Consider the following 56220-nt stretch of genomic DNA (forward strand, 5'->3'; position numbering starts at 1 on the left):
CGGGCCCCGCCGGTCTGGACGTGGAGCTCGCCGCGGACGACACGGCCAGCGGCCGCACCGCCCGCCTGCGCGCCCTGGCGGCGCGGCCCGACGCGGGGGTGAAGCGGGACGCGCGCCGGCGGATCCTCGACGACGCGTCGCTCACCAACGACCAGGTCGACGCGCTCATCGCCGGATTCCGCGCGGGCCGGCGACGCGACCTGATCGCCGAGTACGACGACGCCTACTTCGCGGAGCTGACGAGGGTGTGGCGCGGGCGCAGCATCGAGATCGCGCGGCGCATCGTGCTGGGCCTGTTCCCGGCGGGCGAGTCGACGGACGCCGTCGACGGGTGGCTCGCCGCGCATCCCGACGCGCCCGGCGCCCTGCGCAGGCTCGTGATCGAGCAGGGCGACCACCTGGCGCGCGCGATCCGCGTGCGGGGGATCTGGGGGTAGCCGCCGGCCGGGTGGAGTTGTCGGACCCCGGTGATATCACTGTGCTGAATAAGGGGCGAGCGCAGGGATCGGAGGTCCGGCGATGAGTAGGCGCGGCTCGAGCGGTTCCGGCGGGGGCTGGATCCTCGTCTTCCTGGTGCTGGCCGTCATCAGCCTCATCATCAAGTACATCGTGGCCATTGCGATCGCGGTGGGCGTCATCGCGGTGTGCTGGTTCGCGATCTGGGTCATCGACCGGCAGGTGAAGGCGCGCCGCGTGCGGCAGGTTGGCGCACTGGCGGCGCAGAACGCGCTGGTGTCGCGCGCGATGCGCCAGCACGAGGCGGTGCTGCGCGGCGATCCGCACGGCATTTATGGCGCCTACCTGCCCGTGGTGTTCCCGGAGTTCGGCCCGGGGGCGATGAAAGTCGAGCGGCGCTTGGCACGCGGGTTTGCGGTGCACCCGCCGGTGGAGGGCCGTTCGGCGGATGGCAGGTCGGCGGATGGCAGGTCGGCGGGCTTCGCGCCTGCGCGGCCGTTGCGGCGGGCCGTCGAACCGAAAGGCCTGCCCGTTCAGCGTACTGCGCGACCTCCCGGCAGGCGGCCCGCGCCCGACCGCCGAGCTCAGTGACGCGAACTGCGATGGGGTTCGACGGGCTTGTCGGCGCCGGGGCCGCTGTCCGACTGGGGCGCGTCGGCATCGGGCGGCGAGTCCGTCCGGCCGTCGGCCGTGCCGGTCTCCGGCTGCGCGTCGTCGGTCGCAGCACCCGGCGCGCCTGACGCGTCGGGTGCGGGGTCGGCCGAGTCGGCCGCGGCGGGCGGCGGCGCGGTCGGGCGCTGCGCCTCGAACCGGCGCAGGATCGGGATCTCGCCGGTGATCGCCTGTGCGAACTCGGCCAGTCGGCGCCTCTTGGTGAACCTGGCCCGGAGGCTCCAGCCTCCGGATGGCGGCTCGAGTTCGCCCAGGTGGTCGGCTTCGGTGGAGCTGTACAGCGCCACCAGCACGGCGCCCACGACGGCGCCGATGAACCCGATGAAGGCGACGATCGCCATGCCGGGCTTCGCGTCGTCGTTGAGGAAGACGACGCCGATGATGCCGGGGGCGGCCGTCTCCCCGACGACAAGCACGGCGGTGACCCCGTTGACGTGGCCGACCTGCAGCGCCACCGTCTGCACATAGAAGCCCACGACGCCGGCCAGTGCGATGGTCCACGCGGCCGGATCCATGATGATGCGCAGCGGGTCGAATGGGTTCACGCCGTCGAGCACGCGCACGCCGACGGCGATGATGCCGAACATGACGCCCGCCAGCGCCCCGTCCAGGATGGCGCCGCGGCTGCCGAGCTTGTAGGCGGCCAGGCAGCCGATGACGCTGAGAATCGCCGTGGCGAGGAACAGGTACCAGTGGAAGCTGCGCTGCTCGCCGCCGCCCGCGTGGTGATCGGCCGACATGGCGAGCATGAGCAGCGAGGCGACGACGGTGATCATGGCGACCCAGTCGCGCGTGTGCAGCCTGTTCTCCAGCATCACCGCGCCGAGCAGGGCCGTGACGATGAGGTTGGCGGACACGATCGTCTGCGACAGGAACAGCGGGAGGAACCGGGCGGCGATCGCGCCCCCCGCGAAGCCGACCAGCAGGAAGATGGTGCCGAGCACGAACTCCCTGCTGCGGAACGTGTCCACGGTGGACGCCAGCGTGGGTCCGTCGTGCTCGGTGACGGTGCCCGGGGTCTTGGTCTTGCGCTCCTCGATCGCCGCGGACCGTGCCCCCAGCGCACGCAGCACCGTGGACACGCCGTATGCCACCGCCGCGCCGCTGGCGAAGAACACGCCGATCAGGAACAACAGGCAACCTCCGATCCCGTGTCATCCGCCGCGGCTCCCGGCGGGTCCCCCGGATCCGGTTCCCGCGCGGAGGCTGTTGCCGGCCGCTCTCCGTCATGCGTCAGTGTGGTCATGCGTCAGTGTGGTCGTGCGTGCAGTCGTGCTGTCGTGCGGGCTAGCCGGGTGTCTCCACCCACGTACCCTATGTGTCAACAGCCGGTGAGGTCCGTACATTCCGGACATGATGGTCACCCGGATCACGTCGTCCGGCCGGGCGGATCGGGGCCGTCCGCGCCTGCTGCACCCGTGCCCCGCCGGCCCTGCGCTACCGCGCGGCCCCGCCTGGGCCCCGTCGCGCAGACTTCCGGGCTGGGAGGGAATTGTACGGAACACGGCGATTCTCAGCCAGTTGACATATTCGGCAGTGGGACGGGGCCCCGACCGCGCCGGGGATCAGTGAAGCGCGCAATGCGCATGGAGTACCGGATTGCGCATGGAGTACCGGATAGCGTGGGCACAGGGCGGCTCCGCCGGCGAGATGGCGCGCTGTGGCAGAGTCGGAGCTCGAAGAGGACGATGACCGCAGTCGGCCTGTGGACGACAGTGGAAGTCCGCCGAATGCAGGGGACTGTCGGCGCCCCCGAGAGACCGGAGGTCTAATGTCCGCATCCGACCATGCCAGCGCCGCAGGATCCGCGGAGACGCCGAAGCGTGTGCTGGTCACCTTCGGCCGCTCGTTCCTATCGTTGTCCATCGCACGGCTCCTCGGCTCGGCGGGTCATACTGTGCATGTGGCGGACGCTGTGCCGTTCGCAGTGAGCCGCTTCTCCAACCGCGTCGCCAAGATGCACCGCACTCCGCGGCCAAAGTACGAGCCGCTCGAGTGGGCGTTCGCGATCGCGGGGATCGTGCGGGAGCAGAAGATCGACCTGCTCGTCACGGTGCACGAAGAGACGGACATCCTCGCCCAGGTGATCATGCGCTACCCCGACCTGTTCCCGGATTCGTGCCGTCTGCTGCTGTCGGACTTCGAGCTCGAGCACGCCATGCACAACAAGTACGAGTACCAGCAGCTGTTGGACTCGATCGGCGTGCCCACGCTGCGCTACGCGCTGGTGCGCAGCCAGGAGGACCTCGACGCGCTCGACTTCGACTTCACCTTCGCGCTCAAGCAGGTGTTCTCCCGCGGCGCGCAGGACATCCACAAGGTCCACCCGGACGCCAAGCCGCGCGATCTCAGCTTCAACCCGGCCAACCCGTGGATCGCGCAGGAGTGGCTCAGCGGCGACAAGTACTGCTCGTACTCGATCTGCCACAACGGCAAGGTGTACGCAGACGCGCTCTACCCGGTGCACTACGCGATCGACGGGCACTCGTGCCTGAGCTACGAGCAGGTGGAGCACGAGGGCATCGCCGAGTGGATCCGCCAGCGGGTCAAGGAGCTCAACTTCACCGGCCAGGTGGGATTCGACTTCATCGACAACCCCGAGCGCGGGCTGTTCACCATCGAATGCAACCCGCGCGCCACCAGCGGGGTGATGCTCTTCGAGCCGGAAGACCGCGTGGACCGCGCCTTCCTCGGGACGAACGACGAGGTCATCAGGCCACGGCAGGGGGTGGCGAAGATGATCGGACCGGGGATGGCCATGTACGGCTGGCGGAAGACGTCGCTCGAGGGGAACACGCTGCGCGGCTTCCTGCGCGACTTCCGGCGCACCGACGAGGTGATCGTCCAGCGCGACGACCTGGGCCCGGCGTTCGGCGTGCCGTTGGCGGTGGGCAACATCCTGGCCCAGGCTGTGCGCTACCGCGTCAATGTGCCCGAGGCGTTCATGTATGAGAACGAGTGGGACGGCCGGCCGCTGCCGACGTGACGGGGGCCCGCCTCAGCCCGCGTGGTACCCGTCGGCCCCGTCCCGGTGGGCGGTGCAGAACGCGGTGATCCGCTCGGCGCTGTCGCCCGGCCCGGTGAACAGGCCGCCGTGCCCGGCGCCGTCGATCTGCACGAATTTCGCGCCCGGGATGAGACTCGCCGTGGCCTGGCACTGCGCGGGCGGGAAGAACAGGTCGAACTCGAACGCCAACACCAGGGTGGGCACCGAGATGGCGGCGAGGTGCTCCGGCCTGGGCTCGTGGGAGGTGATCCACTGCTGCGATGCCGTCAACTGACCGCGGAAGCCTTCCGGATCCGCCCAGCCGCCGTCGCCGTGCGCCAGCACGTCGCGCCAGCCGCCGACGGCCGCCGGCTCCTGCAGCAGACTGGGGTGCAGCGTGGTCATGAGCTGCTCGAACACGAGCACCTCGCGCGGTACCTCCCCGTATTTGTCGATCAACCCCAGTTCCATCTCGCCGACGATCTCGCCGACGGGGGTGGGCTGGAGGCCGGCGAACAGCACGGCCGCCGAGAAGCGCCCGGGGTGCGAACGCAGCAGCATCTGCGTGGTGTAGCAGCCCATGGAGTAGCCGACGAGGATGGCGTGGTCGATGCCGTAGTGGTCGAGCACGGCTACCGCGTCCACCGCCATGTCGTCCATCGAATACGGCGCGGGCGGGGCCATCGACGGGGCCAGTCCACGGGCGTTGTAGCGGATGACCCGGAAACCGGCGTCGACCAATGCGGGTGCGAGGCCGCAGATCTCCCACACCATCGACGGCATGCCGAGCCCGCCGATGAGCAGAACCGTGGGACCCTCGCCGCGGCTCCACGAGCCCAGGGCGATGCCGTCGGGGGTGATCACGGTGTCATGCGGAGCGAGCGTGAGCGGGGAATCGTCGGCCATGCGGGTGTTCTCCTTGGGGCGCGTGGCCGAGCGCGGCGGGGCGGGCTGCGCTCGGTTGCTGCGGGCGTTCCTGCCGATTCTGCCACCGCCCGAACCTCGGGCGTCGGCCCCCGGCGGTCCGTCACGGTGATGTCCGGCACGGCGTGGCTCCACCTGGGCAGGACTGCCTAGACTGGGCCGCGTGGACGGACACGGCGGCGCCGGGGACGGCGGGTTCGGTATCGGGGAGGCCCCCGACCCGCGCACACTACTGGGACGCTGGGCCTTCTCGCGCACCATCGACGACCGCCTCGTCGGGGACACCAAGACCGTCGACGGAGCCATCACGCTCAGCGCCGACGGCGAGCGGGTGCGCTGGCACGAGGAAGGAACCCTGCACCTGGGCGCCCAGAACCTGCCGGTGACGCGCACGATGTTCGTCGAGCCCCGCGGCGACGGCTGGTTCGTCGTGTTCGAGGACGGGCACGACTTCCACCCGTGGGCCACTGGTACGCAGGTGCAGCACCTGTGCGGGGCGGACCTTTACAGCGGTCGAATCGCACTCGGCGAGGTGGGACCGGACGGGCAACAACACGACGGGCGGGCGCCGCGTCCCGAAAGCTGGACCGTGCGCTGGGACGTGGCCGGACCGTCGAAGGACTACACGATGACGACGAGGCTCACCCGCGGCCGCTGAGCGGCGCACTATCCGCGGGGGTCGGCCAGCGGAGCCTCCGCCGCCGCGTCCTCGATGATGACGACGTCGAGTTCGCGCGGCCCGTGCACGCCGTCGACCCGGCTCAGCTCGATGTCGACGGTGGCGGACGGTCCGGAGACGACGGTGAGCGGCCGGGCGGGGTCCATGCGCGCGACGGCGGCCGGGAAGTCGGCCACCACCTGCTCGGCGCGCAGGACGACGATCATCGCGTCGGGCAGCAGCGACAGCACCCGCCGGCCCTGGCCGGGGCCGCCGTCGAGCACCAGCGTGCCCGAGTCGGCGGCTGCGACCGTCGCGGCGGTGAGCACGGCGTCGGCCCCCTCGACCCGCCCGGTGGTCAGCGGCGGGTCGTCGGCAAGCCACTCGACGCCCGCCTCCGGCAGCCACCGCCGGTCGAGTCCGGGCGGCGTGATGATGCGGCGCAGCCCGCGTCGCCCGGCGATGTCGGCGACAGCGGCGGCCACCTCGGCACCGTGCACGCGGCGGACCGTCGCGTGCGTGCCCTCCATCCGCTCGGCGAACAGGGTGATGAGCTCCGGGGTCCCGACCTCGACCGCCGCCGGGGCGTAATCACGGGGGACGGGCGGGGCGTCGCGGTCCGGGCCCAGCGCCCGCCGGATGCGGTCGAGGATTACCCCCCTTCCATCGGGAGCCTGGCCGTCGGCGTTCATCGGCCGTCCCCGCTCCCGCGCGTGCCGCCGTCGGTGCGGGACCACCAGTTGCTGAAGCTCTCGGACGGCGGCACGGCCACGTCGCGGGAGCCGAACCAACCGGCGAGGCCGGGCACGGACGGGACGGTGGCATCGGGCCCGCCGCGGATCACCTTGTGCGCCAGGCCGGCCAGGCGCTCGCCGAGCCCCATCGCGGCGGGGCGGTCGAACATCGCCGACGCAGCCTTCATCGCCACCCGCTCCGGCGACGGCGGGAACGCCGGTTCGTCGTCGACCACCTTGGCCCGCAGGTGCGTGAGCAGGTGCGGGATGGGGATGCGCACGGGGCAGGCGTCGAAGCACGCCCCGCACAGCGACGACGCGTACGGCAGGTTGCGGTCCTGCTCGCTGTGCAGCCCGCGCAGCTGCGGGGTGAGCACCGCGCCGATGGGACCCGGATACACCGACCCGTAGGCGTGCCCGCCCGTCCGCGAATACACCGGGCACACGTTCAGGCAGGCGGCGCACCGGATGCAGCGCAGCGCTGAGCGCCCCTCGGGGTCTGTGAGGACGTCGGTGCGGCCCTCGTCGAGCAGCACGATGTGCACCTGCTCGGGGCCGTCGATGACGGACGCCCCGGATCCGCTGCCGGCGCGGTGCACCCCCGTCCACATCGAGGTGTAGGGATTCATCCGCTCGCCGGTGGCCGACCGGGCCAGCAGCTGCAGGAACACCTCGGTGTCGCGCCAGGTGGGGATGATCTTCTCGATCCCCACAACGCTGATGAGCGTCTTCGGCATGGTCACGCACATGCGCCCGTTGCCCTCGGATTCGACGAGCATGAGCGTGCCGGTCTCGGCGACGGCGAAGTTCGCGCCCGTCACGGCGAGGTCGGACCGCAGGAACTTCTCGCGCAGATGGGCGCGGGCGGCGGCGGTCAGCGATGCGGGGTCGTCGGTCATCCCGTCCGGGGCGGGCCTGCCGAACGCGCCCATGTTCTGCTCGAAGATCTGCCGGATCTCCGCGCGGTTGCGGTGGATGGCGGGCACGACGATGTGCGAGGGGACGTCGCCCGCGAGCTGCACGATCAGCGCCGCCAGGTCGGTCTCGAACGCGTCGATGCCGGCGGCGGCGAGGGCCCGGTCCAGGCCGATCTCCTCGGTGGCCATCGACTTGGCCTTGACCACCTCGTCGGCGCCCGCGTCGATGGCCAGGCCGGCCACGATACGGTTGGCGGTCTCCGCGTCCGGTGCCCAGTGCACGGTGGCCCCGGCGGCGCTGGCGGCCTCCTCGAACTGCAGCAGGTACTCGTCCAAATGGGCGAGCGTGCGGTTCTTGATCGCCTCGGCGGACAGGCGCAGCTGCTCCCAGTCGTCACGCTCGGCCACGAGCGCATCGCGTTTGGCCCGGATGGTGCGCGTGGCCTTGTGCAAGTTGTGGCGCTGCTGCGAGTTGCGCAGCTCGTGCGCGGCGGCCTCGGGGAAAGGCGGCATGCCCAGGTGCTCGCGCTGCGGCGGGACGACGGCGCCGGCGGCGGCGATGCGGTCAGCGGCGGGACGCTCTGCCGCGGCGTGCTCCCCGGCGGTGTGCCGGTCGGCGGCGGTCCCGGGGCTCACGGCGCGAACTCCCGCGTCGGCCGGTCCACCGCGCGCACCGGGCCGCCGGTCCCCAGCGGGTCCGCGCGGGTGGAGGCGAGGATCTCGGCGTAATGCAGCGGGCGGATGGGCGCGCGGCCGCGCGAAAGCATGCCGCCGATGTGCATGAGGCAGGAGTTGTCGGCCGCGGTGATCACCTCCGCGCCGGTCCGCATCGCGTTGGCCACCTTGTCCGAGCCCATCGCCGTGGACGTGTCGGCGTTCTTGATCGCGAACGTGCCGCCGAACCCGCAGCACTCGTCGGCCTCCGGCAGCTCCGCCAGCTCGATTCCCTCGACGTTGCGCAGCAGCTCCGTCGGTTTGTCGCCGATCCGCAGCATGCGCAGCGTGTGGCAGGTGGGATGGTAGGTGACGCGGTGCGGGAAGTACGAGCCCGTGTCCGTCACACCCAGCACGTCCACCAGCAGCTCGGACAGCTCGTAGAGCCGGGAGCCCACTGAATCGACACGGCGGTGCAGGCGCTGCGAGCCCGCCCGTTCCGCCAGCGTCGGGTAGTACTCCTTGACCATCGACGCGCACGAGCCCGACGCGGCGAGCACCACGTCGTAGTCGTCGAACACGTCGCAGAAATGCTCGGCCAGCGGGACGCAATCGTCCTGGTAGCCGGTGTTGAAGTGCATCTGCCCGCAGCACGTCTGACCGCGGGGGAAGACCACCTCGTGGCCCAGGCGGCGCAGCAGGCGCACCATCGCCTTGCCCGTCCGTGGGTACATCACGTCGTTGAAACAGGCGATGAACAGTGCGATCCGCATTCGCGCCTCCGTGTTGCGAGCGTGCCGCCCTCCAGCGTCGCAGAGCCGGGAGCAGTGTGCGGGCGGTTCGGGGACGCGGGTGCGGCGGCGTCCTGCCGGCGGGCCGCCGGTAGTCGGTGACGACTTCGTACCAGGGACGTCGTTCGAGTAGGTCATTGCGCTCTACACCTTTGACCGCCGACTCAAGCGGCTGGCTCTCGACGCGGTCAGGTTTCTTGAGGGGATGCTCCTATTGGTGTCAAGCGGCTATCGGTTACACCTCGCCAACCCAGAACGAGGAGCGCTACCGTCAGAAGGTCCCCTCGCGCCCGAGGCGGCCTAACCCAGGTCTCCGACCGGACCAGGACGGTTCACGTAGCTCTCATCCGGCGTACCACCGAGGGACGGGCCAGCTGGGGGCTGCTGATTCATCGACGGTCCACCGGGTGTGGGGAGTGGCCGCCTGTAGCAGGTACTGCAGTGCCTCTGTATCTCCGAGGTTGTGAACTTGCATGTCGTCAAGTTCGGCCACGACTGCACGCGTGGGTACAACGATGTTTACGGCGATGTCGTCACCTGGGCGTTCGAACACTGTCTTGGTTGCTGCTGCAACGATTTCAGTGTTGATGCTCAAGGTCTCGGCTGTATCGAGCTTGTACGGGCCCTTGTGTTGAAGCCCGGGCCGGAGCATGGCGAGGAGGCAGTGCGGTCCTACGGAGTACAGCACTACGGCGCTGCCCATCGCGCCGACCGAGGTCGATCGCGGTAGGGGTGACCCGGCCAGGAAGACAACCGGGTCGTCACCGGTAACGAGAGGCGATTCAGTCCGGTAGACAGCCCATTCGCGCTGGTAGAGTGCATCCGCAACGACGTTGCGGACATCACTAATCATGAGATCCAGGGCCTCGTGCTTCGGATCGTCCTGCCGCCGATTCATCGACTCCTCGATCTGTGCCGAGCTCCACTGCGGGTTCGCCTTTTTCAGGAACAAGCGCTTGGCGCGGTCGGGTCCTTTGACCAGGACAAGCGTCCGTTGTCGATTGCTCACTGTCCGGGTAACCTGTAGACCTAGGAAAATCGACAGATCTCGTTTCAGTGCGGTATCTGATACAACGCCAGCACCCCAAGCGGCGAGTGCGTCCAGGTGGTGGGCACATTCGGATTCGATTCTGCCCAAGTGGGTTTCGATCCATTTCAGCGGTAGATCCATGGTGCCGTCGACAGCAGGGAGACTGTAGAAGTTTTTCTGATGTGCGACCTCTTTCGGAGACTGCGGTTGGTGAGCCTGCTGTGCATCGACCTGCACCGGCTGCACCTTCCCGTCAACATTCCAGCGCTGTATATACATCCGCGGAACATGATGATGCTTCTTCCCAGGATCAGTGTGAGCGATGCGCTGGGACTCTTCGATAAAATCGTCCTCCAGCCAGGGGTGTTCGAACTTCATCGTCCCAATCAGTGCTATGAGGTCAGTAAGCATGTACGGCAGTCTAATCCAACGGTCCGACAACCCGACGGGACTACTGCACCGATAGGTGACACCCGATCTGGCTTGCCGTGGGTCAAGTCATTTTCAGCGGTGTATGAAGGCTTTGTTGGATTCCTCGTGGTTGGGTAGGAGTCCGAGTCGTTGTGGTCGGCGTCGCATCCGCCCACGCCGGAATGACCGCAGTGCTGCCGGCATCGCGCGCGGTTCAGTCGACCACTCGGCGGCGGGACACCGTAAAGGGTCGGTAGACTGGGCCCGCCTATGCTGGGGCGATCGTGAACAGTTCCGGCCCGCGGCGCCTCGGCCCCAGCGTCGCCGCGCTGTGCCTGGGTACGGTGCTCAACCCGCTCAACTCGTCGATGATCGCGGTGGCGCTCGTCGACTTCCAGCGGCACTTCGCCCTCGACATCGCCACTGTCACCTGGGTGATCACGTCGTTCTACCTGTGCTCGGCGGCGATGCAACCGGTGATGGGGCGCTTCGCCGACCGCTTCGGGGCCAAGCGCCTGTTCACCGTCGGCATGGTGCTGGTGGTGGTCACCTGCGCACTGGCGACGTTCGCGCCGAGCTTCGCGCTGGTGTGCGTGGCGCGGGTGTTCATGGCGCTCGGCACCGCGACCGCCTATCCCAGCGCCGTCGCCATGATCGGCACGCTCACTGCACGGGCACAGGTGAGTTCCACCCGCCCGCTGGGCATGATCCAGATGGCCAACACGGCGGGCGCGGCGGTGGGACCGGTGCTCGGCGGGGTGCTGGTGGGAGTTTTCGGCTGGCCCGCGCTGTTCTTCGTCAACGTGCCGCTGGGTCTGGCCGCGGCGGCCGGAGTGCTGTGGCTGACGCCCGCCGACCCGCCCCGGGAGCGCAAGCCGCTCCGGGCCATCGTCATCGAATCCGACGTCCCGGGCATCGCGCTGTTCACGGCCATGCTGGTGTGCGCGCTCATCGCGGTGCTCGGCGCGATACCCGGGGCCACCTGGTGGCTGGGGGCCGGTGCGCTGGTGTCGATGGCGGCGTTCGGGTGGCGCGAGCTGCGGTGCCCCACACCGTTCCTGGACCTGCGGATGCTCGGCCGCAACCGGCCCCTGATCCTCGTGTACGCGGCGTTCGCGGTGTTCAACGGGGTGTACTATTGCGCGTTCTACGGGCTGCCCGAACTTCTGCAGCAGTCCGGCGGCTACGACCCCGAGATCGTCGGCCTGCTCATGCTTCCGCTTGCGGCCGTGTCCGTGGCCGGAACTCCGCTGGCGGCGCGGGCCATCGACCGGTGGGGAGTGCGGACCGTGATGCTCGTCGGGTCGGCGGCGCTGGTGGTGGCGGCCGGGCTGCTGTGGCTGCTCACGCTGTCCATCGCGGCGGCCGTCGTCGCGGTGCTCCTAGCTCTCACCGGCATCCCGTACTGCATCGTCAGCATCGCCGCCAACCAGGGCATGTACGCCTCGGCGCGGCCGGAGGACAGCGGGGTGGCCGCCGGGATCCTGCAGACCTCGCGGTACCTGGGCGCGATCTCGGCGACAGCGGTGATCGGCGTGGCGTTCGAGTCCGGCGCCACGCAGGAGCACTGGGGCGTGATGGTGCCGGTGATGGTGGGGCTCGCGGTGGCCACCTTGGGGCTGGCGGCGGCGTGGCGGCCGCAATCGCGCATGCACCCGGCGGCGAAGGGGTAGACAGGGGTCGAGGCATCCACACGAGGAGGCTGACCATGAGCGAAACCACGGCACGCACGGCGGGGAACACCGGAGACAGCACGCCGACGGTCTCCGCGGAGGAGGCGCGCGAGGTTGCCGAGCAGGCCCGCGAGAGCGGCTGGGACAAGCCCTCGTTCGCCAAGGAGATGTTCCTCGGCCGGTTCCCGCTGGAGCTTGTGCATCCGTTCCCGCGCCCGCCCGCGGAGGACATCGCCCGCACCGACGAGTACCTGCGTACTTTGCGCGGGGTGTGCGAGAAGATGGACGGGCATCGCATCGAGGCCGACGCGCAGATCCCCGACGAGTACGTGCGGATGCTCGCGGACGCCGGCGCGTTCGGGCTCAAGATCGACCGCGCCTACGGCGGCATGGGACTGTCCCAGGTGGCCTACAACCGGGTGTTGAGCCTCGTGGCCTCCGTGCACCCGAGCATCGGCGCGCTGTTGTCCGCGCACCAGTCCATCGGCGTGCCCGAGCCGCTCAAGCTGGCCGGCAGCGACGCGCAGAAGGACGAGTACCTGCCCCGCTGCGCCCGCGGTGAGGTGTCGGCATTCCTGCTCACCGAGCCGGACGTGGGCTCCGACCCGGCGCGGCTGGCCTCCACGGCCACACCCGTCGAAGACGGCGCCGCCTACGAGCTCGACGGTGTGAAGCTGTGGACCACCAACGGGGTGATCGCCGACCTGCTCGTAGTGATGGCGCGGGTGCCGAAGTGGGATGACGCTTCCGGTGAGCACCACCGGGGCGGGGTGTCGGCGTTCGTCGTCGAGGCCGCGTCGGAGGGGATCACCGTCGAACGCCGCAACAGGTTCATGGGGCTGCGCGGCATCGAAAACGGCGTCACCCGGATGCACAAGGTGCGGGTGCCGCGCGAGAATCTCATCGGGCGCGAGGGCGACGGTCTCAAGATCGCGCTGACCACGCTCAACGCCGGGCGGTTGGCCATTCCCGCCATGGCGGCCGGCAGTGGCAAGTGGTGCCTGAAGATCGCGCGCGAATGGTCGCGCGAGCGCGTGCAATGGGGCAAGCCGGTGGGCGAGCACGAGGCCGTCGCGAAAATGCTCGCCCGCATCGCCGCCACCACCTACGCCCTCGAGGCGGTGGTGGAGTTGTCCGGCCAGATGGCCGACGAAGGGCGCAACGACATCCGCATCGAGGCGGCACTGGGCAAGCTCTGGTCCAGCGAGCAGGCCTGCGAGCTGGCGGATCTTCTCCTGCAGATCCGGGGCGGGCGCGGATACGAGACGGCGGCGTCGCTGCGCGACCGCGGCGAGCGCGCAGTGCCCGTCGAACAGCTCGTGCGTGACCTGCGCATCAACCGCATCTTCGAGGGCTCCAGCGAGATCATGCGACTGCTCATCGCCCGCGAGGCGGTGGACGCGCACCTGACGGCGGCGGGCGCGCTGGCCGATCCGAAATCCGACCTGCAGGAGAAGGCCAAGGCGGCGGCCGGGGCGAGCGAGTTCTACGCCCGGTGGCTTCCTACGCTGGTGGCCGGCCGCGGCGACGTGCCCGGCGGCTACTCCGATTTCGGCGACCTGGCCGGACACCTGCGCTTCATCGAACGCTCGGCGCGCAAGCTCGCCCGCAACACCTTCTACGGGATGGCCCGCTGGCAGGCGGGCATGGAGAGCAGGCAGGCGTTCCTGGGACGCGTCGTCGACATCGGCGCCGAGCTGTTCGCCATGTCCGCGGCGTGCGTGCGCGCCGAGGCGCAGCGCCAGGACGACCCGGTGCAGGGGGAGGGCGCCTACGAGCTGGCCGACGCGTTCTGCCACCAGTCCGCCGGGCGGGTCGAATCGCTCATGCACGCGCTGTGGCACAACACCGACGCATCGGACCAGGCGCTCGCGCACAAGGTCCTGGACGACCGCTACACCTGGCTCGAAGCCGGCATCCTCGACCAGAGCGAGGGCACCGGACCGTGGATCGCGCACTGGGAACCCGGGCCGTCGACGGAGTCCGACGTGGCGCGCAGGTCCGCCCGCGCCGAGTGACGGACGCGTGCCCGCGGTGCGTATCCTGAGACGCGTATGCGGACGGCCGTGAGCGCGCCGCGCGTACCCGGGGCGCACGTCGGCGCCTGCCGATCACAGTGCGGACGGAGGAAGCGGGATGAGTCGCGGAGACATCTGCATCGCGTTGGTGTGCCGTCGCCACATCGACCAGTGCCGCTCCGCCTCCGCCCTCTGTCCGGCCTGACCCCGACGCCCGCGCACCAGCCGCCGGCCTGACGGCCCGGCGCCCGAGGGCCGCCCGTCGCTCGCCCCGCCTCGTTCCTCGCGCATCGCGGGGTATTGCCCCCTGCGTACGCACCCTCTCTTTTCTCCGGGCCGTTTCGGGTCCGGCCCCGGAAGGATCGACACCCGTCATGACCGATCAGGACAGCCTGTCGGAACATCCCGGCCCGGTACCGCAGGATGCTCCGCCCGGGCACGTGCCCACGCTGCACCGCCGGATCAGCTTCTTCCAGCTGGTCGTCTACGGCCTGGTGTTCATCGGGCCCGCCGCGGCCGTGAGCATCTTCGGCCCGCTCGACGCGCAGAGCCACGGCGCGGTTCCGCTGGTGTACCTGGTGGCGACGGTGGCCATGGCGTTCACCGCCTACTCGTACGCGCTGATGTCCCGCCGGGTTCCGCGCGCGGGGTCCGTGTTCGCGTACGCGAGCGCCGGGATCGGGCCGCGCACCGGCTTCATGGGCGGCTGGATGGTGATGCTGGACTACCTGCTGATCCCGTCGGTGGCCTACCTGTTCACCGGCATCGCGATGCACTCGTTCCTGCCGGCGGTGCCCACGTGGGGCTGGACGGCGATGGCCGTGGTGCTCACGACCGGGCTCAACCTGGCCGGCGTGCGGATCGCCGCGCGCGTGGCCACTCTGGTCGTGGCCGCCGAGTGCGTCGTGCTGGCCATGGTGCTCGCCGGCGGCGTATGGGTCATCGCCCAGCACGGCACCGTCCGCGACCCGCTCTCGCCGCTCACCGGCGTGGGCGGGCTGTCGCTGACGGCGGTGCTGGGCGCGGTGTCGGTGGCGATGCTGTCCTACCTGGGGTTCGACGCCATCGCGACCTTCGCCGAGGAGACCATCGGCACGTCGCGGATGGTGGCCCGCGCACTGGTCATCTGCCTGGTGGCCGCCGGCTTGCTGTTCGCGGCACAGACGTACGTGGCCGCGCTGATCACCACCGAGACCCCGCAGTACCTCGCGGCGAACCCGGACCTGCAGGGCGACGCCTACTACCGGCTCGTCGGCGACAGGATGGCTGAGTGGCTGTCCACGGCCCTGGCGGTGTCGAAGGCGGCGGGCGCAGCGTTCTCCGCGATGGTCGGCCAGGCGGCGGCGTCGCGGATCCTCATGGACATGGGGCGCGCGAAGCGGCTGCCGGCGTTCCTGGCGAAGGTGGACGGGCGCACCGGGGTGCCGGCCGTGGGGGTGCTCATCGCGGCGGCGTTCAACGTGGTCATCGCGGTGTGGGCGGCGTCGGAGGACGACGGGCTCGACATCCTGGTCTCGGTGGTGAGCGTCGGCGCCCTGTGCGCCTTCCTGCTGCTGCACGCGTCGGTGATCGGCTTCTACTGGGTGCGGCGCCTCGGCGGCCCGCGCCGCGCTGCTTCACACCTGATCGCGCCGGTGGTGGGCGCTGCGGTCCTCGTGGTCGTGCTCGTGGAGGCCAACGGGGTCGCGCAGGTGGTGGGCGCGCTATGGCTGGTAGTCGGGCTGACGGTGGTGGCCGTGCAGCAGCGGCGGGGCGGGTACGTGGAAGTTGAGTGACCGGGTGGCGGGGTGACGCAGTCGCCGGGTTCCACTAACCGGGATCGGCGGACGGGGCATATGTCCAGGTGGATATGTTCTGCGTCACGTTTCCAACCGACGGAAGGCGAGCATTGCGTACTCGACACATCATCGCGGCCCTGGCCGCTTCTTCGGCGCTGGTGGCGGCCGCCGGCTGTTCGGCGTCGCCGGAGCAGGCGGCCGGGCCCTACGAGATCGACACCTCCTTGGCCGCGGACTCCGCCCCGGCCCCTATGCGGATCCTGCTCACCAACGATGACGGTTGGAACGCCGACGGGATCCAGGCCACCTATGCGGCGCTCAAGGATGCCGGATACGACGTGACCATGGTGGCCCCGCTGGAGAACCAGAGCGGCAAGAGCGCCGGGTTCGAGTTCACCGGCAGCATCGAGGTCACGCATCCGAGCGGCGACCCCGACGTGTACGCGGTGAGCGCGACGCCGGTGGGTGCGCTGATGTTCGGCCTCAACGAGGTGTTCCAGGGAAAACCGCCGGACCTCGTGGTCTCCGGCACCAACGTGGGCACCAATACCGGCGCGGACACCAATTACTCGGGCACGGTGGGTGCGGCGGTCGTCGCCGCCGGCGTGTACCGCATCCCGGCCATCGCCGTGAGCACCGCGACGAACCGGGACGGCACCGGCGCGTTCGAGGAGACGTCGGACCTGGTCACCGGCATTCTGGCCGACGGTATTCCGCAGTTCCCCGCGGGCACGGTGCTCAACATCAACTATCCGCTCCTGGCGGAGGGCGCCGCGCAGCCGAACGGCTACGTGTACGCGCCGATGTCGGACGTGTCCCAGGCGGAGATCGGCTACGAGAAGATCGGCGACACCACCTACAAGCTGCGGCCGGCGCGGTCCGACGCGGTGCCCGAGCCTGGTTCCGATCTGGCCGAGCTCAAGGCCGGCAACGTGACGTTCACCGTCCTGGAGGCCAACCGGACGGCGCCCGCCGCGGATGCCGCGGCCGTCAAGGAGCTTGTCGCGGGCCTGAACGGCGACACGTCGACACCGACAGGGCCCGCCGTGCCCGCCGGTAGCCTGGGGTCGGTCTTCGGTTCCTGACCCGCCGCCGAGTGGGTGGTTTTCCGGTGCTCCGACCGCCGTCGGTCACCGGAGAACCGCCCACTCGGTGCGGCATGTCATACCGCCCGGCCACAACGGCCCGCATTGACCGAACGCGTCTATACTCGCGCGGCAATCGCCCTTGCCGGGCTGTCGTTGAGGTGCGAGGGCAGGACTCGGCGACCGCGCGCGACGTGGTCGCGTCGGCGCTTCGGAGACTGGTCGGATGATCGGTGCGATACCGGCGGGCCGACGATTTCTGCACCGACCGGCACTCAGGGGAGGGAATCATGACGAACACTCCGGTGGCCGCATCCATGCCTGCGGCCCGTATCGAGGCGATGCTGGTGCTCCCGGACGGGGCGACGCCGACGGATCGCGGCTACCTGGACACGCTCGGTCCGGGCCCGGCCCCGCAGCGCCGGACGGTGGCCTCGGTCGCTATGAACAGCGGCTTCGTCTCGCGGATCTACGAGGGCCCGTGGCGTCAGGGGGCGCTTCCTCTGCTGGCCGCCGGCATGACGATGCGCAGCGAGATCGACAAGGCGGTGCGCGACCTGCGGGTGGGCGGGTCGCAGACGGTCCTGGACGTCGCCTGCGGGCCCGGCAACTTCAGCGGACGGTTCGCCGATCTGCTGGGCGACGATGGGCTCGTGGTGGGCATCGACATGTCGGCGGCGATGCTCGAGCAGGCGGTCGACCAGAATGCGGGCCCGCGTGTGGGCTACGTGCGCGGCGACGCGGCCCGGCTGCCGTTCGCGGACGCGGAATTCGACGCGGTGTGCTGCTACGCGGCGCTGTACCTGGTGGACGAGCCGGAGCGGGTGCTTGCGGAGATGGTGCGCGTGCTCGCACCGGGAGGGCGCTTGTGCGTGATGACTTCTTGCGCCCGGCTGCCGGGGGCGGTGCAGCGCGCCTGGGGCGGGCGTCGCGTGGGCGGGGTGCGGCTTTTCGGCCGTGATGAGATCACCGGTCTGCTGCGCGATGCCGGCTGCACGCGGATCACACTGCAGATGCGCGGATTCGCCCAGTTCGTGCAGGCTTACCGCGGCTGATCCCGGCCCGCCGCCGGCTTGGGGTCGGTCTTTGGTTCCTGACTCGACGCCGAGTGGGGTGTTCTTCGGTGCTCAAGTGCCGGTGGAGCACCGAAGACCACCCCACTCGGCGAGGGCCGCCGCCGCGACAACCCCACCGCCGCGACACCGCCCGCTACAGCAACCCCGCGTCGTGCATGGTGATGGCCACCTGCACCCGGTTGGTGGCCTCCAGCTTGGTGAAGCAGTGCGCGATGTGCGCCTTCACCGTGGCCAGGCTCATGTGCAGGTTCTCGGCGATCTCCGCGTTGGAGTGCCCGTGTCCCACGGCGACCGCGACGTCGCGTTCCCGGCCGGTCAGCGCGGCGGTCCGTTCACGGGCGGCCAGTGCGCGGCCGTCGGGTGCGGAGTCGGCGACCTGTCGGATCAGCCGCGCGGTGACGGCGGGCGAGAGCATCGGCTCGCCGGCGTGCACCTTGCGTACCGCGTCGACGATGGCGGGCGGCGCAGTGTCCTTGAGCAGGAACCCGTGCGCGCCGGCGCCGAGGGCCCGCACCACGTAGTCGTCGGCGTCGAAGGTGGTCAGCACGATCACCTTCGGCGGATGCGGCATCGACCCTATGCGCGCGGTGGCGGAGATGCCGTCGAGCACCGGCATGCGGATGTCCATGAGCACCAGGTCCACCGGCTCCGGGCCCGCCGCGGACTTCTCGATGATCCGGCAGGCGTGGGCGCCGTCGTCGGCCTCGCCCACCACGGCCAGGTCGTCCATGCCTCCCAGGATCATCGCCAGCCCGGCCCGCACCAGGGCGTCGTCGTCGGCGATGAGCACGCGGATTGTCATGACGGCCACGGTAGCCAGGCGTCCAGGACGAAGCGGCGTTCGGGGGTGACCGAGTGCGTCAGGCGTCCGCCGGCGAGCTCGACGCGCTCGGCGATGCCCACCAGGCCCAGCCCCGACTCGGGCGCCCGGTGCGGATCGGTGCCGACGCGCAGCGGGTTGTCCAGCCGTAGGGTGAGCCCCTCGCGCGGGGAGCCGGTGAGTACGACGGTGACGAGGGTGTCGCGGGCGTGCTTGCGGGCGTTGGTGATCCCCTCCTGGGCGATCCGGTAGAGCGTGCGTCCGGTCGCGATCGGGATGGCGCTGGGCCAGTGGGTGTCCTCGTAGTGGATGCGCAGCCCGGCGCCGCGTGCCTCCGCGATGAGCTCCGGCAGGTCGTCGGCGTCGGGCTGCGGCAGCTCGGGCAGCGCGTCGCCCGGGCCCTCCCGCAGCACGCCCAGCACCTCGCGCAGCTCGACGAGCGCCTGGTGCGAGGTGTCCTGGATGATGCCCGCCGCCTTGCGCACCTCGTGCGAGTCGAGGTCTTCCCGGTAGGCCAGCGCGCCCGCGTGCAGGGTGAGCAGGGAGATCCGGTGGGCCAGAACGTCGTGCATCTCGCGGGCGATCCGCGCCCGCTCGGCGATGCGGGCCTGGCGCACGCGCAGCGACTGCTCCGTCTCGGCGCGTTCGGCGCGCTCGCGGAGGGTGGCGAGCAGTTCGCGGCGCGAGCCGATGTACAGACCGAAGGCCACGGTGATGCCGACGAAGGCGACCGCCAGGGGGACGATGACGCGCCAGTCGTCCACCGAGGTGGGATCCGCGTATTCCACGATGGTCGCGGCGGCGAGCGACAGCGCGGCGACGGGCAGGATCTCGCGCCACCGGCGGCGGGTGGACAAGGATGCGAGCGTGAGCGTCGCCGCCCCGCCGGCGGACGCGGAGGCGGCGGAGAGCACGGCGGTCACCGCGGCGACGGTGACCGGAAACCGGCGGCGGGCGAAACTGAGGACGATCAACGCCAATCCCAGGCCCAGGTCGAGGAAGAACCACCACCGCGCGTGTTCCCACTGCCATCCGGCCATCCCCGACCAGGCGGCCGCGGCGATCGCCAACGCCAGCAGTGTCCGCCAGACGTGTCCCCACAGGGTGAGCGGCGGCTGGTAGTCGGCGGGGTCCACGAGGCAAGACTAGGCGGTGGCGCCCGGCGCGGGGGCGATCCGTCAGCCGGTCTTCGCCGCCAGCAGCGTGGTGAGCTGCGAATGAACGTGGTCGAGCGGGGCGGTGTCGTTGCGCAGGGCCAGCATGGTCGCGGCGGGTGCGGCGATGAGCACGGCCGCCGCGAACGGCAGCGAGCGGATGCCGAACTCCAGCGGCGAGTACTCCTGGATGCCCTGGAAGTACTGGGTGATCAGGAACAGGAACCCGAACATGGAGAAGTAGGCGACGGTGATCGACAGCGCGGGAAGGGAGAAGCGCCGGTTCCGGAACAGCGTGACGTCGAAGACCGGGTTCTCGGCCCGGATCTCGCGCCACACGAACGCCGTGAGCAGCGCCAGCGCGCCGGCGAAGGCGCACAGGGTGACCGGGGACAACCACCCGTTGCGGGGGCCCTCGATGATCGACCACACCAGGGTGACGATGCCCGCGAGCGACAGGACGAGTCCGAGCACGTCCACCTCGCGGCCGAGAAGCTCACGCGCTGCCGCCAACGGGTCCAGCAGGACACCTGCGGCCACCGTGGCCCGGCCGGTGAGCCGCTCTGCGGCGTCCGGCGAGTGCTGCTGACCAGGGCCACGCTGTTGACCGGCCGTCAAGACTCGAAGCCGCACGCCGTCTTCCACAACGACGCGCACGCCGCCGTCGAGGTCACCCACGCGGTCTACCTAGCGCTCATCGCTGCCTACGGCGAGCCGGACACGAAGACCGCGAAAAAGATGATGGACCAGGTGCTACGCGGCATTCGAACCGGCATGCCGAAAGGGCTCGGCGAACTGGCACAGCTGGGCCGGAATCTGTGGAAACGGCGCCGGGAGATCCTCGCCTACTTCGATACGAGCGCCTCCAAGGGGCCGTTCGAGGCCATCAACGGACACCTCGAGCACTTGCGCGGTACGGCACTGGGGTTCCAGAACCCGGGCCAGTACATCTTGCGGTCACTGCTGCACTCCGGCCAACTCGCCGAACGCATCAACGCACTCCAAAAGTTGAAGAGCCACATAAATGACTGTCCTGGCCGATTACGTGGTCGTCAGCCCGCATTCGGCGGCCAAGGTCTTCAGCCCGTTCGGGGTGAGCGCGGTCAGCGGGCCGTGCACACCGGAGGGGCGGTCGCCGCCGTCGGCGAAGTGGGCGGCGCCGCGGGCGAGCAGGTCGGCAGTCAGCGTGTAGGGGTCAGGGCCGTCAACGGCCGCCTCGGCCAGGACGGCGCCGCTGCGGTCCCTCGCGCGTGCCACCGCGGTGATACGGATAGGGATGCTGGGCACGCTGTTTCGGTAGGGCAGATGCGCGGCGAGCATCCCGGCGGCGCGCCGGGCGATCGGGTTCGTGGTGAGTGGCCCGGCGAGACGGGTCATACGGTGGATCGCCGGTGCGGCGGAGCCGAACCAGCCGAGGCCGACGTCGACGCTGCGCAGCGAAGGCAGGACTTCGGGCAGTCCGAAGTGCTCGGATCCGCCGACCGTGATCAGCGGCCGCTCCTTGCCGGCTGCGGAGAAGTGCAGCAGATGGTCGGCGGTCCGTTCGGTTTCCAGGCCGAATCGGTCGCACGCTGCCGCGCGGTAGGCATAGGACGGCGTACCGAGGACTTTGACCAGTGATGCGCGCGTGCCGGGGCTGGTGGCTGTCGACATCATCGCGGCTAGGTTCGGCTGGCTGCGTGCGCCGGTGACGGTGTCGTAGCTCCACATGAAGTAGCCGACCTCGATCGCGGACGTCCGCTCGCCGGCCTGAACGGCGGCGAGCCAGCCGGCGAGGTTGCCGGGGACGTAGTCGTAGCCGAAACCGGGCACGAGCAGCGCACCACTGGACTCAGCCGCCTCGCCGAGGTTGCGGAACATCCATTCGACGAAAGGCGGCTCCCCGGTCGAATCCAGGTATACCGCGCCCGCACGGGCCGCGCTGCGGGCGACCTCGCGGCCCAGGTCCACGAACGGTCCGACGGTGGTCACGAGGACGTCGCCCTCGCGCAGTATGCGGTCGAGCGCGCCGGGCACGCTGGTGTCGGCTTCGACGGTGTCGCACTCGAGGCCGGCGCAGCGGGCCTGTGCGCGCAAGCGATCGGCGCTGCGGCCGACGAGGATGATTTCGCCGGAGTCGGCCTGTTTGCCGGCGAGGTTCGCCAGTACGCGCGAGCCGGTGTATCCGGTCGCGCCGAGCAGGATGATCCGTGGCATGCAGTCCTCCGGGGGCAGTCGGGTTTCGATGGCAGAGCCGTGGTCCGGTCCCGGTCAGCCGGTCTGCGCGCGGAGCAGGGCCTTCATCTGCGAGTGGACCCGGTCGAGCGGGGCGGTGTCCCGGGCGGCGAGGCACAGCATCACCGCCCCTTCGATGGCGGCGATCGTCGTGGTCGCCAGGGACGATGCTTCGGATTCGTCGACGCCGTGTTCGATCAGGCGGGGCGTCAGAAGATCCTGCCAACGCCGGAAGACCTCGTCGGCCTGCTCGCGTGCGGTCGGCGCCTCCTGGCCTCCGTAGGCGGCGGCGGCGATCGGGCAGCCCGCGGAGAAGTCCGATCCGGTCAGCAGCTGTTTCCAGAACCCGATGAACGCGCTCAGCGACTCGTCCGGCGTCTGCGTGGTGACCAGTTCCTCGATGACCGAACCGATCGACGTTCCGGCCTCCGTTATGCACGCAGCGATGAGTTCGCTCTTCCCGCCGGGGAAGTGCAGATAAATCGACCGACGCGCCACGCCGCTGCGCTCGAGCAGATCGGCGACGGACGTGCCTGCCACGCCGTGGCGCTGGACGAGCTCGACGGCACTCCCGATCAATCTCTCGCGTACCGATTCCGTCATGGCCCTACTTGCTCCGGTGTCGTGGTGATGAGCGCTGAGCGTTGTTATATACCGATCATTCTACTACATTGATGGTACGTCAAGTAACGGTAAGCAGTGAGAGGTTGGTGCAGCGATGAATGCGGATGGGCACGACGGTTACGACGCAGTGGTGATCGGCTCCGGCCTCGGCGGGATGAGCGCGGCGGCCTACCTCGCCGCGACGGGCCGGCGGGTCGCTCTGCTGGAGCGGTACTCGGTCCTGGGCGGCTCCTCCCACGTCTTCCGCCGTCGCGGCCGCTGGGAGTTCGACTGCGGCGTGCACTACATCGGCGACTGCGGCCCCGGCGGCCAGGTGCCCACGCTGCTGCGGGGGCTCGGCCTGGACGAGCACGTCGAGTTCCTGCCGCTCGACCCGGACGGTTTCGACACGATCATCGGTCCTGACCTGGAGTTGCGCGCCCCGCACGGATGGGATGCGTACCTGGCGAACCTGTGCGCGGCCTTCCCTGGCGAGGAACGCGCGCTGCGCCGGTTCGTCGGGGTCATGCGCACCCTCGGCTCGGCCTTCGACGACCGGGCGACCGCATTGTCGAGCCGGAAGGAGATGGCCCGTGCGGCCCGCCGCGCCGGGCTGCCCGCAGCGTGGCTGATGGCGCCGTACGCGACGCTGCTGGCGGCGTGCGGGCTGACCCCGCGGACGATCCTCGCGCTGTCGGCGCAGTGCGGGGTGGTCGCATCGACCCCGTTCGGCGCCACGGTGGGAACCATGGTCGGCTTCCTGCAGGGGTACGTCGGCCGGGGCGCGTGGTATCCGCGCGGCGGCGGCCAGATGCTGTCCGCGGCCTTCGCCGAGGTGGTGCACGCGCATGGCGGAAGCATCCGGGTGGGCGCCGAAGTGGACCGCATCCTCATCGAGGGTTCGCGGGCCCGCGGGGTCCGGCTCACCGACGGAGAGGTGCTGCGAGCCGACACGGTCGTATCGGACGCCGACATCATCCGGACCTACCGGGACCTGGTGGGGCGCGAGCATCTGCCCCGCGCGACGCGACTGCGACTGGACACCTGGCGGATGTCGCGGCCGCTGATCAACGGCTGCTTCGGCGTCGAGATCGACATCCAGTCCACGCCGAACTGCAACTACTTCGCGATACCGACGTGGGACGACGCCCATTCGCTGCTGGGGCTCGGGCGGATGGCCCACGACCTGTTCTCGCGCCGCCGCGACGCGTCCGACAGGCGGTCGTGGGCGCAGGACTTCGCCACCCGTCAGCCCATGTTCGTGCAGTGCTCCACCCGCCGCGACCCGGACAACGCCCGCAGCGCGCCCGCCGGCCACGCGGCCATCGAAGTACAGACGATCGTGCCGGACTCGCCGCGGCTGTGGGGCGTAGAGGGGCACGACACCCGTGCCGGCGGATACCGCAGCGAGGCGGAGTACCAGGAGATGAAAGAGCTTGTCACCGAGGGCATGCTGGCGCGGCTCGACCAGGTTTACCCGGGATCATCGTCGCGGGTGAAGCTCGCAGAGCTGGGCACGCCCGCGAGCCAGACGCGGTTCACGGCCACCACAGGCGGCAGCGCGTTCGGGCTGGAGCCGAATCCATGGCAGTTCGGGCCGCTCCGGCCCGGGGTGCGCACGCCGATCGAGGGGCTGTTCACCGTCGGCACGAGCACCACGTGGGGCCCGGCCACGGAGGGTGCGATGGTCAGCGGCATGCAGGCTGCCGCCGCCATCACTGGCCGCGACCTGCTCTCCGAGATCCGCGGGGGTGCGGTGATCGCGGACCGCGCGGCGATCACCCCGTGGCCCGAGGACGTCGACCCGCTGGCCGTACAGCACGCGCTGACCACGGGGTGATCGGGGCGCAGGCCGGCAGAGGCCCCGCGGAGCGGGATCCGCTACACGGAATCCTCTGCACGTCGACGCCCTCCAGCATCATCGGGCGTCGGTCGCCCCCTCGGCGGTGAGTTCTTCGAGCAGCGCCATGTTCGCGCTCATCCCCGCCCGCCATGCCGCCATCCGCCGCGCCAGGATCGTGCCCTCGTCGTCGGGGTGCTGCGCGATGAGGTCGGACAGGGGCGAAGTTCCGCTGCCGATCTTGACCCATTGGCGTACCACCGTGCCGTCTCCGTCGGCGTCGACCTCGAAGCCCCACAGGGTGACCGGGGCCTCGGCAGGTCCGACCCGCCACACCCAGCGGCGGCCGTCCTCGACCTCGGAGACTTCGGGTTCCGTGTGCCACTCGCCGATCTGCGGATTCCTGTTGTAGCCGCGGAAACGGGCGCCGATTGCGACGCCGTCGGCCCCGTCCAGCCAGTGGGCCTTCTGGAGTTCCCCGTCCGCCCGCGTGGGAAGTTCGATGTCGGTGACCAATTCCCACGCCCGTTCGGTGCTGCAGGGAAGACGGATCGATACCTCGATGGTCGGGTTGTCGCGTAAACGCATGGTTGTCCCTTCCGTGACTATTCCGGAGAACGCGCCCGGGCCGCCGCGCCGATCGGCGGCGCGGCGGCCCCGGGGACTACGCCGCGCCGAAATGTGCGCGGGTGTTGCGGGCGAAGGAGCCGAGCAGCGCCTTGTTGATCGGCCCGCCCGCCCGCAGCGCGGGGCCGAGACCCCGCCGGGCGTCGAAGGCGAAGGTCCACGTGAACAGGCAGCCGCCTGGCGCGGGCGTCACCTGGTAGTCCTCGGCGAATGCCCGGAACAACGGCACCGTCGCCTGCTCGGCGTAGAAAGCCTGCCGGCGTGCCGCTTCGTCCCACACGAAGAAGTGCTCGCGCATGCGCAGCAGGCCGGGGCCGACCGTGACCCTGCGCGTGGTGCCGACCCCGTAGGGCGGCCCGCTGGTGTACTCGGCGTCGAGTTGCGAGACCCAGTGCAGCGGCCGGGGTGCGGTGAGCCCGGCCCAGACCTCCTCAGGTGCGGCGCGCAAGCGCATCGGGTACACGAAGCGGTGCGACGCGGTGCCGAAGAAGGACTCGTCGACGGGATCGAGGTCGAACCATTTGGACATGGGCATCTCCTGTCTGACAGGGCCGCGTGCCTCGCCCGCCCCGTGAAATCGGATTATCGCCTCCCGGCGGCCTGCACCGCCAGGGGCACCACCGTCGCCAGGGAACGGCGTCAGAGGCGTCGGCGGCGTCAGCCTCCCGGCAGGATCATGCATGTGGTGGTGCCGTGTGCCACGAGCTTCCCGTCCTGGTCGTGCACTTTGCCCTCGGCGGTCGCGGTACGCCGGCCGGGGTGGATGACCGCCCCGGTGGCGGTGAGGGTGCGGCCGTCGGTGGACACGGACCGCACGTAGTTCACCTTGAGCTCGAGCGTGGTGTATCCGGTACCCGCCGGCAACGTGGTGTGCACGGCGCACCCCATCGCGGAATCGAGCATGGTCGCAGCGATTCCGCCGTGCACTGTGCCGAGCGGATTTGCGAAGTCGGGCCGCGTATCCAACGAGAACGCCACGCTGCCGAAGTCGACCGCATCGAAGCGCATGCCGAGCAAGCGGCCGATGGTGGGAATGTCGTCGGAGGCGTGGTCTTTCGCCCACTGCATCAGCTCCAGGCCGGTCAGGGATCCGAAGTCGGGTGCTGTCATCGTGCGGTGCTCCTTCGCGGTGTGCGGTCGTCGGTGTCGGTAATGCCGGATCTGCCGGCGGGGTCATCGGTGCCGTCGGTGCTCGCGTCGCCGTCCGGCGGTGCCGGCTCCGCGGATTCCACGGGATCGTCGGGGGACGGTCGCTCCATCCAACCGAGCAGGACCGACCCGCCTTCGGGGCGCCGCCACGGCAGGAGCACGGCGACGACGATCGCGCACAACACCGCCAGGCCCACGGTGGCGTAGGAGGCGATCTGGAATCCGTCCAGTGCGGCCGCCTTCATGGTGAGGATCAGCTGGTCTTTGGTGTCGGAGAATAGCGAGGGCACGTCGTGCTGCCGGATCTCCAGGACGGTGAGCACAGACTGCCGGGCGTACTCCTTCTGCTGCGGGTCCATCATGGTGTCCGGGATCCGGTCCACCAGCGGTGTCACCGTGGCGGTGTAGGTGGACGCGACGATGGACCCGAGCACGGCGACGCCCAGCGCGCCGCCGATCTCGCGGGTGGTGTCGTTGACGGCGGATCCGGCGCCGGCTTCCTCGGCGGTCACCGACCCCATCACTGACTCGGTGGCCGGGCCCTGGACGACGGCCAGCCCCAGTCCCATGAGGATCATCGAGATGAGCACGATGCCGGCGTAGGGCGAGTCGACGGTGACCTGCCCGGCGAGGCCCATGCCCGTGGCGAGGAGCACGAACCCGCCGATGAGCACGGCGGTGGTGCCGATGCGCAGGGCCAGCATGGTCGCGGCGGGTGCGGCGATGAGCACGGCCGCCGCGAACGGCAGCGAGCGGATGCCGAACTCCAGCGGCGAGTACTCCTGGATGCCCTGGAAGTACTGGGTGATCAGGAACAGGAACCCGAACATGGAGAAGTAGGCGACGGTGATCGACAGCGCGGGAAGGGAGAAGCGCCGGTTCCGGAACAGCGTGACGTCGAAGACCGGGTTCTCGGCCCGGATCTCGCGCCACACGAACGCCGCGAGCAGCGCCACCGCGCCGGCGAAGGCGCACAGGGTGACCGGGGACAACCACCCGTTGCGGGGGCCCTCGATGATCGACCACACCAGGGTGACGATGCCCGCGAGCGACAGGACGAGTCCGAGCACGTCGAGCCGCCCGTGCGCCGTGGTCCGCGACTCGGGGAGCACCAGTGCTGCTGCGATGAGGACGGCCAGGGCGATGGGCACGTTCATCCAGAACACCGAGTGCCACGAGAAATGCTCGAGCAGCCAGCCTCCCGCGGTGGGGCCGATGGCCACTGCGAACCCGGCCATCGCCGTCCATACGGCGATGGCCGCGCCGCGGGCCTTCGGCGTGGTGAAGGTGTTGGTGAGCAAAGCCAGAGTTGCTGGGAACACGGCCGCTGCGAACACGCCCATCGCGGCGCGCGCGGCGATGACCATGCCGACGTCGGTGGCCAGCGCGCCGCCGATCGACATCACCGCCACGCCGGCCAGGCCGATCATCATCAGCCGCCGGCGCCCGTAGCGGTCTCCGAGGTGCCCGAAGGCGAGGAGGAATCCGGCGAAGGTCAGCGTGTAGGCGTCGACGATCCACTGGAGACCGGCGAAGTCGGCGCCGAGGCTCACTCCCATCGACGGCAGGGCGACATTGACGACGGTGTTGTCTAGCAGCACCAGCAACTCGGCGAGGCAGACGACGACGAGGATCGCGCCGCGGCGCAGGGCGGTCATCGTCTCGCGCGGTGCATCACCGGGCGGCGGCGCGGTCAAGGGCGCGGTGAGGATGCTCATATCTGTCTCCTCACGCTTCCGGGCAGGCGGCGCTTGTGATCGCCATCAGGCGCAGCACTGCGCAGGCGTTCTCATGAGAGAGCTTCCAGATGCCGTCCTCGGCGACGAAAGTGGCGTCGCCCTGGCTCTGCTGCCCGTCGAAGGTGGCGGTGAACGGCACGCTCACCGTCGCGTCGCCGGTGGCGGTGACGGGTTCGGACAGCGTCATCGTCGCGTTTGGGGAAGCTGCGAGCTTCTGTGCCAGCACGTCGAATGCCGCGGGGTCATCCTCGCCGCCCTCGACGAGTACCGCCTTCTGCTCGGCGGGCACTGCCGGATCGATGATGGTTGCGAACTGCGCCTGCAGCTCGGCCGCCGTCGGAGCCGGAAGAGCATTCCCTGCATCGTCGATCGTCGTGCCCCCGGCGGTCGTCGTCGGCGTCGCGGCCGGTTCGCTCGCGCCGCAGGCGCTCAGCGTGAAGGCGCATGCCGCGGAAACGGCGATGACTGCGATGGGTCGGCGGGGCTTTGTGAGCATGACCGGTCTCCTCGGGGTTCGGCGTCGGCGCGCCGGCTGGAAGCGACGCGGTAGAACGGACGGTATACGTAACCAGTAGTATCAGTCAACAGTGCGTGCGGAGATGCGGACGCGATGCGTGATCCATCCACTGGTGGCGCGCCCGGAGTCAGCCGCTACGTCGTTTCAACCACCGCACGATCTCCCCGGCGGGATCGGCCCGGAACAGCGCGGTGCCTCGCTCGATCTGCGCGGAGCGCCGCGGCCCGGGCGGGCGCAGCGCATCGACCGCCCGGACCAGTGACGCCGCGTCGTCGGCGGCCGTGACCAGACCGTGTTCGACGAGTGCGCGCGCCACCGGCACGCCGTGGCCGGCGATGGGGCGGTACTCGACGACGGGGACGCCCGCGGCGAGCGCCTCCATGCACATCGACCCGCCCGCGTTGTCGACGAGGACGGCCGCGCCGGCGAGCAGCGCGGGCATGTCGTCGCGCCAGCCCAGCGCCGTCGCGCCCGGGACGGCGGCGACCCGCCGGTGCAGCCGCGCGTTGCGCCCGCACAGTGCGACCGGCCGGACCCCGGGGGCGGCGGCCAGTGCGGTGACGGTGTCGAAGACGTCGCCGATCCCCCACGACCCGGTGGAGACGAGCACGGTGTCGTCATCCCCGGCCGCGAGGGCGGTCCGGCGCGCGTCCGGGTCGCGAAGGAACCGCGGGTCGACGAGGGGACCGGGGCCGATCGCGTCCGCCCCCGTCGCCGTGCGCACGCGCCGGGCGATGGATTCCGAGATGCAGCAGTACAAGTCCGCGCCCCCGCCGAGCCACATCGCGTGCGCCACCATCTCGGTGACCACGACGATCGATGGCGCACCTGTGACGCCGCGGCGGCGGAGCTCGCCCACCGACTGGCCGGCCAGGTGGAAGGTCGAGACGACGGCGGTGGGCGCGAAGCCGCGCACGACGGGTGCCAGCGCGCGGGCCCCCAGCCGCGCGAGGGGGCGCGAACGGGCCGGGCGCTGCGGCCCCGTCGACTCCGATCCCGTCCGCAGCGAGTCGCTCGCCATGAACACCCGGTAGATCGCCGAGTACAGCCACGGCGCGTGCGCGAGCATGCCGCCGTAGAACCCGCGGAGCGCGGAACCCAGGCGCAGCGGAAGCAGGGCGAGCAGATCGACGACGCGGACCTCGGCGCCGCGCTCGGCGAATCGGCGGGCCAACTCGCGGGCGCACTGGTCGTGCCCGGCGCCCATGCCCGCCGAGACCAGCAGAATCCGCTGCCCCTGCATGCCTTCGAGCCTAGGCTTCCGGCATGGGGCGCATGGCCGGAGCGCGGGTCACCGGGCGGGTGATCGGTGCCGTGGCGGCCGCGCACATCCTGCCCGCGGGCACGTGGCTGCCCCCGGTACGAAGGTCGTTCGCGCCGTCGCTGTGCGGGCCCGGCGCCGCCGACCACGTGGCGCTGACTTTCGACGACGGCCCCGATGCGGCGTCCACCCCGTACTTCCTCGACGCGCTCGAGAGCCTGGGCGTGCGCGCCACGTTCTTCTGCGTCGGCGAGCAGGTGCGCAGCCATCCGCGGGTGGCGCGCGAGGCGGCGGGGCGCGGGCACGAGATCGCCTGCCACGGGTGGCGCCACCGAAACCAGCTTTTGCGGCCCGGCCCCGTCGGCGCGGAACTACGGGCGGCCCGCGACCTCATCGCGGACGTGACGGGGCACCCGCCGCGCTGGTACCGGCCGCCCTACGGGGTGCTCACCGGGCAGGGGGTGCTGGCCGCTCGGCGCGCCCGCCTGAACCCGGTGCTGTGGTCGGCGTGGGGGAAGGACTGGACGTTGGGGGTCACCGCCGGCGACGTGCTGCGCGTGGTGGGGCCCGGGCTGCGCGGCGGCGCCACGATCCTCCTGCACGACACCGACGCCTACGCGCAGCCAGGCTCGTGGCGGGCGACGCTGGCGGCGCTGCCCCGCATCGTCGGCGCCTGCCAGGAGAAGGGGCTGCGCGTCGGGGCGCTCGGTGAACACGCGCCCAGGGCCTGATGCTCGGGCGCCCTGCTATCCGATGCCCGGTGGTCAACCGCGCCCGCCCGCCGCCGCGGTGGCGAACGACCGGCCCAGCACCGCGACCCCGGCCGCAATGAGCGCCACCGCCGGCACGGCGAGCGCAGGGTACCAGCCGCCGCGCACCTGCTCGCCGAACACGACCACGCCCCAGATCATCGACACCACCGGTTCGGTGCCCGTCAGGCCCGGCTGGGCGGCGATGAGCGGGCCGGAGCCGAAGGTGACCTGCAGCAGGAAGAACGCGAGCGCGCCCGCCGCCAGCAGCCCGTAGACGTGCCACGTAGTGAACGCCCCGGCCATGCCCCCGTCGACCAGGTCGGTGGTGAACGCCTTGGTGAGCACGGTCGTCACGCCGAAGCCGGTGCCGGCGGCCAGGCTCAGCAGTGCGGGCCGGGCCAGGGAACCGACGGGGGCGCGGGCGCCGAGCACCGTGAACGCGGCGATGAATCCCGTGGACGCGCCGAGCCCGATCAGCCACGTGCGCCCCGGCACGTCTGCCGCGTCGCCGCCGGCCGGGGCCAGGAGGAACAGCAGTGCGGCCAGACCGACGGTGATCGCGGCGACGGCCCGCCACTCGCCGGCGCGGGTGCGGCGGCCGAAGAACACCCGCGCGATGACCAGGGTGAAGGGCAGGTCCAGCATCAGCAGGGGTTCGACGACGACGATCGGCCCGCTGGCCAGGGCCGCCGCCATGAGTACGAAGCTGCCGATCATCGCCGCGAGCCCCGCGAACCACATCGGCTCGCGCAGGATGCGGGCGATGAGCCGCGGATGGAACAGCTCGTCGGCCGGGCGCTTGCGGTTGGCGGCGCGCTGCAGCACCGATGCGGCGGCGTTGACCGCGGCGGTGAGTATCGCGAGCGCGTAGACGAGCACTGGGCGGGTCCCGCGCGGTCAGTCCCGCTCGAGTTCCGGCCGGCGTCGTCCGGCCGCGCCGCGCCGGTCGCCGGGCCGGTCGCCGGGCCGGTCTCCGGGCCGGTTCCCGTGCGGGTCCGCGGACGGGTGGACGGGCCGCACCACGGGCGAGTGCTCGTCGTCCGGCGCGAGTTCGTCGTCGGCGAACTGCTCGTGGTCCGGCAGAAGGTCGTCGTCCCGGAAGAGGTCGTCGCCGAGGCCGAAGGCGCCGTGCGGGTTGGGTGCGGAGTGCAGGCGACGCGTCGCGAAACGGTCGTCCGAGACCGCGGCGGCGATCCCCTCCGGCTCGACCGCCGCCGAGAACGCCATGGTGAGCGCGATGATTCCGGCGGCCATGATCGCCGCCGAGATTCCAGTGCCGATGTAGAACAGGCCGCCGCGTACCTGTTCCCCGAAAACGATCGTCCCCCACAGGATCGACACGATCGGCTCGGCGCCGGTGAGCCCGGGCTGCGCGGCGATCAGCGGGCCGGACCCCAGTGCCGCCTGCAGCAGGAAGAACGCCAGCGCGCCGCACACGATGACGCCGTAGGTCTGCCACGTGGTGACCAACCCCGACCAGCCGCCGAGGTCGAGTGCAGCCGTCATCGCCTTGATCAGGGCCGCGTTGGTGCCGAACCCGATCCCGGCGGCCACGCCCAGCAACGCCGGCCGGGCCATCGAACCGACGGGCGCGCGGGCGGCCAGCACCACGAGAACGGCGATGCACGCGGCCGCGGCGCCGAGGCCCCAAGCCCAGGTGGACAAGGTGATCGGCTCCCCGGGCCCGGCCTCGGGGGCGAGGAAGAACAACACCCCGACCAGCCCCACGGTGATGGCGGCCGCAGCACCCCACTCGGCGGGCCGGGTATGCCGCCCGAACGTGATATCCGCGATCACCAGGGTCAGCGGCAGGGTGAGCACCACCAACGGTTCGACGATGGAGATCGGGCCGCTGCCCAGGGCGCCGGCGAGCAGGAAGAAGCTGACGATCAGCGCGGCGATGCCGGCGAACCACAACGGCTCACGCAGCACCCGGATGATCAGGCGCGGATGGAACAGCTCGTCGGCGGGCCGCTTGCGGTTGGCCGCGCGTTGCAGAACCGAGGCCGTCGCGTTGGCGACGGCCGTGAGCAGCGCGAGCACGTAGACGAGCAACGTTCCTCCTCCCCGTGCTGGGCCGGGTCGACGCGTGGGTGCCGACACGGTCGATTATTGCGCGCCGCGGGCGAGGGCGCCGGTTCGAGGCGGGGATCAGAGGTGGCCCATTCCGGCCGAACCGGTTCGGATCGTGCCCCGCCGCGATAGATTCAACCAATGGGGAGCAGGGTGTGGGGAAGGAGTGCGCGACTCGCTGCGAGAGCACGGCGTGTCGGCTGGGCGTGGACCACCGGCGTTTGTGCTGGAGCACTCGGGGTGACGGCGTCGGCTTTCGGTGCTGGCGCGCCCGCCACGGCAGCGCCGTTGCCGGTGCCGGACGGCTTCTATGCGGGCGTCGCGGCGGAACTGGCGAATCCCGGCGGCTCGCTGCCCGGCTCCAACGACTACGCATGCGAGCCGACGCGCGACCACCCGCGGCCGGTGGTGCTGCTCCATGACCTCGGTGCGACGCGGCAGTCCAACTGGGCGACGCTCGTGCCGGCCCTCGCCAACGAGGGCCACTGCGTCTACGCGTTGACCTACGGCGTGGTCCCGGGCAAGGGGTTCGAATCCAACGGGCAGCCGCTGGGCGGCACTGCGCCGATCGAAGTGAGTGCCGGTGAGCTGGCGGACTTCGTCGACCGCGTGCTCGCTGCGCCCGGCACGCAGCGCGCGGCGGCGGCCGGCATCGGCGACGGCACGGTGGACCTGATCGGGCACGCCGAGGGTGCTCTCGTCGCCGGCTACTACGCGAAGGTCCTGGGCGGGGCGGACAACGTGCACGAGATCGTCTCCCTGGCGCCGACATGGAAGGGGGCGGGCGGCGACGTGGCGGCGCGGTACGTGGATCGGATGCCGGCGCAATGGCGCGCAGCCCTATACGACCAGATTCCGTATTTTCTGCAGGTCATGAGCGGCAGCGACGTCGTCGAGGCGTTGAACGCCGGCGGGGCCCCGTACGCGCCGGGGGTGGAATACACCAACATTGCGACCCGCTACAACTGGGGCATCGACTATACGAGCGGGCTGGTGCCGGGGCCGCAGGTCACGAACATCGTGGTGCAAGACGGTTGCCCGACGGACTACTCGGAGCACGACGGCATCGGCGCATCGCCGCGTACAGTGGCCATCGTGCTCAATGCGCTCGACCCGGCGCATCCGCGACCCGTCCCATGCGGCGTGATCTTGCCGTTCGTCGGCACGATGGTCGGCCCGTGACTTTCAGGCAGCGATACCCCCGGGTGACGACCCCTACTTCCCCCTGAGCGATCTCATACTTTCGGCCGAGCAGAATCAGGCTGTAGACCGATGTGCGCGGGCGTCTGCGCGCGGCAGAGTGGTCACCATGATCACCGTTGAGAACCTCACGAAGACGTACGGGGCATTCACCGCCGTCGACGACGTCTCGTTCACCTGCAAGCCGGGCATGGTCACCGGCTTCCTGGGGCCGAACGGCGCCGGAAAATCCACTACGATGCGCATCATCGCCGGGCTCACACCGGCCGGCAGCGGTTCGGCCACGGTGTCGGGCGTCGAGTTCGGGCGTGTGCCCAACCCGGGGACGCAGGTGGGCGTGCTGCTGGACGCCTCGGCACAGCATGCCGGGCGCACCGGGCGCGAGATCCTCACCCTCAGCGCCATGACGATGGGGCTGCCCATGTCGCGGGTCGACGAGATGCTGCACCTGGTGAGCCTCACTCCTGAGGAGTCCAAGCGCCGCGTGCGCAACTACTCGCTGGGCATGCGCCAGCGCCTCGGCATCGCCAACGCGCTGCTGGGCGACCCGCAGATCCTCATCCTCGACGAGCCGGCCAACGGCCTCGACCCGGCAGGCATCCACTGGATGCGCACCCTGTTGCGCGGCTACGCGGACCGGGGCGGCACGGTGCTGCTCTCGTCGCACCTGCTGCACGAGATCGAGGTCATCGCCGACGAGATCATCGTCATCGGCCAGGGGAAGATCATCGCGCAGGGCACCAAGGAGCAGTTGCTGCAGGCGTCGGGCGCGCTGGTCAAGGCCGGCGACGACACCGCTTTGTCGGTGGCGCTCAGCGCCGCGGGCATCACGTCCGCGCCGCGCTCCGGCGGAGGCCTCACCACCGAGGCGGCGCCCGAGCAGGTGGGCAAGGTGGCCGCCGCGGCGGGCATCCCGCTGATCGAGCTGCGCCCCGCAGAGTCCGCCGGGCTGGAGGAGATGTTCCTGCAGCTCACCACCGAATCGCAGCGTGAGGGCAGCGCGTCCGCCGCGGCGTCCGCGCAGAAAGTAGGAGCACAGGCATGAGCACCACCGCAGACACCGTGGGCGCCGCCGCCGCGCCCGCCATCACCATCGACCGCAGCGCGCCGGCCGTCCCGATGAGCCGCCTGATCAAGGTCGAGACGCGCAAGATGTTCGACACCCGCTCGGGCTTCTGGCTGATGATCAGCATCGGGGTGCTCGCGCTGGTGGCGACCATCGCGGTGATCGCCTTCATCGACGGCGGCGACCTCAACTACGGCGCGTTCGCCACCGCGATCGGCGTGCCCATGGCCGTCCTGCTGCCGGTCATGGCCATCCTCTCGGTCACCAGCGAGTGGAGCCAGCGCACGGGGCTGACCACCTTCACGCTGGTTCCGCATCGCGGCCGCATCATCGGCGCGAAGGCCATCACCTCGGTGATCGTCGGCGCGGCGTCGATGCTGGTGGCGCTCGCCATCGGTGCGCTCGGCAACGTGATCGGGTCGCTGATCCGGGGCGCGGACATGACCTGGAACGTCACCGTCGCCGACGTGGCGCGCATCGTGTTCATCAACGTGCTGGGGCTGATGATCGGCTTCATGCTGGGTGTGCTCATCCGTAACTCGCCGGCCGCCATCGTCGGGTACTTCGTGTACTCGTTCGTGGTGCCGACGGTCTTCGGCGCGCTCGCCGGCGCGCAGGACTGGTTCGCGGACCTGCAGCCGTGGGTGGACTTCAACTACTCGCTCAACCGGATGTACGAGAATGCGCCCGCCGAGTCCTGGGCCACCCTGGCGGTCTCCGGGGTGATCTGGCTGGTGATCCCGCTGGCCATCGGGGTGCGCGCCATCATGCGCTCCGAGGTGAAGTAGCAGCGACGCAGTAGGCGCGCGGCCCGAGCCGCCCCTTCGGAACGGCCCCGCCGACCATGCAGCCCGTGGTCTGCGGGGCCGTTCTCCGTCGAACGCCTTGCCTCGTTGGTTCACTAGCGCTATGGTTCATTACATGAGTAATGAACCGATGGTCCGATCAGCTTGGCGCACCCGCGCGTCGGGGCCGCCGGGCCGCGGTGGGAGCACGGGAGCGCGGCCATGTTGACGTCGGACAAGCCGATCTTCCAGCAGATCGCCGAGCAGATCGAGAACGCGATCATCGACGGATCGCTCGAGGAGGACGCGCAGGTGCCCTCCAGCAACGAGCTCGCCCTGTTCCACCGCATCAACCCGGCCACAGCCGCGAAGGGGCTGGGCACGCTCGTCGCCGACGGCACCGTGTACAAGCGCCGCGGTATCGGCATGTTCGTCAGCCCCGGCGCGCGCGAGAAGCTCCGGTTCCGCCGTCGCGAGGACTTCGTCGCCCGCTACCTCGCGCCGGCGGTCGAGGAGGCCCGCAAGCTCGGCATCCTCCCGGCCGACATCGCCCGGCTCGTCACGCAGCTCGACAAGGGCGACACCGCGCGCGACGCCGTCGCCGCCGCCCAATCCGCAACCACCGAGGAGCAGTCATGACCACAGCGATCAGCGTGGCAGGCCTGGGCAAGACCTACCGCGACGTCACCGCTCTGGACGACGTCTCATTCGCCGTCCAGCAGAACACGATCTGCGGCGTGCTCGGACGCAACGGCGCGGGCAAGACCACCGCGATGCAGATCATCACCGGCCACGCGATGCCGTCCTCCGGCACGGTCGACGTGTTCGGGTGCACGCCGTTCGAGGACCGCGACGCGATGTCGTCGATGTGCTTCGTCAAGGAAAGCCAGCGCTACCCCGACGAGTTCAAGGTCAAGCACGTGCTGGCGTCAGCCGCTGACCTGCTGCCGTACTGGGACCAGGGCTTCGCCGACGCCCTGTTGGGCAGGTTCGACCTGCCCACGGGCCGCCGGGTGAAGAAGCTCTCACGCGGCATGCACTCGATGCTCGGCATCATCATCGGGCTGGCGTCGCGGGCGCCGGTGACGCTGTTCGACGAGCCGTACCTGGGCCTCGACGTGGTTGCACGCCAGATGTTCTACGACGAGCTGCTGGCCGACTACACCGTCCACCCGCGCACCGTCGTGTTGTCGACGCATCTGGTCGACGAGGTCGCCGACCTGCTCGAGCAGGTGGTGCTCATCGACGGCGGCCGGGTGCTCATCGACGACTGCGCCGAGAACCTCCGGCGCAGCGCGGTGGTGGCGACGGGCGGGACCGCCCACATCGACGACCTCGCCGCGGGGCGTACGGAACTGCGGCGCGAAACCCTGGGCACGCAGGCGCGCGTCACTCTGCAGGGCGACTTCACCGAGGACGACCTGGCCCGGGCGCGAGAGCGGGGAGTCGACATCGCGCCGGCGTCGCTGCAGCAGTTGATGATCGGGGCCACCGGGACGGAAGGACGGCAGGCGTCATGAACTCGGGGATCGAGAGCATCGGAACCAGGACAGCGGGAACCAGGCCGGACGGCGGGACGGACACCCACGGGACGGGGCGGAAGACGATGAACGCACAGGAAGCGACGATAGGCCGTCGGGACGTGGCGACGGGCGTGCGCAACGTCGCACTCACGCGGGCGTTGGCGGTGACGCGCATGAACAGCAGGCAATGGATGCTGTTCGTCATGCCGTGGGCCATCGTCCTCGTGGTGTTGTGGGCGCATGCCGCGATCCTCGCCATCATCCGCTCGCAGGGCGTGGAGATTCCGGACGAAGGGTTCAACGGGGTCGGGTCGACTCTGTTCTTCTTCTCGCTCGCCATGTTCGCGTCCATCACCACGCAGCACTTCCCGTTCGCGATGGGCCTGGGTGTGACGCGGCGAGACTTCTACCTCGGCACCGCACTGACGTCGCTGTGCACCGGCGTGGTCAACGGCGTGCTGGTGCTGATATTCGCGCAGATCGAGCGGGCCACCGACGGCTACAGCGTGCACCTCGAAGTGCTCTCGGTGGTGTACCGGGTCACCGACAGCGCCGCGCTCGTGTTCTTCTCGATGGTGCTCTTGACGATGGCGTTCGCCGCGCTGGGCGTGTTCGCCGGGGTGATCTACCTCAAGTGGCGGGCCAACGGCATGTTCACCGCGGCGCTGATCCTCGCTTTTGCGGCGGCCGTGGCGGCGCTGCTGATCACGTGGCAGCGCGGCTGGCCTGCCGTCGGGCGCTTCTTCGTCGACACGCCGATAGCGGTGCTCCTGCTGGCTGTCCCCGCCGTGCTCGGCGCGGTGCTGTTCGGCGTGGGCTACCGGATGATGCGCACCGTCGAGGCGTGAGGGGTCTTCGCAGAGCCGACCAGTGAGCGCGTGCCTAAGGTTCCGGGCGGAGAACCGTAGGCACGCGCTCACTGGTCGTGCGGTGGGGCGCTACGCGCTGAGGATCACCGAGGATCCGTGCCCGAACAGCCCCTGGTTGGCGGTGATGCCCACGCGGGCCCCCGCCACCTGGCGGCCCTCGGCCTGCCCGCGCAGCTGCCAGGTCAGCTCGCAAACCTGCGCCAGCGCCTGGGCCGGGACCGCCTCGCCGAAGCAGGCCAGCCCACCGGACGGGTTCACCGGCAACTTGCCGCCGATGGACGTGTCGCCGGCGCGCACCAGCTTCTCGGCGGTGCCGCGCTCGACGAGGCCCAGGTCCTCGATCCAGTCCAGTTCCAGCGCCGTCGACAGGTCGTACACCTCGGCCACGTCCACGTCGGACGGACTGATCCCGGCCTCCTCGTAGGCGGCGCGGGCCAGCGACTCCTTGTGCGTGTACTGCGGGGCCGGCGCGGCGGCGGTGGACTCCGAGGAGAAGTACGGCATGTCCAGTTGTGTCTGGGGGAACGTCGGCGTGACCGTGGAGATGGCGTTGATGCGCGGCCCGGTGAGCCCGTGACGCTGTGCGTACTCCACCGACGTGAGCACCACGGCGGCGCCGCCGTCGGAGGTGGCGCAGATGTCCATCAGGTGCAGCGGGTCGGCGACCACCGGCGAAGCCATGACGTCGGCGACGGAGAACTCCTTGCGGTACCGCGCGTAAGGGTTGGCCAGGCCGTGCTTGGCGTTCTTGACCTTGACCGCGGCGAAGTCCTCCGTCGTGGCCCCGTACAGGTCGATGCGGCGGCGGGCGCCCAGCGCGAAGTAGGCCGGGTTGGTCATGCCCATCAGCCGGAAGCGCAGCCAGTCCGGGTCGTCCCAGCGCTCGCCCGCGTTGGGCTTGAGGAAGCCCTTGGGAGTGGTGTCCGCGCCGACGACCAGCGCCACCTCGCTCAGCCCTGCCAGGATGCGGGTGCGGGCGGTGTCCAGCGCCTGGGCGCCGGTGGCGCAGGCCGCGTACGAGGTGGCCACGCGCGCGCCGTTCCAGCCCAGGGCCTGCGCGAATGTGGATCCGGCGACGTATCCGCCGTAGCCGTTGCGGACGGTCTCGCCGCCGACGATGAAGTCGACGTCGCCCCAGGCGATGCCGGAATCCTTGAGCGCGTCCCGCGCGGCGGCCACGCCGTATTCGACGAACGGGCGGCCCCACTTGCCCCACGCGTGCATGCCGACGCCCGCGATGGCGACATCGTGCTTGCTCATGCCTGCTGCTCCTTCGCTGCCGATGCGGACCCGACCGGCTTCCACCGCCAGATGGTCTTGACGCCCTCGTCGTCGGTGTAGAGGGGCTCGACGACGAGCTCGACCTCGGCACCCACCGTCAGGTCGTCCACGCCGTAGCCGTCGGCCACCTGGCCCATCACGACGAGGCCCTCCGACAGCTCCACCGCGGCCAGTGCGAACGGCACGTACGGGTCGGTCGCAGGGATGAACGGCTCCGGGGGCTGGTACTGCGCGTCGGTGTAGGACCACACGGTGCCGCGGCGCGAGAGCTCGACATCGTCGAAGTCCTCTCCCGAGCACGCGGGGTTCTTGCAGAACGTGGTCTCACGCGGGAAAGCGATGTTGCCGCACGCGGTGCACTTGGTGCCCACCAGCGCGGGCTCGGGGCCGGTGGTGAACCAGCCCGCGACAGCCGGAATGGCGGTCTCGGTCATTGACAACCTCACTAATCGGGGGTGCGTCGGGCTCGGACGCGGTGGGCCGCGGGGCCGCGGTGGCCAGGGCACTGTGTTTCAGGTTCTCACGGGTGCGCGGGAACGGTCACGCCCCTATCCCGATCTGCGGCAGGCGGGCGGGGGGTCACCGGTCGTGCCGGCCGGCGGCGTGGTGCCCGGCCCGCCGCCCGAAGAACGACCCCTCGCCCAGTTGGGTGCCGCTGGCGTACCCCTTGCCGTCCTGGGCGATGTTCGAGGCGCAGGCGCCCGCGGCGTACAGGCCGTCGACGACGCTGCCGTCGCGGCGGAGCACCTGCGCGTCGACGGAGGTGCGCAGCCCACCCATCGTGAATCCCGCGTACAGGGCCTTGCCCAGGGTCATGTCGAACGCGGCCCACGGCCCGCGGTCCTGCGGCGCCAGCCACTCGGGCGACTTGTGGAAGTCGGGGTCCTCGCCGCGCGCGGCGTACGTGTTGTAGCGGTCCAGGGTGGCAGTCAGGGCGTCCGCGGGGACGCCCAGCGCGTCCGCCATCTCCGGCACCGTCTCCCAGCCGTCGATGAACGGGCACAGCGGGAATTCGGGGCGCTGCATGTGCGCCTCGTCGACGATGAGATACGCCTTCTGCCCCGGCTGGTCCATGACGAAGCCGGAGGTGCGCGAGTGGTACGAGTCCTCGGCGACGAAGCGCCGGCCCTCGGCGTTGACGATCAGTCCCGTGAGCAGGATCGACGGCGGGTAGACGGGCGCGGTGATGAAGGCCTGGTCCATGTGCTCGGTGGCGGCGCCCACCGATTCGCCCAGCTTGATGCCCAGGCCGTCGTCGTAGGTGCTGCCCAGGGTGAACGGCTTCTTGGCCAGCTGTGGGACGTGCTCGGCCACCATCTGCTTGTTCATGACGAACCCGCCGGCGGCGATCACCACGGACTTCGCCTTGATCGCGCCGGTGTCGCCGAAGCGTTTCCACGCGGCGCCGACGACCCGCCCGCCGTCGGTGATCAGCGCGCTGGCGCCGGTCTCGTAGCGGATCTGCACCCCGAGTTCCTCGGCACGGCGCAGCAGCACGTCGACGGCCATCTTTGCGCCGCCGGTGTCGCCCGGTTGGGGCACCTTGTGGCCGCGCGGCGCCGGGACGGCCTCGTCCTTGAACGGCCACACCTTCTCGTTGCCGGTGAACATCAGGCCCTCGGTGCCGGGCTGGATCACGGCCTTCTCGGGATAGTAGCTGCGCTCGAACTTCAGGCCCAGCGACTCGATCCAGTCGAAGTGGGCGACGGAGCCGTCGCAGTAGGCGCGGATCTTGGCCTCGTCGGGCTCGCGTGAGACGGCGGTGAGGTATTTGGCCATCTCCTCGGGCGAGTCGTCGTGGCCGGTCTCGCGCTGCACCGCGGTGCCACCGCCCAGGTAGAAGTGGCCGCCGGCCATGGCGGTGGTGCCGCCGGCCTCGGCCGCGCGCTCGAGCACCAGCACCGTTGCGCCCTGCTCGGCGGCGCCCACCGCGGCGGAGCCGCCGGCGATGCCGAAGCCGATCACCAGAACGTCGACCTCGTCGGAGTACTCGGTGACGGACTGCGCCGGGACCGGCGCGGTGCTGGGGTTGCTCATGGGGCTCCTTCGTCGCGTCGCAGGCCGGGCCCGCTGCGGCGGCCCGATCACCTCGGCGGTGAAACGTGTTCTACGCAGAGCGATCCTAGACGCCGGACAGGTGTCCGGACAACGCCCGTCCTCGTCCACGGCCGGCCCGGATGCTCAAATGGCGAGCCCCCACGGCGTCTCCAGCCCGGTGATCACCGGCTTCGCCTGCGCCGTGCCGTCGATGCCGATCGCCAGCACGCAGCGGCCGTCGACCGTCGAGGTGTACAGCGTGCCGTCGTGCAGCGCGATGCCGGTGGGGTACGGCAGGCGATCGACGAGGGTCTCGGGCCGCGGCGATTCCGTACCCAGGTCGATGCGTTCGATGGTGCCGTCGAGACCCCGCGCGCCGCCGGCCTGGGTGACGTAGAGGGCGCCGTCGCCCGCGGCGATGTGCCCTGGCTGGGTCAAGCCGCCGGGGCGGACGACGGTGCGGATGGCAGGCGCCGCCCCGGGGCCGGTCAGTCCGCTGGTGTCGAGGGCGGCTACGGACCCGGCGTCCCAGTCGACCAGGTACAGCGTCCCGTCGTGCAATGCGACGCCATTGGGGCTGGTGAGGCGCTCTGCGAGGTTGATCCGGAAGGGCTCCGACGTGTGGGGGAACACATGCAGCATGCCGTAGAACGTCGCCACGTAGACGGCGTGGTCGTCGGCGGCGACCCCGACGGGGCAGCGGAGTCCGGTCGCGACGGCCTCCGTCGAGCCCCCGGAGCGCGGCATCTTCTGGAGGGTGCCGTCGCCCAGGGGCGAACTCCAGGTCGTGAAGTAGAGGTCGTCGCCGACCGCAGCCGCCGACAACGGCTGCCCGGACGCGGGCGTGCGCGCGGTGTGCAGGGTTCCGTCGGTGATGCGGGCGGTGATGATCCCGGCGCCGGTGAAGTCGGCGACGTGGATCTCGGGATGTCCGGTGCGCGCTGCGGAGGGGAGGGTCGCCGGTGTCGTGACAGGGGAAAGTGGGCTCATGGTGTGCTCCGGGGCGGTCGTAAGTCGATGCGGATACGACGTTAGACCGCACGAGCATAAAAAGTATCCGCCAAATGACGTATCTTTTTTCGCCGCGTTATAACAAATGAATAACGCAACGTGGTGAAATGCGTCATGGTGCATTCGCAGGCCGGCATCCCCACGCGGATCGTCGAAATCGGCCGCCGGTGGGACACCCCGGGCACCGACGGGAAGATGCTCTGCGGGACGGTCCAGCCCGGCAAACGCCCGATGTGGCTGACCGACAGGACCGCCCAGCCGGTCAGCGACTTCATGGGCTTCGGCATCGACAAGGACTGGTTCGAGTCGACGCCCCGGTGCCGGTCCACGCGTACGGCCCGCGAGACCGCGCACCGCTCCGGGTGCACCCCCGAGTTTGTCCCCAACGTGTACGACCTCGAGCACATGAGGCAGGAGGCCGCGGGCATCGTCAATCCTTCGGCGCTGAACGGCGAGGTCATCTGCGGTGACAACGCAGGTGAGAAGTCGCTCGACAAGACCTGGCGGGCGCAGGCCGCGGCCACCGGGTTGCTGACGGTCACGCCCCTGCACCGGGTCACCGCGGTCGCGCCGGCCGCCGGCGGCGGATACAGCGTGAAGATGGGGCAGATCGACGAGCAGGGCGGCGTCGTGCTGGGCAAGGCGACTGACAACTACCGCCGCGTGCCGGAGTACCCGGGCCTGTACGTCGTGGACGGCGCGCTCGCGCCCGGCAACGTCGGCGTCTACCCGTTCGTCACGATCACCGCGCTCGCCGAGCGCAACATGGAGCGCATCATCGCGACCGACATCCGGTGACGCAGCGCCCGCGCGCGCCCAGGGTGCCGGTGTGCGGGCGGGCCGGATCACTCCTCCAAGGGCGCCTCCGGCTCGCCCTCGGTCAGGGGCACGTGTGCGCCCCGCGGCGTCGACACGCAGGCGGCCACGGCGTCGGCGATGTCGGAGGCACGCCAGGAGATGCGGGTGCCGGGGAGGCCCCAGCGTCGCCAGTTTTCGAGCAGCGGGCCGACGTCCTCGGGCGACGTCCACGCCCATGCCGGTGAGCGTCTGCCCAGGCCTCAGCACCGTGGTGCACCCGGCCCGCCCGCAAGTCTCGCCGCCCGCGTAGCGGATCTTCTGCGCGAGCCGCTCGCAGCCGGCCTCGTCGAGGTTGGATCCGCTCGCGCCGTCGCGCAGCTCGGTGAGTATCACCGTGGCTTCGAGCCGGGCAAAGTGCACTCCCCGGCGGTAATGCGTGCCCACACCGAAGCTGAGCAGGCCGGCACTGCTGTCGCGCTCGTGGGTGATCTCGGTGATCCGCGCTCGCATCGGCGCGATGCGGCGGGGGTTGAACCGGCGCGACACCAACGGGCGCATGCGCAGGTGCTTCAGGTCGTCCATCGCGCGGAACGACCGCGGAACGACATGGTGCGGTGCGCGTGCGGGCCGTAGGCGGCAGGGTCGAGGGTGACGCCGTTCGCGCTCGAGAAGCACTCTTTGTCCAGGAATACCGCGCGCACATCGGCATGGCGCGACACCGCCCAGAAGCCCAGATCGGGTGAGTGGTGAACGGGCTCGTGCCCACGCAGCCACCGGTAGACCGGATACGGGTCCTCGTGCAGGACATAGCTGTACGGGTCCAGCCGGTACGGGGCCGGGGCGGCCGCCGTACCCCGGCGTGCCGGGCGGATCGCGGCGGGGCGGATCCTCGGTCGTCTTGTCCGTGGCGGGCGGCTACGCGGGTTGGGGCATCTGGGGCATCGGCTACTCCAATATGAGGCGGGCGTAGGTCTCGAGGCGGTCGGCGATGCGGGCGTACGACTGGTGGCCCATGCCCGCGCGCAGCAGCGCGCCGTCCCACATGACCTCGAGCGCCTCGAGCACCTCGGGCGGGGTTCCGGGGCCGAGTGCATGCGACAGACGCTCGTGGATGCGGGTGCCGATGCGCACGCGCAGGTGGGCGACCTCCGGATCGTCGTCGAGCAGGGCGGCGGTGACGCCGGAGGCAAGCTCGGGCTCGTCGGCCACGAGCAGTGCCACCGCGCGCATCACCTCGGTGACGCGCTGGACGGGGGTGCCCTCGTGGCCCTCGGGCTGCGGCAGCGCGGCGAGCCGGCGCCAGAACACCTCGGCCAGCAGGTGGCTCTTGGACGAGAAGTACGTGTAGGCGGTGGCGGGCGCGACCCCGGCCTGTGCCGCCACCAGCCGCACCGTCAGTGCGGCGTGCCCGCGCTCGCGCAGCACCGCAACGGCGGCGTCGGCGAGGCGGGCCACCGTCTCGGCCTGGTGGGCGGTGAGGCGGCGACGGGTGGACTCGAACCGGTCATCAGCGGACATGTGTCCGGACGCTACGGCACCCGGAGCGGTGCGGCCGGGTCCGGAGTGGCCCGGTGTGGAGTGGGCCGGTGTGGAGTGGGCCGGTGTGGACGGGTGCCGACGGGGAGGCGACGGACGGAGCGCGCCGCTGACCCTGCTCGATTGCTGCACCTCCTCCCGTCCGGCGGCCGCCCGGTGCGTCCGCTGCCGCTCACCGTAGAGACGAACGCATGCCGTGTCGACACCGGGCCAGACGGGTGTCTGGCTATTAAATCCTCCGGCGGAACCTTCTGCAGCCGGACGCGCGGAACACTAGAGTCCAGACGCCTGTCCGAACGAGTCCGAGCGGGGCCGCCCGCTCCCGGAAGCCGGTGAGACATGCTGCTGCGTCCCGACGTCAGCACCGACCTCTTGATCGACGGCAAGCTCGTGCCCGCAGCATCGGGCGCCACCTTCGCCACCTACAACCCCGCCACCGAAGAGCCGCGCGGCCGACGGCGGCGGCACATCGAGGAGCTGCGCGAGGCGGCGGGCGTCGCCGCGGCGATCACCCCGTGGAACTTCCCGCACCGGATCACCCTCGCGAAGATCGGCCCGGCCCTGGCCGCGGGGTGCACCATCACCACCCGGATGCTGGTGCCGCGTCACCGGCTCGACGAGGCCACCGCCGCCGCGGCCACGGCGCTGACCGACTTGAAACCGGGCGACCCGGCTGCCCCTGGCACGGTGTGCAGGCCGCTGATCTCCGAGCTCCAGCGCGAGCGGGTCGAGTCGTATCTGGCTCTCGCGGTGGAAGAAGGCGGCACCGTGGTGTGCGGCGGGCGGCGGCCGCCGGGGTGTGAGCGCGGGTACTTCCTCGAACCCACCCTCATCGCGGGGCTCGGCAACACGGCCCGTGCAGCGCGCGAGGAGATCTTCGGCCCTGTGCTGGTGATCGTCCCGCATGACGGCGACAAGGACGCCGTCCGCATCGCCAACGACTCTCCCCCCCCAGGCTCTCCGGCGCGGTGTGGCGCGACGAACCGGCCCGCGTCGACCGCGTGGCGCGTGGAATCCGCACCGGCACGCTGGGCGTCAACGGGGGGCTCTGGTTCTCGCCCGACGTGCCGTTCGGCGGCTACAAGCAGTCGGGGATCGGCCGCGAAACATGTGTGGCGGGCTTCGAGGCGTATCTGGAGACGAAGGCGGTGGCGTATGCCGAGCGGTGACGGCGCGGCGGCGGGAACCGGCGCGGGCGAGCAGGACACGGATCTTCCGAACGACGTGGCGGCGCCGCGCATCGGGTACATCGGTCTGGTCTCGATGGGCGGGCCCATGGCCCGGGGCTGGTGGTGCACGCGGGTGCCGCCGACGAGGAACGGGAGGGACGCGCATGAGCGGGACGGAAGGGAACCGGGGTGCGTCGGGGTCGGGTCAGGACGATGCGTGGCCGGACGATGCGTGGCCGGACGATGCGTGGCCGGACGATGCGCGGCCGCGCGGTGCCCGGGCGGCTGGGGGCCGGGTGGATGGGCGCGGGCCCGGCACCGCGCGGCGGGCGCGGGGGTTGGCCAGGATGAGCGAGGTCTACGGCTTTGAGCCGGGCGACCTGCCCGGCGACTTCTACGGGATCACCGTCGACCGCCTCTTCGCCGACACCTGGGAGCGCGACGGGCTCAGCGTGTGCGACAGGCTCCTGATCCTGCTCGGCTCGCTCGCGGCACAGGGGGTGCTCGACATCGCCGAGATCCAGATCGGCGCGCCCTTGCGCAACGGTGAGCGCGACGGCGGCGGCTGAGCGAGGTCGCCGTCTTCTTGTGCCTCTACGTGGGCCGGCCCAGCGGTACGAAGTTCGACCAGCTGGTGGGCAAGGTCGTCCACCAGCACGAGAAGGCCGCCGCACGCGAGGAGCAAGCCGTGGCGGGGCGGGTCGGCGCCCGGCCTCAGCCGCGCAGGTGCGCGACGCGCCCGGCGAGGTTCTGGAGGTAGGCGGCGACGGTCGGTTCGTCCGCGTCGGGCATGCCGCAGATCGCCTCGGTGACGCCCAGATCTCGCCAGCGGGCGAGCTCGTCCGGGTCCGGGCGCCCCGGTACGAGGGCGTGGATCAGCGGTGCACCGTCGCGGCCGGCATCCGCCCACGCCCTGCGCAGTCCCGCGATTCCCGGTTCGAGCCCGTCCTCGCGCGGGGTGGTCATCCAGCCGTCGGCCGACCGGGCAATCCACCGGAAGTTCTTCTCGTTGCCCGCGCAGCCGACGATCACCGGCATCCGCGGGCGCTGCACCGGCTTGGGCCAGGCCCACGCGGCGTCGAAATCCACGAACTCGCCGTGGTACTCGGCCTCCTCGTCGTCCCACAGTGCCTGCATGGCCTCGAGGTACTCGCGCAGCATCGTCCGCCGGCGCCCGACGGGCACGCCGTGGTCGCGCAGTTCGTCGAGATTCCAGCCGAAGCCCACGCCCAGGGTCACCCGCCCGTCTGAGAGGTGGTCGACGGTGGCGATGGTCTTCGCGAGCGTGAGTGGATCGTGCTCCACGGGCAGCGCGACGCAAGTGCCCAGACGGATCGTCGAAGTCACCGGTATCGCGGTGCCCAGGGCCACCCACGGATCGAGGGTGCGCATGTAGCGGTCGTCCGGCAGCGAGGCGTCGCCGGTGGCGGGGTGCGCGGCCTCGCGGCGGGCCGGGATGTGGGTGTGCTCGGGGACGTAGAACGAGTCGAAGCCCGCGTCCTCGGCGGCGCGCGCGGCGGCGGCGGGGGTGATGCCCCTGTCGCTGGTGAACAGGGTTACTCCGAAACGCACGGGGGCTCCTCGCTTCTCGCGGGTTCTCCGGTTGCGGCCGGGCCGGAGAGGTCAGTGCCTGCACCGCAAGTGACAGCCTAGAGCAGTGGCCGGACAGGTGTCCGCAAGACGTTGGCGCCGCAGGCCGGAGGGATGCGCCGGAGAACTTCATTCATATTGAAAATACCGTACGGCAGTGCAGCATGTTGGAAAATGCGCGGGTGAGGACGACGACGGGGCGGTCACCGTCGGTGACCGCCCCGCAGGGCATGCGGCGCCGGTCCTACTTGCCGCCGCCTTCACCCTGACGGCTGCCGGTGGCGATGCCGTCGAGGATCGGGTTGAGGTTGTCGGCGATGCTGCCGATGCCGTTGCCGGCCTGGTCGCCGATGGAGCCGCCCAGGTTGGTCAGGCTGCCCTTGGCGATGCCGAGGAGGTTGCCGAGTGAATCGCTGATCATTCTGTACTCCTTTGTGTGGATCTGCGCAGGGGGAAAGCCCGTGCGCAGATCAGTTGTCTGCGCCGATGATGTCCTGGAGGCTGCCGAAGACCAGATCGGACACATCGGTGGCCGAGCCGGTCGCATCGCCCAGGCTGGACTGTGCGGAAGTGATGAGGTCACTGAGGGAACCGAGCATCGTGTACTCCTTTGTCAGTGCGGTTCAGGGGTGGCCCGTCGATGCGCACGTTGGCGCAGGCAGGCGCGGATCACTCTTCGGGGATCGTGACGCCGAGCGAGTCGGACAGGGATCCGAACATGTTCAGCGACATCGAGTCGAGCTTGCCCGTGAGGCCGAGTAGCGGCAGCAGATCAGCGAGACCAGGCATGGAGCCCATGGTTGTTCTCCCATCATTCTGGAACGTTCGTCCGTACTGAACATCCGTCTGGACTGTTCTTACCGGAGAGTACATGATTGTGGGGAAGGTAATAGCGAAGGCTGGTCAGAGACCAGGGTCACTGACCCGATTCTGCGCAACACGCCCGGCAGCGACGAGGGCATCGATCTCCTCGAGGACCAGCGTGGCGTAATCCGCGGGAACGGCGAGGGCGTCGTCGTCTGCACTGACGCACAGGGTGATTCGGTCCGTGCTGGTCGTGAACAGGTGCCGCAGCCGGTCGCCGTCGACGACGGGCAGCACGCCGAATGCCGTCCGCAAGAGCGTCCCGTCGAACTCCGACTCGCCCGAGGGTGCGGGAAGGTTGCTCACCATGGTGTTGCGCAAGACAGTGGATGTGGCGGACACGCTTGAATGACTGCGCACCCAGCCGCGGATTGCGAGCAGCCACGCAGGCGCGGCGTCCATCCGCGAGCGGGCATTGCGCGTGCGCGGATCCATCCACCGCGACTTCTCCGCCGCGGACGCCGCGGTCACCGCCGCGAGCCGGGCGGCCGGCTCGGCGATGTCGGTGCGCAGGTCGACCGTGCCCAATACCAGTTGATTCGCAGAGCCGCCCCCGGCATCAAGGTTCCGGGAACCGCCGGATCGGGTGTCCCGCAGGCGCAGGGAGATGGGGACCAGGGCGGCCAGCGACTCCTGCCGCTCCTGGTCGTCCGCTGCGGTCCTCCCGACTGCAAGGTGCCGTCGAAGTGCACCGCCCACCGCTGTGAGGAGCACGTCGTTGACGGTCGCTCCGGGGGCGGCGGCTCGGGCCGCCGCGGCGTCGGCGAGGGGGAAGGAGGCGACGTCGAACACGAGGCCGCCTGTTGCCGGGGCGTTGAACGGTGTCATCGGGCGGTTGCGCCGCGGCGCCGCGGCGCAGTCCTGCCGGGAAGGTGTCCCGGCATCCTCGACGTCCGAGCTGGTCGTTCGGAGGCGACGTGCGAATCGGAATGCGCGCACGGGGGCTTGTGCCGCAGCGCGGGCCGCTGTTTCGAGCGGGTGCGCCGACCTTCGTGTGCCGTTCCTGCTTCCTGAATCCCCCGCAACTTCCGAATGCGTCCCCATGGATGCGAACAACGCTGATTCCATCGCGCGGACCGCCATTCCGTCGGCGGCGCTGTGGTGCACCTTAAGTACCACGGCCGTCACCGGGTGCTGTCCGTCCACGAACCGGGCGCCGGTGAGAGCGTGCAGCTCCCACGGGGGCCTGGCCAGATCGATCGGTGACGCCGCCACCGTGCCGATGGCGCCGCGCAGGGCGGGCCAGTCGCCATTCACGTGGTGCAGATGGACATGCGCGGCGAGGTCGACCTCGGCGACCGGGACCCACACCGGCAGGTCCAGGTGGAGCGGTGCGAAGCGCACGCGCCGGGTGAACAGTGGTGCCGCGGCGAGCCGGGCTTCCATCCATGCGCGCAGAGCGGCGGGGCTGCTGCAGGAGGGCGGGACGCCGGATGGTGCCTCGAAGATATAGCAGGCGATGATCGTTTCGTGGTGCCGGGGATGTTCGTCATAGAGGTATACCGCATCCCTCGAGGACATTGACTCGAAATCCCCGGTGATCCCGCGCCGCATAGCACCTCTCTGCATCCTTGGCCCGTACCGGTGCGCGCGTGCCTGCGCGGATCGTGCTTGATGCGTCGACACACGCACACCGGTGACAACGAACCGGACGCTACGGCCATCGGCGGCTACGCACGTGCGCGGCCCCGATGTCGGCCGGGGTCAGTCGGTACAGACGAACGAGAGAAATGCTCTGCCCGAGATCAGTCGTCCTTCTTCTCGGATCCGTCGGCCCGGTCGTCCGAGCCATCGGCTCCGGCACCTGTGCCGTTGCCCCCGTTGCCGCCGTTGCCCAGCATCTCGACGCCGATGGCGGATTCGGCGAACTCCTGGGTGTCGAACACCTCGCCGCCGAGCGGGTCTGACGGTCCTGCGGACCTGTCGAAGCCGACGGCGCCGGTCTCGGGGTCCACCTCGAGTGCGCTGACCGGGATTTCGTGCACGCGCACCACGATCGAATCGTCCTGCGGCTCGGGCGCCGGCCGGTCCGACGGTGACAACCCGGCGAAGGTCGCGGAGACTGTGGACCGGCGCCACCAGTGCCCGGACGCGGCGCCTTCCCCGGCCGGTGCGGCCCCGACGAGCTCGCGCTGCGGCTCAGGTCCGGACTTCGACGGCTGCGCGGCCGTGCCCGGTCCCGGTCCCGGTGCGTCGGACGTCGCGAGCACGGTGGACGCGCCGCCGCCGGGGGTGGACACCTGGATGTACCGGGGGCGGTGCGCCAGGTCGAACCGGAATGCCTTGAGCATAGAGACGCATGCGAGCACGAGCACGATCGAGAACGGCACGGCGGTGGCGATGGACGCGGTCTGCAGGGCCGTCAACGACCCTGCGCCACCCACCACCAGCAGGATCGCGGCGGCGACGCCCTCGAGCACCGACCAGTACACGCGCGTGATCTTGGGGGTGTTCATGTCGCCGCCGGTGGAGAGCATGTCGATCACCAGCGACCCCGAGTCGGAGGAGGTGACGAAGAAGAAAACGACCACCGCGATCGCCAGCACGCTCGTGATGACGCCCAGCGGCAGGCCGTCGAGCATGTGGAAGAGCGTCGTGTTGGTGTCGACAGCGCCGTCGACGAGCATGTCGCCGTCGTCGCGCTGGCGCAGGATCCCGGAATCACCGAAGATCGTGAACCACAGCGACGCGATGATGGTGGGGGCCAGGATCACGCCGGCGATGAACTCGCGGATGGTGCGCCCGCGCGAGATCCGCGCGATGAACATGCCGACGAACGGCGCCCAGCTCATCCACCAGCCCCAATAGAAGATGGTCCAGTCGGCCAGCCACGAGTCGTCGGAGAACGGCGCGGTGCGCAGCATCATCTGCGGCAGCGCCTGGATGTAGCCGCCGAGGTTCTGCACCCACGCCTGCGCCAGGAACAGCGTGGGGCCCAGCGCCAGCACGAACACCGCCAGCAGCGCGGCGAGGACCATGTTGATGTTCGACAGCCACTTGAGGCCCTTGGTCACACCCGATACGACCGAGAAGGTGGCCATTGCGGTGACGACGGCGATGATGATGATCTTCACCGGGTTGTCCACCGTGAGCCAGCCCAGGTATTCCAGGCCCGCCGAGATCTGCTGCACGCCGAAGCCCAGCGACGTGGCGATGCCGAAAAGCGTGCCGACGACGGCGATGACGTCGATGGCATGCCCGATGGGGCCCTCGATCCGCTTGCGCCCCAGCAGCGGCTCGAGCAGCCACCGCACCGACATGGGGCGCCCCTTGCGGTAGGTCATGTACGCCAAGCCCAGGCCGACGACCACGTAGATGGCCCACGCGTGCAGCCCCCAGTGGTACATGGTCAGCTGCATCGCCTGATTGGCCGCGGCGTCGGTGCCGCCCTCGATTCCGCCGGACTGCGGCGGGAGGATGTAGTGCGACAACGGCTCCGCCACGCCGTAGAAGACGAGGCCGATGCCCATGCCGGCGCTGAACAGCATGGCGAACCACGAGAACACGCCGAACTCCGGCCTCTCGTCGTCGCGGCCCAGGCGGATGCTGCCGACACGGCTGAACACGCAGTACACGGCGAACAGGACGAAGCCGGTGGCGGAGAGGATGTACCACCAGCCGACGCCGTCGGCGATGCCGTCCTTCAGTGAGGTGAAGGCGTCCTCCGCCGTGCCGGAATAGATGACGGCGAAGGCGATCATCCCGAAGATGATGAGCGACGCCGGGATGAAGACGGGTTTGCGGATGCCCCGCCAGGCGTCTTGGATGGTTTTCACGGAGGCCTCTCCCTGCGCCGCCCCGGCTCCTTGGCAGGTGCCGGGGCGGTGTGTTCGGTGTCGGTCTGGCGCTGATGTCGGTATCCGTTCGACGCTAGGACACAAGCGGCCGCGCCTCAACCTGAGACGGTGCGGCGCGGGGTCAGTCGCGCGGCGCCCGGGCCGACAATCCGGCCGCGATGATCCGCAGCTGCCGTCCCACGCGCTCGAGCGCCGCGGCGTGGTCGCGTTGCGGTCCCAACAGGGCTGGGACGGATTCGAGGGCGGTCACCGTGAGCAGGTCCGCGGCCGTGTCCAGCTCTGCGGGGGCCCACGCGTCGAGCACCGGCGTGCGCGCAAGGTCGATGGCCAGTTCGCCGACGAGCGCCCGCATTTCGGAGCCGATGGCGTCCCGGATCTCCGCAGTGCCGCCGTGGCGCTCACGGGTGAGGAACCGGAACTCGCGGGGGCGGTCGCGCACCTTCGCGTCGAGCGCCGCCAGTGCGGCGTCGACGGTGGGTGGGCCGCCGCCGCGCCGCGCGTCCCGCAGCACCTGCCTGGCCACCCGCATCGCCTCCTCCGCGAGCGTCGCGCCCAGGTCGTCGAGCGAGGCGAAGTGCCGGTAGAAGGCGGTCGGCACGATTCCGGCGGCCCGGGCGACCTCGCGCAGGCTCAGGCCGGAGAAGTTGCGGTCCGCGAGCAGATCGAGCGTCGCGTCCAACAGGGCACGCCGGGTGAGCTGTTTGCGTTCCGCGCGCGAGACCCGCGACGCGCCGAGGGGCTCGACCATGCCGTCGAGTCTATGTCCGTAGCGCAGATCACAGGGCGCCGCCCTTGACCCCGCTGCCGCTTCTGCTGTCACAATAACGAGTGTACGGATGTGCACTGAAAATTGGTGATCGCATTCCGGTGGTGACACGGAATCGCCGATGTCCCTGTGCGGGTGCGCGGTGACGACATGCCGTGAGGGGCGGCAGGAGGGTGTGGCATGACGGAGATACTCCCAGTTGGAACACGAAGGCTGCCTAAGTTTCGGCGATTGCTGGGTCTGGTCGAGGCGATGACGACGCCGCATGGGATCGATCGGTACACCGAACTGGTCGCGCCGACGGTGACGGTGAACGACCTGCGGGCGATCGTTACGAGTGTTCGCCGTGAGGGTGATCATTCGGTGGCTCTGGAGCTGCGGCCCACGCGGCAGTGGCGGGGCTTCCGCGCCGGGCAGTTCGTGCGGGTGGGGGTGGTGGTCGACGGCGTGCGGCACACGCGCTGCTTCTCCCCGTGCAGCTCCGAACACAAGGCAGGCGGCCGGCTGGAACTCACGGTGAAGGCGCACCCGTCGGGACTCGTCTCGCGGGAACTGCTGGCGCGGGCGCGGCCCGGTCTCATGGTGGACCTGGGCCAGGCCGCCGGTGAGTTCCGCCTCCCGCGGCCTAGGCCGCGGGACATCGTCCTCATCAGCGCCGGCAGCGGGATCACCCCGGTGCTCGCGATGCTGCGGACCCTGGTCGACGAACGTCACGAAGGCCGCGTGGCCTTCCTGCACTACGTCCGCCGACCGGACGAGCTTGTGCACGCGCAGGAGCTGCGCAGGCTTGCGGCGGCACGCGGGGTGACCGTGATCGTGGGCTGCACGGCGGCGGACGGGGCCGGTGACGTGGACGGTCACTTCAGTGCCGCGCACCTGGCGCAGGCGGCACCGTGGGCGCGCGGTGCGCAGACATACCTGTGCGGGCCGGCGCGGATGATGGCGGCCGTACGGGAGGTCTACGACGGCATGGGCCTCGGGGACGGCCTGCACACGGAGGCGTTCGACTCGGCGCCCGCAGCCGTCCCGTCCGACGACGAGGTGCACGGCACCGTGACCTTCTCCGCCTCGTGCGTCGACGCCGCGAACACCGGCGATGTGCTGCTGGAACAGGCCGAGGCTGCGGGCTTGAGCCCCGAGTACGGCTGCCGCATGGGCATCTGTTTCTCCTGCACGGCAGTACGCCGCTCGGGCAGCACGCGCAATGCGCTCACCGGCGAGGCGGACGCCGAACCCGACCAGCCCATCCAGCTGTGCATCAACAGGCCCGTCGGCGACGTCGACATCGTCATCTGACGTCAGGGTCGTGTGACGTGACGGTCATCTGACGCGTGTCGCAGCACTTACCGGAATCCGCCCCGCTCGATCATCGACGAGGAGAAGACATGTTTGCACTATTGGGTCCGCTGGGCCGGACGATCACCCGCCGAGATGCGGCCCGAAGCGACGAGACACCGCGGTCGGAAGCGGCCGATCCCGCCGTGCTCACCCGCGACGACGTCGAGGGGATCGGCCGCGAACTCGACGCGTTGCGCGCCGAGACGGTGGCGAAGCTCGGATCCGAGGACCGCGAGTACATCTACAACGTCATCAAGGCGCAGCGCGGGCTCGAGGTTGCCGGCCGCGCGGCGATGTACGCGCCGTTCCTGCCGCCGGTGTGGCTGGCTGGCGTCGGCGCGCTGAGTCTGTCGAAGATCCTCGACAACATGGAGATCGGCCACAACGTCATGCACGGCCAGTACGACTGGATGCGCGAGCGTGGCCTGAGCTCCCGGGAGTTCGAGTGGGACACCGTCTGCCCGGCGGACCAATGGCGCCACTCGCACAACTACATGCACCACACCTTCACCAACATCGTGGGCAAGGACCGCGACATCGGCTACGGCATCCTGCGCATGGACCCCGAGCAGAAGTGGAATCTCTACCATCTGGGCAACCCGGTGTGGGCCACGCTGCTGATGGTGCTGTTCGAGTGGGGCGTGATGCTGCACGACCTGGAGATCGAGAACGTGGTGCAGGGCAAGCGCGGCTGGGGGGACGTCAAGCCGCTCGCCGTCGGCTGGTGGCACAAGGCCGGCCGCCAGGTGCTCAAGGACTACGTGGTCTTCCCCGCGCTGTCGGGTCCGTTCTTCGTCACCACGCTGGTGGGCAACGGCGCCGCGAACATCGTCCGCAACCTGTGGGCGTACTCGATCATCTTCTGCGGCCACTTCCCCACGGGCGTGGCGTCGTTCAGCGAGGAGGAGACGGCAGACGAGAGCAAGGGCGAGTGGTATGTGCGGCAGATGCTCGGCTCCGCGAACATCTCCGGCAGCCCCCTGTTCCACATCCTGTCCGGCAACCTGTCGCACCAGATCGAGCATCACCTGTTCCCCGATCTGCCCGCGCACCGTTATCCCGAGCTTGCCCCGAGGGTGGAGGACATCTGCCGGCGCTACGGCCTGCCGTACAACACCGGCGGATTCTTCCGGCAGGTCGGCTCCGTCTGGGGCAAGATATTCCGCTTCGCGCTGCCGAACACGCTGGTCGGGCGGCCGAAGGTGCCCGAGGTGGTGATCGAGCGGTCCGCCCGTGCGGCATGATGGTGCCGACAGGCCCGCATCCCGCCGGCCGGCGGGATGCGGAATGACGGGAGGGGTGCGTGATGGTCGGCAAGTTCGAATCGCGTAAGGACATCGCGCAGGAGCTGACGGAGTCGACCGCGGTGCGGGTGGGGCGGATCGCCACCATCATCACCACGTGCGTCCGTGACGTGGCCCGCGAGGTGGGCGACATGCTCACCGACGGCCTGGAGTTGCGCGACGCGGCGAAGAAGGCGCGCGAGGACGGCCGCGACGACGACCTGAGTTAGCGGGTCAGCGCTGGCGGAGCCGGCGCATCAGCTCGGCCACCGGCTCGTCGAAGGCCACCAGTGTCACGGCCTCGACGGCGGTGGTGGCCGCGCGGATCGCCGAGAACGCCTGCGTCACCGCATCATCGACCGGCCAGCCGTAGGCGCCCGCCGAGATCAGTGGGAACGCCACTGTGCGCGCGCCCAGCCCGTCGGCGACGGCCAGGCTGTCCGCGTAGCACGACCGCAGCAGTGCCGCCTGGTGCTCACCGCCGGCCGAGTCGTATACGGGGCCCACGGTGTGGATCACCCACCGCGCCGGCAGGTCGCCTGCGGTGGTGGCCACGGCCTGTCCCGAGGGGAGCCCGTCGGGAAGTGAGGTGCGCAGCAGTTCGCGGCATGCGGCGAGGATCCGGGGTCCGCCCGCGCGGTGGATCGCGCCGTCGACGCCACCGCCGCCGAGCAGCGACGAGTTCGCGGCGTTGA

Annotated in this window: 51 protein-coding genes and 4 pseudogenes (1 of these 55 only partly in view); 24 read left to right on the forward strand and 31 right to left on the reverse strand. The window is 70.4% G+C overall.

Annotated elements, in window-relative coordinates:
- Both JJ683_RS06180 and JJ683_RS06185 read left to right on the forward strand, forming a co-directional pair.
- Window positions 1–437: ERAP1-like C-terminal domain-containing protein (locus JJ683_RS06180; protein WP_200172258.1), on the forward strand; the 437-nt coding region annotated here is incomplete at its 5' end.
- Between the two features lie 136 nt (window positions 438–573).
- Complete coding sequence (locus JJ683_RS06185) at window positions 574–1047, forward strand: hypothetical protein (RefSeq protein WP_200172260.1); 474 nt, start codon at window positions 574–576, stop codon at window positions 1045–1047.
- On the opposite strand, the gene JJ683_RS06190 is transcribed toward JJ683_RS06185, so the two are convergent.
- Complete coding sequence (locus JJ683_RS06190) at window positions 1041–2261, reverse strand: DMT family transporter (protein WP_200172262.1); 1221 nt, start codon at window positions 2259–2261, stop codon at window positions 1041–1043. The genes JJ683_RS06185 and JJ683_RS06190 overlap by 7 nt on opposite strands.
- Before the next feature lie 638 nt (window positions 2262–2899).
- Between JJ683_RS06190 and JJ683_RS06195 the strand changes: the two genes are divergently transcribed.
- Complete coding sequence (locus JJ683_RS06195) at window positions 2900–4114, forward strand: ATP-grasp domain-containing protein (protein WP_200172264.1); 1215 nt, start codon at window positions 2900–2902, stop codon at window positions 4112–4114.
- 12 nt (window positions 4115–4126) lie between these two features.
- On the opposite strand, the gene JJ683_RS06200 is transcribed toward JJ683_RS06195, so the two are convergent.
- Window positions 4127–5020, reverse strand: a complete 894-nt coding sequence (locus JJ683_RS06200; RefSeq protein WP_200172265.1) for an alpha/beta fold hydrolase — start codon at window positions 5018–5020, stop codon at window positions 4127–4129.
- A 181-nt stretch (window positions 5021–5201) separates the two neighbouring features.
- On the opposite strand from JJ683_RS06200, the gene JJ683_RS06205 reads away from it, so the two are divergent.
- Window positions 5202–5696 (forward strand): DUF6314 family protein, encoded by a 495-nt coding sequence (locus tag JJ683_RS06205; RefSeq protein WP_307810726.1) that lies wholly within the window; start codon window positions 5202–5204, stop codon window positions 5694–5696.
- An 8-nt stretch (window positions 5697–5704) separates the two neighbouring features.
- On the opposite strand, the gene JJ683_RS06210 is transcribed toward JJ683_RS06205, so the two are convergent.
- From JJ683_RS06210 to JJ683_RS06225, 4 genes are all read right to left on the reverse strand, one after another.
- A complete protein-coding gene (locus tag JJ683_RS06210; protein WP_242474460.1) occupies window positions 5705–6388 on the reverse strand; it encodes a LutC/YkgG family protein in 684 nt (227 codons plus the stop codon).
- A complete protein-coding gene (locus tag JJ683_RS06215) occupies window positions 6385–7860 on the reverse strand; it encodes a lactate utilization protein B (RefSeq protein ID WP_200172386.1) in 1476 nt (491 codons plus the stop codon). Before JJ683_RS06215 ends, JJ683_RS06210 begins: the two co-directional genes overlap by 4 nt.
- Window positions 7861–7979: 119 nt before the next feature.
- Window positions 7980–8774 carry a (Fe-S)-binding protein gene (locus JJ683_RS06220; RefSeq protein ID WP_200172266.1) on the reverse strand — a complete coding sequence of 265 codons (795 nt, stop codon included), beginning with the start codon at window positions 8772–8774 and terminating at the stop codon, window positions 7980–7982.
- Window positions 8775–9135: 361 nt separating this feature from the next.
- A complete protein-coding gene (locus JJ683_RS06225; RefSeq protein ID WP_200172267.1) occupies window positions 9136–10233 on the reverse strand; it encodes a DUF4238 domain-containing protein in 1098 nt (365 codons plus the stop codon).
- 284 nt (window positions 10234–10517) lie between these two features.
- Here JJ683_RS06225 and JJ683_RS06230 point away from each other — a divergent pair, with 284 nt between their 5' ends.
- The 5 genes from JJ683_RS06230 to JJ683_RS06250 all read left to right on the forward strand — a co-directional run bounded on the left by JJ683_RS06230 (window position 10518) and on the right by JJ683_RS06250 (window position 17842).
- Complete coding sequence (locus JJ683_RS06230) at window positions 10518–11906, forward strand: MFS transporter (RefSeq protein WP_307810727.1); 1389 nt, start codon at window positions 10518–10520, stop codon at window positions 11904–11906.
- A 35-nt stretch (window positions 11907–11941) separates the two neighbouring features.
- Entirely contained in the window at window positions 11942–13924 is a 1983-nt protein-coding gene (locus JJ683_RS06235; protein ID WP_200172268.1) for an acyl-CoA dehydrogenase family protein, read from the forward strand.
- A gap of 374 nt (window positions 13925–14298) precedes the next feature.
- A complete protein-coding gene (locus JJ683_RS06240; protein WP_200172269.1) occupies window positions 14299–15699 on the forward strand; it encodes an APC family permease in 1401 nt (466 codons plus the stop codon).
- A 113-nt stretch (window positions 15700–15812) separates the two neighbouring features.
- Entirely contained in the window at window positions 15813–16787 is a 975-nt protein-coding gene (gene surE / locus JJ683_RS06245; RefSeq protein WP_200172271.1) for a 5'/3'-nucleotidase SurE, read from the forward strand.
- Between the two features lie 290 nt (window positions 16788–17077).
- Window positions 17078–17842, forward strand: a complete 765-nt coding sequence (locus tag JJ683_RS06250) for a class I SAM-dependent methyltransferase (protein ID WP_200172273.1) — start codon at window positions 17078–17080, stop codon at window positions 17840–17842.
- Between the two features lie 154 nt (window positions 17843–17996).
- Here JJ683_RS06250 and JJ683_RS06255 read toward each other — a convergent pair whose 3' ends face one another.
- The 3 genes and pseudogenes from JJ683_RS06255 to JJ683_RS19805 all read right to left on the reverse strand — a co-directional run.
- On the reverse strand, window positions 17997–18665 hold the full coding sequence (locus JJ683_RS06255) for a response regulator transcription factor (protein ID WP_200172275.1): 669 nt from the start codon (window positions 18663–18665) through the stop codon (window positions 17997–17999).
- Window positions 18662–19819: a sensor histidine kinase gene (locus tag JJ683_RS06260; RefSeq protein ID WP_200172276.1), complete on the reverse strand. Its 1158-nt coding sequence runs from the start codon at window positions 19817–19819 to the stop codon at window positions 18662–18664. Before JJ683_RS06260 ends, JJ683_RS06255 begins: the two co-directional genes overlap by 4 nt.
- Before the next feature lie 93 nt (window positions 19820–19912).
- Window positions 19913–20224, reverse strand: a pseudogene (locus JJ683_RS19805) (MFS transporter); the annotation flags it as partial.
- Window positions 20225–20275: 51 nt separating this feature from the next.
- On the opposite strand from JJ683_RS19805, the pseudogene JJ683_RS18965 reads away from it, so the two are divergent.
- Window positions 20276–20839, forward strand: a pseudogene (locus tag JJ683_RS18965) (ISL3 family transposase); the annotation flags it as partial.
- A gap of 39 nt (window positions 20840–20878) precedes the next feature.
- Here JJ683_RS18965 and JJ683_RS06270 read toward each other — a convergent pair.
- Together JJ683_RS06270 and JJ683_RS06275 are read right to left on the reverse strand one after the other, a co-directional pair.
- Complete coding sequence (locus JJ683_RS06270; protein ID WP_200172280.1) at window positions 20879–22033, reverse strand: saccharopine dehydrogenase NADP-binding domain-containing protein; 1155 nt, start codon at window positions 22031–22033, stop codon at window positions 20879–20881.
- 54 nt (window positions 22034–22087) lie between these two features.
- Window positions 22088–22654 (reverse strand): TetR/AcrR family transcriptional regulator, encoded by a 567-nt coding sequence (locus JJ683_RS06275; RefSeq protein ID WP_200172282.1) that lies wholly within the window; start codon window positions 22652–22654, stop codon window positions 22088–22090.
- Window positions 22655–22769: 115 nt separating this feature from the next.
- Here JJ683_RS06275 and JJ683_RS06280 point away from each other — a divergent pair, with 115 nt between their 5' ends.
- A complete protein-coding gene (locus tag JJ683_RS06280; RefSeq protein WP_200172283.1) occupies window positions 22770–24494 on the forward strand; it encodes a phytoene desaturase family protein in 1725 nt (574 codons plus the stop codon).
- Window positions 24495–24572: 78 nt separating this feature from the next.
- Here the strand turns inward: JJ683_RS06280 and JJ683_RS06285 are convergent, their stop codons facing one another.
- The 6 genes from JJ683_RS06285 to JJ683_RS06310 form a co-directional block, all read right to left on the reverse strand.
- The gene (locus tag JJ683_RS06285; protein ID WP_200172285.1) at window positions 24573–25082 is read right to left on the reverse strand and encodes an SRPBCC family protein; all 510 of its coding nucleotides are present in this window, start codon (window positions 25080–25082) and stop codon (window positions 24573–24575) included.
- Window positions 25083–25158: 76 nt separating this feature from the next.
- Window positions 25159–25650 carry an SRPBCC family protein gene (locus JJ683_RS06290; RefSeq protein ID WP_200172287.1) on the reverse strand — a complete coding sequence of 164 codons (492 nt, stop codon included), beginning with the start codon at window positions 25648–25650 and terminating at the stop codon, window positions 25159–25161.
- Between the two features lie 128 nt (window positions 25651–25778).
- Window positions 25779–26231 (reverse strand): PaaI family thioesterase, encoded by a 453-nt coding sequence (locus JJ683_RS06295; protein WP_200172289.1) that lies wholly within the window; start codon window positions 26229–26231, stop codon window positions 25779–25781.
- A complete protein-coding gene (locus JJ683_RS06300) occupies window positions 26228–27928 on the reverse strand; it encodes an MFS transporter (RefSeq protein ID WP_200172390.1) in 1701 nt (566 codons plus the stop codon). The genes JJ683_RS06295 and JJ683_RS06300 overlap by 4 nt, the downstream gene beginning before the upstream one ends.
- Window positions 27929–27998: 70 nt before the next feature.
- Complete coding sequence (locus JJ683_RS06305) at window positions 27999–28505, reverse strand: WKL family lipoprotein (RefSeq protein ID WP_200172291.1); 507 nt, start codon at window positions 28503–28505, stop codon at window positions 27999–28001.
- Between the two features lie 148 nt (window positions 28506–28653).
- Window positions 28654–29769 (reverse strand): MGDG synthase family glycosyltransferase, encoded by a 1116-nt coding sequence (locus tag JJ683_RS06310; RefSeq protein ID WP_200172293.1) that lies wholly within the window; start codon window positions 29767–29769, stop codon window positions 28654–28656.
- Between the two features lie 23 nt (window positions 29770–29792).
- Here JJ683_RS06310 and JJ683_RS06315 point away from each other — a divergent pair, with 23 nt between their 5' ends.
- Window positions 29793–30518: a polysaccharide deacetylase family protein gene (locus tag JJ683_RS06315; RefSeq protein ID WP_200172295.1), complete on the forward strand. Its 726-nt coding sequence runs from the start codon at window positions 29793–29795 to the stop codon at window positions 30516–30518.
- Between the two features lie 33 nt (window positions 30519–30551).
- Here the strand turns inward: JJ683_RS06315 and JJ683_RS06320 are convergent, their stop codons facing one another.
- Window positions 30552–31418, reverse strand: a complete 867-nt coding sequence (locus JJ683_RS06320) for a DMT family transporter (protein WP_200172297.1) — start codon at window positions 31416–31418, stop codon at window positions 30552–30554.
- Between the two features lie 18 nt (window positions 31419–31436).
- Window positions 31437–32594 (reverse strand): DMT family transporter, encoded by a 1158-nt coding sequence (locus JJ683_RS06325; RefSeq protein WP_200172299.1) that lies wholly within the window; start codon window positions 32592–32594, stop codon window positions 31437–31439.
- A gap of 258 nt (window positions 32595–32852) precedes the next feature.
- Here JJ683_RS06325 and JJ683_RS06330 point away from each other — a divergent pair, with 258 nt between their 5' ends.
- From JJ683_RS06330 to JJ683_RS06355, 6 genes are all read left to right on the forward strand, one after another.
- Window positions 32853–33794, forward strand: a complete 942-nt coding sequence (locus JJ683_RS06330) for an esterase/lipase family protein (RefSeq protein ID WP_307810728.1) — start codon at window positions 32853–32855, stop codon at window positions 33792–33794.
- A gap of 127 nt (window positions 33795–33921) precedes the next feature.
- A complete protein-coding gene (locus JJ683_RS06335; RefSeq protein ID WP_200172301.1) occupies window positions 33922–34857 on the forward strand; it encodes an ABC transporter ATP-binding protein in 936 nt (311 codons plus the stop codon).
- Complete coding sequence (locus JJ683_RS06340; protein ID WP_200172303.1) at window positions 34854–35666, forward strand: ABC transporter permease; 813 nt, start codon at window positions 34854–34856, stop codon at window positions 35664–35666. Before JJ683_RS06335 ends, JJ683_RS06340 begins: the two co-directional genes overlap by 4 nt.
- A gap of 219 nt (window positions 35667–35885) precedes the next feature.
- On the forward strand, window positions 35886–36302 hold the full coding sequence (locus JJ683_RS06345; protein ID WP_200172305.1) for a GntR family transcriptional regulator: 417 nt from the start codon (window positions 35886–35888) through the stop codon (window positions 36300–36302).
- The gene (locus JJ683_RS06350; RefSeq protein ID WP_200172307.1) at window positions 36299–37183 is read left to right on the forward strand and encodes an ABC transporter ATP-binding protein; all 885 of its coding nucleotides are present in this window, start codon (window positions 36299–36301) and stop codon (window positions 37181–37183) included. The genes JJ683_RS06345 and JJ683_RS06350 overlap by 4 nt, the downstream gene beginning before the upstream one ends.
- Before the next feature lie 86 nt (window positions 37184–37269).
- Window positions 37270–38034, forward strand: coding sequence for a hypothetical protein (locus JJ683_RS06355; RefSeq protein WP_200172309.1), 765 nt, complete (start codon window positions 37270–37272; stop codon window positions 38032–38034).
- Window positions 38035–38124: 90 nt separating this feature from the next.
- Here JJ683_RS06355 and JJ683_RS06360 read toward each other — a convergent pair whose 3' ends face one another.
- The 4 genes from JJ683_RS06360 to JJ683_RS06375 form a co-directional block, all read right to left on the reverse strand.
- A complete protein-coding gene (locus JJ683_RS06360; RefSeq protein WP_200172311.1) occupies window positions 38125–39315 on the reverse strand; it encodes a lipid-transfer protein in 1191 nt (396 codons plus the stop codon).
- On the reverse strand, window positions 39312–39770 hold the full coding sequence (locus tag JJ683_RS06365; RefSeq protein WP_182346283.1) for a Zn-ribbon domain-containing OB-fold protein: 459 nt from the start codon (window positions 39768–39770) through the stop codon (window positions 39312–39314). The genes JJ683_RS06360 and JJ683_RS06365 overlap by 4 nt, the downstream gene beginning before the upstream one ends.
- A 145-nt stretch (window positions 39771–39915) precedes the next feature.
- Window positions 39916–41373 carry an FAD-binding protein gene (locus JJ683_RS06370; RefSeq protein WP_200172313.1) on the reverse strand — a complete coding sequence of 486 codons (1458 nt, stop codon included), beginning with the start codon at window positions 41371–41373 and terminating at the stop codon, window positions 39916–39918.
- A 144-nt stretch (window positions 41374–41517) separates the two neighbouring features.
- The gene (locus tag JJ683_RS06375; RefSeq protein ID WP_200172315.1) at window positions 41518–42363 is read right to left on the reverse strand and encodes an NHL repeat-containing protein; all 846 of its coding nucleotides are present in this window, start codon (window positions 42361–42363) and stop codon (window positions 41518–41520) included.
- Window positions 42364–42498: 135 nt separating this feature from the next.
- On the opposite strand from JJ683_RS06375, the gene JJ683_RS06380 reads away from it, so the two are divergent.
- Window positions 42499–43182, forward strand: coding sequence for a GMC oxidoreductase (locus tag JJ683_RS06380; protein ID WP_200172317.1), 684 nt, complete (start codon window positions 42499–42501; stop codon window positions 43180–43182).
- A gap of 945 nt (window positions 43183–44127) precedes the next feature.
- Here JJ683_RS06380 and JJ683_RS06385 read toward each other — a convergent pair.
- On the reverse strand, window positions 44128–44700 hold the full coding sequence (locus JJ683_RS06385; protein WP_200172319.1) for a TetR/AcrR family transcriptional regulator: 573 nt from the start codon (window positions 44698–44700) through the stop codon (window positions 44128–44130).
- Window positions 44701–45198: 498 nt separating this feature from the next.
- Here JJ683_RS06385 and JJ683_RS06390 point away from each other — a divergent pair.
- Window positions 45199–45887: pseudogene (locus JJ683_RS06390) on the forward strand (aldehyde dehydrogenase family protein); the annotation flags it as partial.
- Between the two features lie 347 nt (window positions 45888–46234).
- A pseudogene (locus JJ683_RS06395) lies at window positions 46235–46557 on the forward strand (carboxymuconolactone decarboxylase family protein); the annotation flags it as partial.
- 44 nt (window positions 46558–46601) lie between these two features.
- Here the strand turns inward: JJ683_RS06395 and JJ683_RS06400 are convergent.
- From JJ683_RS06400 to JJ683_RS06420, 6 genes are all read right to left on the reverse strand, one after another.
- Window positions 46602–47459: an LLM class F420-dependent oxidoreductase gene (locus JJ683_RS06400; RefSeq protein WP_200172321.1), complete on the reverse strand. Its 858-nt coding sequence runs from the start codon at window positions 47457–47459 to the stop codon at window positions 46602–46604.
- A gap of 262 nt (window positions 47460–47721) precedes the next feature.
- On the reverse strand, window positions 47722–47898 hold the full coding sequence (locus JJ683_RS06405; RefSeq protein ID WP_200172323.1) for a hypothetical protein: 177 nt from the start codon (window positions 47896–47898) through the stop codon (window positions 47722–47724).
- A gap of 49 nt (window positions 47899–47947) precedes the next feature.
- Complete coding sequence (locus tag JJ683_RS19420) at window positions 47948–48076, reverse strand: hypothetical protein (RefSeq protein WP_277952084.1); 129 nt, start codon at window positions 48074–48076, stop codon at window positions 47948–47950.
- Window positions 48077–48380: 304 nt separating this feature from the next.
- Window positions 48381–49862, reverse strand: coding sequence for a wax ester/triacylglycerol synthase domain-containing protein (locus tag JJ683_RS06410; protein ID WP_200172325.1), 1482 nt, complete (start codon window positions 49860–49862; stop codon window positions 48381–48383).
- Window positions 49863–50086: 224 nt separating this feature from the next.
- Window positions 50087–52117, reverse strand: coding sequence for a BCCT family transporter (locus JJ683_RS06415; RefSeq protein WP_200172327.1), 2031 nt, complete (start codon window positions 52115–52117; stop codon window positions 50087–50089).
- A gap of 142 nt (window positions 52118–52259) precedes the next feature.
- A complete protein-coding gene (locus tag JJ683_RS06420; RefSeq protein ID WP_200172329.1) occupies window positions 52260–52886 on the reverse strand; it encodes a TetR family transcriptional regulator in 627 nt (208 codons plus the stop codon).
- Window positions 52887–53156: 270 nt separating this feature from the next.
- Between JJ683_RS06420 and JJ683_RS06425 the strand changes: the two genes are divergently transcribed.
- The 3 genes from JJ683_RS06425 to JJ683_RS06435 all read left to right on the forward strand — a co-directional run bounded on the left by JJ683_RS06425 (window position 53157) and on the right by JJ683_RS06435 (window position 55755).
- Window positions 53157–54200 (forward strand): ferredoxin reductase, encoded by a 1044-nt coding sequence (locus tag JJ683_RS06425; protein WP_242474461.1) that lies wholly within the window; start codon window positions 53157–53159, stop codon window positions 54198–54200.
- 89 nt (window positions 54201–54289) lie between these two features.
- Window positions 54290–55486 carry a fatty acid desaturase family protein gene (locus JJ683_RS06430; RefSeq protein WP_200172333.1) on the forward strand — a complete coding sequence of 399 codons (1197 nt, stop codon included), beginning with the start codon at window positions 54290–54292 and terminating at the stop codon, window positions 55484–55486.
- A gap of 62 nt (window positions 55487–55548) precedes the next feature.
- Window positions 55549–55755 (forward strand): hypothetical protein, encoded by a 207-nt coding sequence (locus tag JJ683_RS06435; protein ID WP_200172394.1) that lies wholly within the window; start codon window positions 55549–55551, stop codon window positions 55753–55755.
- A gap of 4 nt (window positions 55756–55759) precedes the next feature.
- On the opposite strand, the gene JJ683_RS06440 is transcribed toward JJ683_RS06435, so the two are convergent.
- A protein-coding gene (locus tag JJ683_RS06440) for an O-acetyl-ADP-ribose deacetylase (protein ID WP_200172335.1) crosses the window boundary here: on the reverse strand, window positions 55760–56220 show its 3' portion. 79 nt of this gene lie beyond the right edge of the window; 461 of the gene's 540 nt are visible here — the last part of the coding sequence; its start codon lies off the right edge, out of view; it ends in the stop codon at window positions 55760–55762.

This window comes from Tomitella cavernea (assembly GCF_016599145.1).
GTDB classification, from domain to species: domain Bacteria; phylum Actinomycetota; class Actinomycetes; order Mycobacteriales; family Mycobacteriaceae; genus Tomitella; species Tomitella cavernae.

Bases quoted from the DNA above. Each gene is read 5' to 3' on its own strand.
- JJ683_RS06195 (WP_200172264.1), top strand. From the start codon at position 2,900: ATGTCCGCATCCGACCATGCCAGCGCCGCAGGATCCGCGGAGACGCCG.
- JJ683_RS06235 (WP_200172268.1), top strand. From the start codon at position 11,942: ATGAGCGAAACCACGGCACGCACGGCGGGGAACACCGGAGACAGCACG.
- JJ683_RS19420 (WP_277952084.1), bottom strand. From the start codon at position 48,076: ATGCTCGGTTCCCTCAGTGACCTCATCACTTCCGCACAGTCCAGCCTG.
- JJ683_RS06295 (WP_200172289.1), bottom strand. From the start codon at position 26,231: ATGACAGCACCCGACTTCGGATCCCTGACCGGCCTGGAGCTGATGCAG.
- JJ683_RS06350 (WP_200172307.1), top strand. From the start codon at position 36,299: ATGACCACAGCGATCAGCGTGGCAGGCCTGGGCAAGACCTACCGCGAC.
- JJ683_RS06210 (WP_242474460.1), bottom strand. From the start codon at position 6,388: ATGAACGCCGACGGCCAGGCTCCCGATGGAAGGGGGGTAATCCTCGAC.
- JJ683_RS06435 (WP_200172394.1), top strand. From the start codon at position 55,549: ATGGTCGGCAAGTTCGAATCGCGTAAGGACATCGCGCAGGAGCTGACG.
- JJ683_RS06310 (WP_200172293.1), bottom strand. From the start codon at position 29,769: ATGCAGGGGCAGCGGATTCTGCTGGTCTCGGCGGGCATGGGCGCCGGG.
- JJ683_RS06315 (WP_200172295.1), top strand. From the start codon at position 29,793: ATGGGGCGCATGGCCGGAGCGCGGGTCACCGGGCGGGTGATCGGTGCC.
- JJ683_RS06385 (WP_200172319.1), bottom strand. From the start codon at position 44,700: ATGTCCGCTGATGACCGGTTCGAGTCCACCCGTCGCCGCCTCACCGCC.
- JJ683_RS06280 (WP_200172283.1), top strand. From the start codon at position 22,770: ATGAATGCGGATGGGCACGACGGTTACGACGCAGTGGTGATCGGCTCC.
- JJ683_RS06305 (WP_200172291.1), bottom strand. From the start codon at position 28,505: ATGCTCACAAAGCCCCGCCGACCCATCGCAGTCATCGCCGTTTCCGCG.
- JJ683_RS06375 (WP_200172315.1), bottom strand. From the start codon at position 42,363: ATGAGCCCACTTTCCCCTGTCACGACACCGGCGACCCTCCCCTCCGCA.
- JJ683_RS06340 (WP_200172303.1), top strand. From the start codon at position 34,854: ATGAGCACCACCGCAGACACCGTGGGCGCCGCCGCCGCGCCCGCCATC.
- JJ683_RS06345 (WP_200172305.1), top strand. From the start codon at position 35,886: ATGTTGACGTCGGACAAGCCGATCTTCCAGCAGATCGCCGAGCAGATC.
- JJ683_RS06285 (WP_200172285.1), bottom strand. From the start codon at position 25,082: ATGCGTTTACGCGACAACCCGACCATCGAGGTATCGATCCGTCTTCCC.
- JJ683_RS06300 (WP_200172390.1), bottom strand. From the start codon at position 27,928: ATGACCGCCCTGCGCCGCGGCGCGATCCTCGTCGTCGTCTGCCTCGCC.
- JJ683_RS06200 (WP_200172265.1), bottom strand. From the start codon at position 5,020: ATGGCCGACGATTCCCCGCTCACGCTCGCTCCGCATGACACCGTGATC.
- JJ683_RS06275 (WP_200172282.1), bottom strand. From the start codon at position 22,654: ATGACGGAATCGGTACGCGAGAGATTGATCGGGAGTGCCGTCGAGCTC.
- JJ683_RS06410 (WP_200172325.1), bottom strand. From the start codon at position 49,862: ATGTCCTCGAGGGATGCGGTATACCTCTATGACGAACATCCCCGGCAC.
- JJ683_RS06225 (WP_200172267.1), bottom strand. From the start codon at position 10,233: ATGCTTACTGACCTCATAGCACTGATTGGGACGATGAAGTTCGAACAC.
- JJ683_RS06370 (WP_200172313.1), bottom strand. From the start codon at position 41,373: ATGAGCAACCCCAGCACCGCGCCGGTCCCGGCGCAGTCCGTCACCGAG.
- JJ683_RS06405 (WP_200172323.1), bottom strand. From the start codon at position 47,898: ATGATCAGCGATTCACTCGGCAACCTCCTCGGCATCGCCAAGGGCAGC.
- JJ683_RS06430 (WP_200172333.1), top strand. From the start codon at position 54,290: ATGTTTGCACTATTGGGTCCGCTGGGCCGGACGATCACCCGCCGAGAT.
- JJ683_RS06240 (WP_200172269.1), top strand. From the start codon at position 14,299: ATGACCGATCAGGACAGCCTGTCGGAACATCCCGGCCCGGTACCGCAG.
- JJ683_RS06255 (WP_200172275.1), bottom strand. From the start codon at position 18,665: ATGACAATCCGCGTGCTCATCGCCGACGACGACGCCCTGGTGCGGGCC.
- JJ683_RS06425 (WP_242474461.1), top strand. From the start codon at position 53,157: ATGACGACGCCGCATGGGATCGATCGGTACACCGAACTGGTCGCGCCG.
- JJ683_RS06220 (WP_200172266.1), bottom strand. From the start codon at position 8,774: ATGCGGATCGCACTGTTCATCGCCTGTTTCAACGACGTGATGTACCCA.
- JJ683_RS06290 (WP_200172287.1), bottom strand. From the start codon at position 25,650: ATGTCCAAATGGTTCGACCTCGATCCCGTCGACGAGTCCTTCTTCGGC.
- JJ683_RS06420 (WP_200172329.1), bottom strand. From the start codon at position 52,886: ATGGTCGAGCCCCTCGGCGCGTCGCGGGTCTCGCGCGCGGAACGCAAA.
- JJ683_RS06270 (WP_200172280.1), bottom strand. From the start codon at position 22,033: ATGCCACGGATCATCCTGCTCGGCGCGACCGGATACACCGGCTCGCGC.
- JJ683_RS06355 (WP_200172309.1), top strand. From the start codon at position 37,270: ATGAACGCACAGGAAGCGACGATAGGCCGTCGGGACGTGGCGACGGGC.
- JJ683_RS06365 (WP_182346283.1), bottom strand. From the start codon at position 39,770: ATGACCGAGACCGCCATTCCGGCTGTCGCGGGCTGGTTCACCACCGGC.
- JJ683_RS06360 (WP_200172311.1), bottom strand. From the start codon at position 39,315: ATGAGCAAGCACGATGTCGCCATCGCGGGCGTCGGCATGCACGCGTGG.
- JJ683_RS06335 (WP_200172301.1), top strand. From the start codon at position 33,922: ATGATCACCGTTGAGAACCTCACGAAGACGTACGGGGCATTCACCGCC.
- JJ683_RS06215 (WP_200172386.1), bottom strand. From the start codon at position 7,860: ATGCCGCCTTTCCCCGAGGCCGCCGCGCACGAGCTGCGCAACTCGCAG.
- JJ683_RS06250 (WP_200172273.1), top strand. From the start codon at position 17,078: ATGACGAACACTCCGGTGGCCGCATCCATGCCTGCGGCCCGTATCGAG.
- JJ683_RS06380 (WP_200172317.1), top strand. From the start codon at position 42,499: ATGGTGCATTCGCAGGCCGGCATCCCCACGCGGATCGTCGAAATCGGC.